The sequence below is a fragment of the Dechloromonas sp. CZR5 genome, from assembly GCF_008711155.1.
Classification (GTDB): domain Bacteria; phylum Pseudomonadota; class Gammaproteobacteria; order Burkholderiales; family Rhodocyclaceae; genus Azonexus.
On sequence record NZ_VUYQ01000001.1, the window covers coordinates 447,700 to 503,635 of the forward strand.

General features: G+C 61.2%; 55 protein-coding genes and 2 tRNA genes (2 of these 57 running past the window's edge). 38 read left to right on the top strand and 19 right to left on the bottom strand.

Annotated features, from left to right (window positions below):
* The 13 genes from dnaX to F1002_RS02270 all read left to right on the top strand — a co-directional run.
* On the top strand, positions 1–1,630 hold the 3' portion of the coding sequence (gene dnaX, locus F1002_RS02210; RefSeq protein ID WP_150427391.1) for a DNA polymerase III subunit gamma/tau. 2 nt of this gene lie to the left of the window's left edge; only the last 1,630 of its 1,632 coding nucleotides appear in the window; only part of the start codon is in view: it crosses the left edge, with 1 base visible at position 1; the stop codon is at positions 1,628–1,630.
* A 13-nt stretch (positions 1,631–1,643) separates the two neighbouring features.
* A complete protein-coding gene (locus F1002_RS02215; protein WP_150427392.1) occupies positions 1,644–1,967 on the top strand; it encodes a YbaB/EbfC family nucleoid-associated protein in 324 nt (107 codons plus the stop codon).
* A gap of 4 nt (positions 1,968–1,971) precedes the next feature.
* Positions 1,972–2,571 carry a recombination mediator RecR gene (gene recR / locus F1002_RS02220; RefSeq protein WP_150427393.1) on the top strand — a complete coding sequence of 200 codons (600 nt, stop codon included), beginning with the start codon at positions 1,972–1,974 and terminating at the stop codon, positions 2,569–2,571.
* 83 nt (positions 2,572–2,654) lie between these two features.
* Positions 2,655–3,251 carry a ubiquinol-cytochrome c reductase iron-sulfur subunit gene (gene petA, locus F1002_RS02225; protein ID WP_150427394.1) on the top strand — a complete coding sequence of 199 codons (597 nt, stop codon included), beginning with the start codon at positions 2,655–2,657 and terminating at the stop codon, positions 3,249–3,251.
* A gap of 3 nt (positions 3,252–3,254) precedes the next feature.
* Positions 3,255–4,556, top strand: a complete 1,302-nt coding sequence (locus F1002_RS02230; protein WP_150427395.1) for a cytochrome bc complex cytochrome b subunit — start codon at positions 3,255–3,257, stop codon at positions 4,554–4,556.
* Between the two features lie 13 nt (positions 4,557–4,569).
* Positions 4,570–5,289 (top strand): cytochrome c1, encoded by a 720-nt coding sequence (locus F1002_RS02235; protein ID WP_150427396.1) that lies wholly within the window; start codon positions 4,570–4,572, stop codon positions 5,287–5,289.
* A gap of 83 nt (positions 5,290–5,372) precedes the next feature.
* Positions 5,373–5,969, top strand: coding sequence for a glutathione S-transferase N-terminal domain-containing protein (locus tag F1002_RS02240; RefSeq protein WP_150427397.1), 597 nt, complete (start codon positions 5,373–5,375; stop codon positions 5,967–5,969).
* 2 nt (positions 5,970–5,971) lie between these two features.
* On the top strand, positions 5,972–6,406 hold the full coding sequence (locus tag F1002_RS02245; RefSeq protein ID WP_150427398.1) for a ClpXP protease specificity-enhancing factor: 435 nt from the start codon (positions 5,972–5,974) through the stop codon (positions 6,404–6,406).
* Between the two features lie 127 nt (positions 6,407–6,533).
* Positions 6,534–9,254: a nitrate reductase gene (locus tag F1002_RS02250; protein ID WP_150427399.1), complete on the top strand. Its 2,721-nt coding sequence runs from the start codon at positions 6,534–6,536 to the stop codon at positions 9,252–9,254.
* A 19-nt stretch (positions 9,255–9,273) separates the two neighbouring features.
* Positions 9,274–10,263, top strand: coding sequence for a DNA-binding protein YbiB (ybiB, locus tag F1002_RS02255; RefSeq protein WP_150427400.1), 990 nt, complete (start codon positions 9,274–9,276; stop codon positions 10,261–10,263).
* Positions 10,264–10,493: 230 nt separating this feature from the next.
* Positions 10,494–12,938, top strand: a complete 2,445-nt coding sequence (nirB, locus tag F1002_RS02260) for a nitrite reductase large subunit NirB (RefSeq protein WP_150427401.1) — start codon at positions 10,494–10,496, stop codon at positions 12,936–12,938.
* 22 nt (positions 12,939–12,960) lie between these two features.
* Positions 12,961–13,272 (top strand): nitrite reductase small subunit NirD, encoded by a 312-nt coding sequence (nirD, locus tag F1002_RS02265; RefSeq protein WP_150427402.1) that lies wholly within the window; start codon positions 12,961–12,963, stop codon positions 13,270–13,272.
* Positions 13,273–13,357: 85 nt separating this feature from the next.
* Positions 13,358–13,783, top strand: a complete 426-nt coding sequence (locus tag F1002_RS02270) for a hypothetical protein (RefSeq protein ID WP_150427403.1) — start codon at positions 13,358–13,360, stop codon at positions 13,781–13,783.
* 12 nt (positions 13,784–13,795) lie between these two features.
* Here the strand turns inward: F1002_RS02270 and F1002_RS02275 are convergent, their stop codons facing one another.
* From F1002_RS02275 to F1002_RS02295, 5 genes are all read right to left on the bottom strand, one after another.
* Positions 13,796–14,263, bottom strand: a complete 468-nt coding sequence (locus F1002_RS02275) for a PACE efflux transporter (protein ID WP_150427404.1) — start codon at positions 14,261–14,263, stop codon at positions 13,796–13,798.
* Between the two features lie 350 nt (positions 14,264–14,613).
* Positions 14,614–16,068 carry an ATP-dependent endonuclease gene (locus tag F1002_RS02280; RefSeq protein WP_150427405.1) on the bottom strand — a complete coding sequence of 485 codons (1,455 nt, stop codon included), beginning with the start codon at positions 16,066–16,068 and terminating at the stop codon, positions 14,614–14,616.
* Between the two features lie 828 nt (positions 16,069–16,896).
* Positions 16,897–17,328 carry a GFA family protein gene (locus F1002_RS02285; protein WP_150427406.1) on the bottom strand — a complete coding sequence of 144 codons (432 nt, stop codon included), beginning with the start codon at positions 17,326–17,328 and terminating at the stop codon, positions 16,897–16,899.
* Between the two features lie 80 nt (positions 17,329–17,408).
* Entirely contained in the window at positions 17,409–18,083 is a 675-nt protein-coding gene (locus F1002_RS02290) for a glutathione S-transferase (RefSeq protein WP_150427407.1), read from the bottom strand.
* A gap of 1 nt (position 18,084) precedes the next feature.
* Positions 18,085–18,393 carry a DUF2917 domain-containing protein gene (locus F1002_RS02295; protein ID WP_150427408.1) on the bottom strand — a complete coding sequence of 103 codons (309 nt, stop codon included), beginning with the start codon at positions 18,391–18,393 and terminating at the stop codon, positions 18,085–18,087.
* Between the two features lie 92 nt (positions 18,394–18,485).
* Between F1002_RS02295 and F1002_RS02300 the strand changes: the two genes are divergently transcribed.
* Positions 18,486–19,400 (top strand): LysR substrate-binding domain-containing protein, encoded by a 915-nt coding sequence (locus F1002_RS02300; protein WP_150427409.1) that lies wholly within the window; start codon positions 18,486–18,488, stop codon positions 19,398–19,400.
* Positions 19,401–19,480: 80 nt separating this feature from the next.
* On the opposite strand, the gene F1002_RS02305 is transcribed toward F1002_RS02300, so the two are convergent.
* Genes F1002_RS02305 through F1002_RS02315 form a run of 3 tightly spaced genes read right to left on the bottom strand, consistent with a single transcriptional unit; the run spans position 19,481 to position 23,306 of the window.
* Positions 19,481–19,966, bottom strand: coding sequence for a TlpA disulfide reductase family protein (locus tag F1002_RS02305; protein WP_150427410.1), 486 nt, complete (start codon positions 19,964–19,966; stop codon positions 19,481–19,483).
* Entirely contained in the window at positions 19,966–21,183 is a 1,218-nt protein-coding gene (locus tag F1002_RS02310) for a sialidase family protein (protein WP_150427411.1), read from the bottom strand. Before F1002_RS02310 ends, F1002_RS02305 begins: the two co-directional genes overlap by 1 nt.
* Positions 21,177–23,306: a TonB-dependent receptor gene (locus tag F1002_RS02315; RefSeq protein ID WP_223879427.1), complete on the bottom strand. Its 2,130-nt coding sequence runs from the start codon at positions 23,304–23,306 to the stop codon at positions 21,177–21,179. The genes F1002_RS02310 and F1002_RS02315 overlap by 7 nt, the downstream gene beginning before the upstream one ends.
* A gap of 413 nt (positions 23,307–23,719) precedes the next feature.
* Between F1002_RS02315 and F1002_RS02320 the strand changes: the two genes are divergently transcribed.
* From F1002_RS02320 to F1002_RS02360, 9 genes are all read left to right on the top strand, one after another.
* Complete coding sequence (locus F1002_RS02320) at positions 23,720–24,934, top strand: NarK/NasA family nitrate transporter (protein ID WP_150427412.1); 1,215 nt, start codon at positions 23,720–23,722, stop codon at positions 24,932–24,934.
* Positions 24,935–25,009: 75 nt separating this feature from the next.
* Positions 25,010–26,698 (top strand): bifunctional protein-serine/threonine kinase/phosphatase, encoded by a 1,689-nt coding sequence (locus F1002_RS02325; protein ID WP_150427413.1) that lies wholly within the window; start codon positions 25,010–25,012, stop codon positions 26,696–26,698.
* A 10-nt stretch (positions 26,699–26,708) separates the two neighbouring features.
* Positions 26,709–27,080: a sirohydrochlorin chelatase gene (locus F1002_RS02330; protein ID WP_150427414.1), complete on the top strand. Its 372-nt coding sequence runs from the start codon at positions 26,709–26,711 to the stop codon at positions 27,078–27,080.
* 17 nt (positions 27,081–27,097) lie between these two features.
* On the top strand, positions 27,098–27,673 hold the full coding sequence (locus tag F1002_RS02335; RefSeq protein ID WP_150427415.1) for an ANTAR domain-containing response regulator: 576 nt from the start codon (positions 27,098–27,100) through the stop codon (positions 27,671–27,673).
* 294 nt (positions 27,674–27,967) lie between these two features.
* On the top strand, positions 27,968–29,245 hold the full coding sequence (locus F1002_RS02340; protein WP_150427416.1) for a CmpA/NrtA family ABC transporter substrate-binding protein: 1,278 nt from the start codon (positions 27,968–27,970) through the stop codon (positions 29,243–29,245).
* Positions 29,246–29,312: 67 nt separating this feature from the next.
* Positions 29,313–30,242, top strand: a complete 930-nt coding sequence (gene ntrB / locus F1002_RS02345; protein ID WP_223879428.1) for a nitrate ABC transporter permease — start codon at positions 29,313–29,315, stop codon at positions 30,240–30,242.
* Between the two features lie 12 nt (positions 30,243–30,254).
* Positions 30,255–31,055 (top strand): ABC transporter ATP-binding protein, encoded by an 801-nt coding sequence (locus F1002_RS02350; protein WP_150427417.1) that lies wholly within the window; start codon positions 30,255–30,257, stop codon positions 31,053–31,055.
* A gap of 144 nt (positions 31,056–31,199) precedes the next feature.
* Entirely contained in the window at positions 31,200–33,140 is a 1,941-nt protein-coding gene (locus F1002_RS02355) for a type IV pili methyl-accepting chemotaxis transducer N-terminal domain-containing protein (protein WP_150427418.1), read from the top strand.
* A 1-nt stretch (position 33,141) separates the two neighbouring features.
* Entirely contained in the window at positions 33,142–33,801 is a 660-nt protein-coding gene (locus tag F1002_RS02360; protein ID WP_150427419.1) for a response regulator transcription factor, read from the top strand.
* Positions 33,802–33,840: 39 nt separating this feature from the next.
* Here F1002_RS02360 and F1002_RS02365 read toward each other — a convergent pair whose 3' ends face one another.
* The 3 genes from F1002_RS02365 to F1002_RS02375 all read right to left on the bottom strand — a co-directional run bounded on the left by F1002_RS02365 (position 33,841) and on the right by F1002_RS02375 (position 35,120).
* Positions 33,841–34,110: a hypothetical protein gene (locus tag F1002_RS02365; RefSeq protein ID WP_150427420.1), complete on the bottom strand. Its 270-nt coding sequence runs from the start codon at positions 34,108–34,110 to the stop codon at positions 33,841–33,843.
* Positions 34,111–34,250: 140 nt separating this feature from the next.
* Positions 34,251–35,027, bottom strand: coding sequence for a spermidine synthase (locus F1002_RS02370; RefSeq protein WP_150427421.1), 777 nt, complete (start codon positions 35,025–35,027; stop codon positions 34,251–34,253).
* A gap of 18 nt (positions 35,028–35,045) precedes the next feature.
* Positions 35,046–35,120, bottom strand: a tRNA-Arg gene (locus tag F1002_RS02375).
* A gap of 127 nt (positions 35,121–35,247) precedes the next feature.
* Here F1002_RS02375 and F1002_RS02380 point away from each other — a divergent pair.
* A complete protein-coding gene (locus F1002_RS02380) occupies positions 35,248–37,245 on the top strand; it encodes a methyl-accepting chemotaxis protein (protein WP_191090281.1) in 1,998 nt (665 codons plus the stop codon).
* Positions 37,246–37,317: 72 nt separating this feature from the next.
* Positions 37,318–39,234, top strand: coding sequence for an ATP-binding cassette domain-containing protein (locus F1002_RS02385; protein WP_150427423.1), 1,917 nt, complete (start codon positions 37,318–37,320; stop codon positions 39,232–39,234).
* Between the two features lie 6 nt (positions 39,235–39,240).
* Here the strand turns inward: F1002_RS02385 and F1002_RS02390 are convergent, their stop codons facing one another.
* Positions 39,241–40,101 (bottom strand): HDOD domain-containing protein, encoded by an 861-nt coding sequence (locus tag F1002_RS02390; protein WP_150427424.1) that lies wholly within the window; start codon positions 40,099–40,101, stop codon positions 39,241–39,243.
* Positions 40,102–40,220: 119 nt separating this feature from the next.
* On the opposite strand from F1002_RS02390, the gene F1002_RS02395 reads away from it, so the two are divergent.
* Positions 40,221–40,865 (top strand): MBL fold metallo-hydrolase, encoded by a 645-nt coding sequence (locus F1002_RS02395; RefSeq protein ID WP_150427927.1) that lies wholly within the window; start codon positions 40,221–40,223, stop codon positions 40,863–40,865.
* On the opposite strand, the gene F1002_RS02400 is transcribed toward F1002_RS02395, so the two are convergent.
* A complete protein-coding gene (locus tag F1002_RS02400) occupies positions 40,866–42,044 on the bottom strand; it encodes an EAL and HDOD domain-containing protein (protein WP_150427425.1) in 1,179 nt (392 codons plus the stop codon).
* A gap of 174 nt (positions 42,045–42,218) precedes the next feature.
* Between F1002_RS02400 and F1002_RS02405 the strand changes: the two genes are divergently transcribed.
* The 6 genes from F1002_RS02405 to F1002_RS02430 all read left to right on the top strand — a co-directional run bounded on the left by F1002_RS02405 (position 42,219) and on the right by F1002_RS02430 (position 47,615).
* Positions 42,219–42,779, top strand: a complete 561-nt coding sequence (locus tag F1002_RS02405) for a DNA-3-methyladenine glycosylase (RefSeq protein WP_223879429.1) — start codon at positions 42,219–42,221, stop codon at positions 42,777–42,779.
* A 60-nt stretch (positions 42,780–42,839) separates the two neighbouring features.
* Positions 42,840–43,808, top strand: a complete 969-nt coding sequence (locus tag F1002_RS02410) for an acetyl-CoA carboxylase carboxyltransferase subunit alpha (protein ID WP_150427427.1) — start codon at positions 42,840–42,842, stop codon at positions 43,806–43,808.
* 22 nt (positions 43,809–43,830) lie between these two features.
* Positions 43,831–44,748, top strand: a complete 918-nt coding sequence (gene tilS, locus F1002_RS02415) for a tRNA lysidine(34) synthetase TilS (RefSeq protein ID WP_191090283.1) — start codon at positions 43,831–43,833, stop codon at positions 44,746–44,748.
* 78 nt (positions 44,749–44,826) lie between these two features.
* Positions 44,827–45,705 carry a 4-hydroxy-tetrahydrodipicolinate synthase gene (gene dapA, locus F1002_RS02420; protein WP_150427429.1) on the top strand — a complete coding sequence of 293 codons (879 nt, stop codon included), beginning with the start codon at positions 44,827–44,829 and terminating at the stop codon, positions 45,703–45,705.
* 18 nt (positions 45,706–45,723) lie between these two features.
* On the top strand, positions 45,724–46,851 hold the full coding sequence (gene bamC / locus F1002_RS02425) for an outer membrane protein assembly factor BamC (RefSeq protein ID WP_150427430.1): 1,128 nt from the start codon (positions 45,724–45,726) through the stop codon (positions 46,849–46,851).
* Complete coding sequence (locus tag F1002_RS02430) at positions 46,848–47,615, top strand: MBL fold metallo-hydrolase (protein ID WP_150427431.1); 768 nt, start codon at positions 46,848–46,850, stop codon at positions 47,613–47,615. The genes bamC and F1002_RS02430 overlap by 4 nt, the downstream gene beginning before the upstream one ends.
* 65 nt (positions 47,616–47,680) lie before the next feature.
* Here the strand turns inward: F1002_RS02430 and F1002_RS02435 are convergent, their stop codons facing one another.
* Both F1002_RS02435 and F1002_RS02440 read right to left on the bottom strand, forming a co-directional pair.
* Positions 47,681–47,950, bottom strand: coding sequence for a hypothetical protein (locus tag F1002_RS02435; RefSeq protein WP_150427432.1), 270 nt, complete (start codon positions 47,948–47,950; stop codon positions 47,681–47,683).
* A 135-nt stretch (positions 47,951–48,085) separates the two neighbouring features.
* Positions 48,086–48,562: a hypothetical protein gene (locus F1002_RS02440; protein ID WP_150427433.1), complete on the bottom strand. Its 477-nt coding sequence runs from the start codon at positions 48,560–48,562 to the stop codon at positions 48,086–48,088.
* Between the two features lie 50 nt (positions 48,563–48,612).
* Here F1002_RS02440 and rlmD point away from each other — a divergent pair, with 50 nt between their 5' ends.
* Positions 48,613–49,911, top strand: a complete 1,299-nt coding sequence (gene rlmD, locus F1002_RS02445) for a 23S rRNA (uracil(1939)-C(5))-methyltransferase RlmD (protein WP_150427434.1) — start codon at positions 48,613–48,615, stop codon at positions 49,909–49,911.
* Between the two features lie 54 nt (positions 49,912–49,965).
* Here rlmD and F1002_RS02450 read toward each other — a convergent pair whose 3' ends face one another.
* The gene (locus F1002_RS02450; RefSeq protein ID WP_150427435.1) at positions 49,966–50,658 is read right to left on the bottom strand and encodes a Bax inhibitor-1/YccA family protein; all 693 of its coding nucleotides are present in this window, start codon (positions 50,656–50,658) and stop codon (positions 49,966–49,968) included.
* A 124-nt stretch (positions 50,659–50,782) separates the two neighbouring features.
* Here F1002_RS02450 and F1002_RS02455 point away from each other — a divergent pair.
* Positions 50,783–50,870, top strand: a tRNA-Ser gene (locus F1002_RS02455).
* Positions 50,871–50,883: 13 nt separating this feature from the next.
* Here F1002_RS02455 and F1002_RS02460 read toward each other — a convergent pair.
* Together F1002_RS02460 and queD are read right to left on the bottom strand one after the other, a co-directional pair.
* A complete protein-coding gene (locus tag F1002_RS02460) occupies positions 50,884–52,035 on the bottom strand; it encodes a patatin-like phospholipase family protein (RefSeq protein WP_150427436.1) in 1,152 nt (383 codons plus the stop codon).
* 134 nt (positions 52,036–52,169) lie between these two features.
* A complete protein-coding gene (gene queD / locus F1002_RS02465; protein WP_150427437.1) occupies positions 52,170–52,622 on the bottom strand; it encodes a 6-carboxytetrahydropterin synthase QueD in 453 nt (150 codons plus the stop codon).
* Between the two features lie 43 nt (positions 52,623–52,665).
* Between queD and F1002_RS02470 the strand changes: the two genes are divergently transcribed.
* Entirely contained in the window at positions 52,666–53,502 is an 837-nt protein-coding gene (locus tag F1002_RS02470) for a radical SAM protein (protein ID WP_150427928.1), read from the top strand.
* 39 nt (positions 53,503–53,541) lie between these two features.
* Here the strand turns inward: F1002_RS02470 and F1002_RS02475 are convergent, their stop codons facing one another.
* Entirely contained in the window at positions 53,542–53,847 is a 306-nt protein-coding gene (locus tag F1002_RS02475; protein WP_150427438.1) for a DNA-binding transcriptional regulator, read from the bottom strand.
* 255 nt (positions 53,848–54,102) lie between these two features.
* Here F1002_RS02475 and F1002_RS02480 point away from each other — a divergent pair, with 255 nt between their 5' ends.
* The 3 genes from F1002_RS02480 to F1002_RS02490 form a co-directional block, all read left to right on the top strand.
* Positions 54,103–54,552: a CBS domain-containing protein gene (locus F1002_RS02480; RefSeq protein ID WP_150427439.1), complete on the top strand. Its 450-nt coding sequence runs from the start codon at positions 54,103–54,105 to the stop codon at positions 54,550–54,552.
* A 119-nt stretch (positions 54,553–54,671) separates the two neighbouring features.
* On the top strand, positions 54,672–55,772 hold the full coding sequence (gene aroC, locus F1002_RS02485; protein ID WP_150427440.1) for a chorismate synthase: 1,101 nt from the start codon (positions 54,672–54,674) through the stop codon (positions 55,770–55,772).
* Positions 55,773–55,825: 53 nt separating this feature from the next.
* A protein-coding gene (locus F1002_RS02490) for a YdcH family protein (protein WP_150427441.1) crosses the window boundary here: on the top strand, positions 55,826–55,936 show its beginning. Its footprint extends 156 nt past the window's final position; only the first 111 of its 267 coding nucleotides appear in the window; the start codon lies at positions 55,826–55,828; its stop codon lies beyond the right edge, outside the window.

Consider the following 55,936-nt stretch of genomic DNA (forward strand, 5'->3'; position numbering starts at 1 on the left):
GAGTTATCAGGTCCTTGCGCGCAAGTGGCGGCCGCGCAATTTTTCGACGCTGGTTGGGCAAGAGCATGTGGTGCGCGCCTTGTCGCACGCCCTTGCCGAGCAACGCCTGCACCACGCCTATCTATTTACCGGTACACGCGGCGTCGGCAAGACCACGATCGCGCGGATTCTCGCCAAGTCGCTGAATTGCGAGACCGGCATCACGGCCACGCCCTGCGGCCAGTGTTCCGCCTGCCAGGAAATCGATAGCGGTCGTTTCGTCGACCTGCTCGAGGTCGACGCGGCAACCAATACCCGCGTCGACGAGATGCGCCAGCTGCTCGAGAACGCGGTGTATGCCCCGACGCGCGGCCGCTTCAAGGTCTATGTGATCGACGAAGTCCACATGCTGTCCAATTCGGCCTTCAACGCCATGTTGAAGACCCTGGAAGAGCCGCCGGAACACGTCAAGTTCATTCTGGCGACGACCGATCCGCAAAAAATCCCGGTCACCGTGCTGTCGCGCTGTTTGCAGTTCAATCTGAAGCAGATGCCGGCGGTCGCCATCACCGGGCATCTTGCCCATATCCTGCAGGCCGAAGGGGTTCCCTACGACATGCCGGCGCTGGCGCTGGTCGCCCGTTCGGCAGCAGGCAGCATGCGCGATGCTTTGTCCCTGCTCGACCAGGCCATCGCCCACGGTGCCGGCAAGGTCGAGGAGGCGCAGGTCCGCGGGATGCTAGGGACGGTCGATCAGGATTTCCTGCTCGCCATTCTCGAGGCGCTGCATGCCGGTGAGGCCGGGGTGCTGCTGCAGGTGGCGACCGACATGGGGGTGCGCAGCCTGTCGTTTGCAGCGGCTTTGCAGGAATTGGGTGCGCTGCTGACGCGGATGCAGATCGTGCAGTGTGTGCCGTCTGCAATCGACGACGATGAGCCGGAAAAGGAGCGTATCGTTGCGCTGGCCAAAGCCTTTTCGCCGGAATTCGTGCAATTGGCCTACCAGATCGTCAATGTCGGGCGAACCGAGTTGGCGTCGGCGCCGGATGAGTATTCGGGCTTCGTCATGACCTTGCTCCGCCTGCATGCGTTTCGCCCCAGCAGCGTAGCCGATGTGGTGGGTTCGGTGGCGGTGCGCAGCCGGGTCCAGCCGCCGGTCGCCAAGGCGCAGCCGGTCTTGTCGGCGCCGCAGCCGCAGGTGCAGCAATCGGCTCCGGCGCCTGTTCAGCCGCGCGCCGAGGCGCCGTTGACTTCGTCTGCGCCTGTCGCCGGAGACGGAGACTGGCATCGGATCGTCGCGGCGTTGTCGCTCTCCGGTCTGGCCAGGGAGTTGGCGCAGAACTGCGAGTTGCGAAAATTGGCCGACGGGCAATGTCTGCTTCGCCTGTCGCCCAAGCAAACGCACCTGCAGATGAAGCCGAATCCGGACCGTCTGCAGCAGGCGCTCGCCGATTACCTCGGGCATCCAGTGCAGTTGCGCATCGAGTTGGCTGAGAACGAGGTCGATACGCCGGCTGCCACTGCTGGGAAGCAGCGCCAGGAGCTGCAGGATAGGGCGGAGAATGCAATCGCCCAGGATGTTTTCGTTCGCGACGTGATTGACTCGTTTGGGGCGTCCGTCGTCGAATCGTCGATCAAACCAATCGTCTAACGGAGAAAAGCACATGATGAAGGGTGGCTTGGGTGGCCTGATGAAGCAGGCGCAGGCAATGCAGGAAAACATGAAGAAGGCCCAGGATCAGCTGGCCCAGCTCGAAGTCGAGGGGCAGTCCGGGGCCGGGATGGTCAAGGTGGTGATGACTTGCGCCCATGAAGTGCGTCGCGTCAGCATTGACCAGTCCGTCATGGACGACCGTGAAATGCTCGAGGATCTCGTGGCGGCTGCCCTGAACGACGCCGTTCGGCGCGGCGAAGCCTTGAGCAAGGAAAAGATGGCTGGCTTCACGGCCGGTCTCAATCTGCCGCCCGGATTCAAGCTGCCGTTCTGATTCCGTGAATCCGTCCGGGCTTGAGTCGCTGATCGAGGCCTTGCGCTGCCTGCCCGGAGTGGGGCCGAAATCGGCGCAGCGCATGGCGTACCATTTGTTGCAGCGCGACCGGGCGGGGGCGCAGCGCCTGGGTGACGCGGTACTGCACGCGCTGCAGGCGATACGCCATTGCCAGCGCTGCAATACCTTTTCCGAAGCTGAAATCTGCGAGCGCTGCCTGTCGCCGCGGCGCGACCCGAGCGTGCTGTGCGTGGTCGAAACGCCTGTCGACATGAACATGATGGAGCAGACGCTGAGCTACCAGGGGCTCTATTACGTCCTGATGGGGCGGATTTCGCCGCTCGACGGCGTCGGTCCCCGCGAGCTCGGCCTCGAGCGCCTGATGGCGCGGGTGCTCGACGGCGTGGTCAAGGAGGTCGTTCTGGCGACCAACTACACCAACGAGGGCGAGGCGACGGCACATTACATTGCCGCCATGCTCAAGCCGAAGGGCGTCGGGGTGACCCGGATCGCCAGGGGGGTGCCAGTCGGCGGCGAGCTTGAATATGTCGATAGCGGCACGCTGGCGCAAGCTTTGCGTGAGCGAAAGAGCTGCTCAGCGTGACAGCGTCTTTTAACGACGGTTCCGTTGTCGTATAATTTAGTGTTTATTTTTTATCCCATCCAATTCCTTTAGGGGTCAGCGTAATGAGCAATCAAGGAAAAGTGGACTGCGGACGGCGGCGTTTGGTCGTCGCGACCGCAGCCGTGGGCGGGGCAGGTGCGGTTGCCGCGCTTGTGCCGTTCGTCTCCAGCTTGCTTCCTTCCGAACGCGCCAAGGCAGCAGGCGCTCCGGTTGAAGTCGATATCAGCAAGCTCGAGCCGGGTCAGATGATGACCGTCGAGTGGCGCGGCAAGCCGGTGTGGATCATCAACCGCACCAAGGACATGCTGGATACCCTGCCCAAGCTGGCCGATGCCGTTGCCGACCCGAAATCCGAAAAGAACCAGCAACCGGCCTATGCGCAGAACGATACGCGCTCCATCAAGCCGGAAATCATGGTCGTTGTCGGTATCTGTACCCACCTCGGCTGCTCGCCGTCCCAGAAGTTCAAGAAGGGTGCCGAAGAAGGCATGCCGGGCGAATGGCTGGGTGGCTTCCTGTGCCCCTGCCATGGTTCGACCTTCGACTTTGCCGGCCGTGTTTACAAGTCGAAGCCTGCTCCGACCAACCTGGAAGTGCCGCCGCACTACTACATGGCCGATACCCGCATCCTGATCGGCGAAGACAAGAAGGGAGCATAAGAAATGGCTGCTGGCAATTTCGAAAAATACAAGTCCGACGGTTCGCTGGCCGGTAACGCCCTGGAGTGGCTCGATGCCCGCTTCCCGGCAACTTCCATGTGGAAGGGCCACCTGTCCGAGTACTACGCCCCGAAGAACTTCAACTTCTGGTACTTCTTCGGTTCCCTGGCCCTGCTGGTTCTGGTGATCCAGATCGTCACCGGCATCTTCCTGGTCATGCACTACAAGCCGGATGCGGCTGTGAACGCCAACGGCGTGCCGGTTGCCTTCGCTTCCGTCGAGTACATCATGCGCGACGTGCCGGGTGGCTGGCTGATTCGCTACATGCACTCGACCGGGGCCTCGGCCTTCTTCATCGTGGTGTACCTGCACATGTTCCGTGGCCTGCTCTACGGTTCCTACCGCAAGCCGCGTGAACTGACCTGGCTGTTCGGTGTCGGCATCTTCCTGTGCCTGATGGGCGAAGCCTTCTTCGGCTACCTGCTGCCGTGGGGTCAGATGTCCTTCTGGGGTGCCCAGGTTATCGTGAACCTGTTCTCCGCCATCCCGATCATCGGGCCGGACCTGTCGATCCTCATCCGTGGCGACTTCGTCGTCGGCGATGCGACCCTGAACCGCTTCTTCTCCTTCCACGTGATCGCCTTCCCGCTCGTTCTGATCGGCCTGGTTGCAGCGCACGTACTGGCCCTGCACGAAACCGGCTCCAACAACCCGGACGGCGTCGAGATCAAGGCCAACAAGGACGAAAACGGCATTCCGCGCGACGGCATCCCGTTCCACCCGTACTACACGGTCAAGGACATTGTCGGTGTGATCGTCTTCCTGATGGTCTTCTCCGCCGTGATGTTCTGGGCACCGGAAGGTGGCGGCTACTTCCTCGAAACGCCGAACTTCTACCCGGCCGACCCGCTGAAGACCCCGCCGCACATCGCTCCGGTCTGGTACTTCACGCCGTTCTACTCCATCCTGCGTGCCGTGACCTATCCGTTATTCGGTCTCGATGCCAAGTTCTGGGGCGTGGTCGCCATGGGCGCTTCGGTAGTCATCTTCGCCTTCCTGCCCTGGCTGGATCGCAGCCCGGTCAAGTCGATCCGCTATCGCGGCCCGATCTACAAGACCCTGCTGACCATCTTCGTCATCTGCTTCTTCATCCTCGGCTACCTGGGCACCCTGTCGCCGTCGCCGATGGGTGAGCTGGTTTCGCAGATCTGCTCGGTGTTCTACTTCGCCTTCTTCCTCGGCATGCCGTGGTGGTCCCGCATGGACAAGTTCAGCCCGGTCCCGGACCGCGTGACGATGAAGTGAGAGGATGCATAACATGAAAAAATATCTGATCGCATTGCTCTTCGCACCGCTGATGGCCTTCGCCTCCGGTGGCAACGTGCACCTCGACAAGTGGCCGGGTTCGGTGGGTGACAAGGCTGCGCTGCAAAATGGCGCCAAGCTGTTCGTCAATTACTGCCTGAACTGCCACGGTGCGTCCTACATGCGCTACAAAAACCTGATGGATCTCGGCCTGACCGAGACGCAGGTCAAGGACAACCTGATGTTCACCTCCGACAAGATCGGTGGACTGATGGCGGTCGCTGCGCGTTCCGATGAGCAGAAGCTGTGGTTCGGCGCCACCCCGCCGGATCTGACCATCGTCGCCCGTGCCCGTGGCGAGGCCGGCAATGCTGGCGCAGGCGCCGACTGGCTTTACACCTACCTGCGTTCCTTCTACCGCGACGCCAACCGCCCGACCGGCTGGAACAACGTGATCTTTGAAAACGTTGGCATGCCGCACGCCCTGTATGGCCTGCAGGGTCAGCAAGTGCTGAATCACGAAACGCACAAGCTGGAGCTGGCAGTTCCGGGCGCCATGGCGCCGGCCGAGTTCGACAAGGCCGTTTCCGATCTGGTCGGCTTCATGGTCTGGATGGGTGAGCCGCAGCAGGAATTCCGTCGCACGCTGGGCTTCTTCGTATTGGCCTTTTTGGCAATCCTCTTCGTTGTCGCTTACGCGCTGAAGAAGGAATACTGGAAAGACATTCACTAATCCGCCAAGGATTGGTTAACGGCATCGCGGGTTTGGCTTCGGCCAACCCCCGATGCCGAATCGCTTTTTGAGGGTAACCCTAAATGATGAACCTCTATTCGGGCACCACCTGCCCCTTCAGCCATCGTTGCCGCATCGTCCTGTTCGAAAAGGGCATGGATTTCCAGGTCATCGATGTCGACATGTTCAACAAGCCGGAAGAAATGGCGGCGATCAACCCGCACAACCGCGTGCCGGTTCTCGTCGAGCGCGATCTGGTCCTGTTCGAGCCGAACATCATCAACGAATACATCGACGAGCGTTTCCCGCATCCGCAGCTGATGCCGGCCGATCCGATCATGCGCGCCCGCGCCCGCCAGTTGCTGGTCGGCATGGAACGCGAGATCTTCTCGTTCATGGAAGTGATCGAAAAGAACGGCAAGACGGCCGACAAGGCCCGTCAGGAAATCCGTGCCCGCCTGACCGAGATCGTGCCGATCTTCAACAAGCAGAAATTCATGCTGGGTGACGAGTTCTCCATGCTCGACGTGGCCATCGCTCCGCTGCTGTGGCGCCTCGACCACTACGGCATCGACCTCGGCAAGGCCGCCGCGCCGTTGATGAAGTACGCCGAGCGCATCTTCAGCCGCCAGGGCTTCATCGACGCGCTGACGCCGTCCGAAAAGGCGATGCGCAAGTAAGCATGGAGCTGCCGTCCACCAAACCCTATTTGCTGCGCGCCATCTGGGAGTGGTGTTGCGACAACGGCTTCACGCCGCATATAGCCGTCGAAGTCGATGGTCGGACCCGTGTTCCGCGCGAGTTCGTGCGCGATGGCCAGATTGTTCTCAATCTCGGCCCGACGGCGACCAACAAATTGCAGATCGGGAACGAGTTCATCGAGTTCCAGGCACGGTTTGGCGGTGTTGCACGAGAGTTGTCCATTCCGGTCGATCGCGTTTCGGCCGTCTATGCACGGGAAAACGGCGCGGGAATGGCGTTCGAGGTGGATGGCGACAGCGAGATGGCGGATGAGGCGCCGGCTGCTGTCACCGTTGCCGAGGCACCGACCGACGAACCGCCACCGGAGCCGACGCGCCCCGATGAAGGGCGTCCCCGGTTGCAACGCATCAAATAGGGACAGGCGCAGTACCGGATGCACCAAAAAAGGGAGATTTCCGAAAGGAATCTCCCTTTTTCTATCCCAAGTCCATGATTTTTATAGGTGGCATGCCTGTTGCTGAAAGCATGCCGGAAGGAAAATCATGAAAACCGAAGTCAAATCCACCTGTTGTTACTGCGGCGTCGGCTGCGGGGTCCTGATCGAAACAGAAGCCGGCAAGATCACCGGTGTCCGGGGCGATCCGGCGCATCCCGCGAACCGCGGCCGTTTATGCACCAAGGGTGCAACCTTGGCGCTGACCGCCGATTCCGGCTACCGTCTGCTGTATCCGGAATGCCGCAAGGCGCGCGGTCAGCCGGGTGAACGTGTCGCCTGGGATCGGGCGCTCGATGATGCTGCCGAGCGCTTTGCCGCGACGATCCGCGAATACGGCCCGGATTCGGTGGCCTTCTATATCTCAGGCCAGTTGATGACGGAGGACTACTACGTCTTCAACAAGCTGGCCAAGGGCCTGATCGGCACCAACAACGTCGATACCAACTCGCGCCTTTGCATGTCGTCGGCGGTCGCCGGTTACAAGCAGACGCTGGGGGTCGATGCGCCGCCCTGCAGTTACGAGGATATTCTCGCGGCGAATGTGATATTCGTCGCCGGCGCGAATCCGGCCGTTGCCCATCCGATCGTGTTCCGCAGCATCGAAGACGCGAAGGCCGCCAATCCCGACCTGAAAATCATCGTTGCCGATCCGCGTCGTTCCGAAACCGCCGAGATCGCCGACTTGCATCTGGGGATCAAGCCAGGTACCGACATCGCGCTGTTCAACGGCATGCTGCACGTGCTGATCGCCGAGAATCTGCTCGATACCGAATTCATTGCCGGGCATACCCGTGGGTTTGATGAGCTGAAGGATATTGTCCGCGCCTACACGCCGCAGGCCGTCGCCGACGTGTGCGGCGTGCCGGCGCAGGATATCGTGCAGGCCGCCCGCTGGTTCGGGCAAAGCGGCGCCTCGCTGTCGCTCTACTGCCAGGGCCTGAACCAGTCGGCGCATGGGACGCACAACAATGCAGGCATCATCCATCTGCATCTGGCAACCGGCCTGATCGGGAAACCGGGCGCCGGCCCCTTTTCCCTGACGGGGCAGCCGAATGCGATGGGTGGACGCGAGGTCGGCGGTTTGTCGAACCTGCTGTCGGCGCACCGCGATCTGGCCAATCCGCAACACCGTGCCGAGGTCGCCGCCTTGTGGGGGGTGGTGGACGTGCCGGAGAAGCCGGGCAAATCTGCCGTCGATCTGTTTGCGGCGCTGAAAACCGGGGAAATCAAGGCCGTATGGATTGCGTGCACCAACCCCGCGCAGTCGCTGCCCAATCAGGCTGCCGTCCGCGAGGCGCTGCTGGCGGCCGACTACGTGGTTCTGCAGGAAGCCTATGGCAATACCGATACCGCGGCCTATGCCGACCTGCTGCTGCCGGCCAGCGGCTGGGGTGAGAAGCACGGTACGGTGACCAATTCCGAGCGCCGCATCACCCATGTGAATTCCGCCGTGCCGCCGCCCGGCGAGGCTCGCCACGACTGGGAGATCGTCGTCGATTTTGCGCGCCGCCTGGGTCAGAAGCTGGGAATCGACGGCGAACGCCTCTTTCCCTATGCCGATGCCGAGTCGATATTCGCCGAGCACCGCGAAAGCACGCGCGGGCGTGATCTGGACATCACCGGGCTGGACTATGCCCTGCTCGATGCGGCGGGGCCGCAGCAGTGGCCGTATCCGGCGGGGGCGAGCGGCGGCAAGGTTCGCCTCTATGCAGACGGTGTTTTCCCGACGCAAGACGGCAAGGCGCGATTCGTAGCGGTCAGGCATCTGGCGACGGCCGACACGCCGGATGCCGACTACCCGATCAGCCTGCTGTCGGGGCGCATGCGCGACCACTGGCACGGCATGAGCCGCACCGGCACCGTGCCGCGCCTGTTCAATCTCGAGGACGAGCCCCTGCTCGCCATGCACCCCTGCGACATGCGCCACTGCGGCCTGGAGAGCGGGAGTCTCGTGCGGATATCGAACCCGCGCGGCGAAGCCATCGTCAGGGTGGAGGAGCGGCCGGGGCTGAAGAAGGGGCGGGCGTGGATGCCGATGCACTGGGGCAGCCAGTTCATGAATTCCCCGGGCGTGAATGCGGTGGCCTGCGATGTCACCGATCCCTATTCCCGGCAACCCGAATTGAAGCATGCCGCAGTCCGGATCGAGAAAGTCGACCTGCCCTATCCGCTGGCCATCGTGCGCCGCTGCGCCAGCCAGCCGGAAGCGCTGGCGCTGTTGCAGGCGGTGCGGCCGGTGTTGCAACGCTATCCGTATGCCACCCTCGGCCTCTACGGCGGCACGGCGCCGCTCGTCGTGCTGCGTGCCGCCCTGGCCGAAGCGCCCGACGATGCGGAGATCGATGCGCTGGATGGCTTGTTCGGGATCGCCGGCAGCGCAGGCGCCATCGTTTACGCGGATGCCATGAAACGAGTGGCCAAGAAGGCCATCGCGACCGACGGGCGTTTGCAGGCTGTGCGTCTCTGCGGCGAAACGCAGGCGGTGGCCTGGTTGAAGCAGGCCATGGCCGAGGACGAACTGGATGCCGGCCTGATTCGCTTTGCCCTGGCGCCGCTTGGCAAACCGCCGGTCAACGTGGCGCCGCGCCATATCGTCTGCAAGTGCGCCGATGTCACGGATGGGCAGATACGCCAGGCGCTGGCGGCCGGCGCCGACCTGCCGCAACTGCAGGAGAAGCTGCACTGCGGCACGTTCTGTGGTTCCTGCGTACCGGAGATTCGGCGCATGGCGGCGGAATTCGCGCCCTCGGAAACGGCGGCTGCCTGAGATGGCCGGGGAGAACACGGTGAGCTACGGACAATACATCAAGGAGATCGGGCGTGGCGCAGAGGGCGCCCGTGATCTGTCGCATGACGATGCCCGGCAGCTCTATGCGGCGATGCTCGACGGGGGCGTCCCCGATCTCGAGCTGGGCGCGATCATTGTCGGGTTGCGTGTCAAGGGCGAATCGCTCGACGAGATGCTCGGCTTCATGGCGGCAACCGACGAGCGGACCCACCCGCTGGCCTTGCCGCATGGCCGCGGCCGCCCCGTCGTCCTGCCGACCTACAACGGGGCGCGCAAAGAGGCCAACCTGACGCCGCTGCTGGCCCTGCTGCTGCAGCGCTTCGGCGTGCCGGTCCTGATGCACGGACTGATCGAAGGCAATGGGCGGGTGAGCAGCGCGCATGTCCTGCGTGAGCTTGGCATCCTGCCGGTGTCATCCACCCACCAGGCGCAGAAGGCGCTTGACGAAAACGGGCTGGCCTTCGTCCCGCTCAGCGCGCTCTGTCCCGGTATCCACAACCTGCTGTCGCTGCGTGCCCGCATGGGCGTGCGCAGCAGCGCCCACAGCCTGGTCAAGCTGATCGACCCGTTTCACGGGGAGGCGGTGCTGGTCGCCGCCGCGACCCACCCGGATTTCATCGGCCTGATGCGCGACATCATGATGGCGCGCGGCCAGCGCGGTCTGCTGCTGCGCGGCACCGAAGGGGAGCCCTATGCCAATGCCAAGCGCCGGCCGCGTCTGGAGTATGTGCACGACGGGGTGGCCAACCTCCTGTTCGAAGCCGAGCACGAAAGCCTGCGCACCCTCCCCAATCTGCCGGAATCGGCCGATGCCGTCACGACCGCACGCTGGATTCGCCGCGTGCTCGACAAACAGGTTCCGCTGCCCAAGCCCATCGCCAACCAGCTGGCCTGCCTGCTCTATGCCAGCGGCTATGCCGACGACCTCAACCAGGCCAAGGCGATCGTCGCCGTCGAGGCGACGGGACTGCTGGTCGGCGGAAACTGAAGCGAATGCCCCGCACCGAGGTGGCATGGAATGCACCGAAGTGGTGCGGTCGTTTGAGATTGTTTTCTATATATTTCAATTAAATCAGTCGCTTGTTGTGTTGGCATGCTGATTGCAAAGAACTGTACAAAGCAGCGAATCAACCGCCAACGGGGGCGGTCCGATGGCAACGACGTCATGCGCTGAAAGCTATTTGCACCGCCTGGTGCGCGCAACGTTGGAGCCCAAACATGAGCAAACCCCGTCTTGTCCTGATCGGTAACGGCATGGCCGGTGTCCGCACCGTCGAAGAGCTGCTGAAGATCAAGCCCGATCACTACGACATCACCATTTTCGGTGCCGAGCCGCATCCGAACTACAACCGTATTCTCCTTTCCCCGGTCCTGGCCGGCGAAATGGGCGTCAAGGACATCATCCTCAACGAACTCGACTGGTACGCAGAAAACAAGATCACCCTGCATACCGGCAAGCAGATCAAGACCATCGACCGCGTCAATCGCAAGGTCGTCGCCGAAGACGGCACCGAGGAATACTACGACCGCCTGCTGATCGCCACCGGCTCGACCCCGTTCATGCTGCCGATCCCCGGCAACGATCTGCCCGGCGTCATCGGCTACCGCGACATCAAGGATACCGACGAGATGATCGATGCCGCAGCACGTCACAAGCACGCGGTCGTCATCGGTGGCGGCCTGCTCGGGCTGGAAGCCGCCAACGGCTTGAAGCTGCGCGGCATGGATGTCACCGTGGTGCATATCGGCCCGTGGTTGCTCGAGCGCCAGCTCGACGAAGTCGCCGGCAAGATGCTGCAGAAGTCGCTGGAAGACAAGGGGCTCAAGTTCCTGCTTGAAACGCAGACCGAAGCGCTGATCCAGGGCGAATCCGGCCGCGTCGCGGCGATCCGCTTCAAGGGCGGCATGCAGATTCCGGCCGACCTCGTCGTCATGGCCGCCGGTATCCGCCCGAACTACACGCTGGCCGAGAAGTCCGGTATCTACTGCAACCGCGGCATCGTGGTGAACGACACCATGCAGACCTACGACCCGAAGGTGTACGCCGTCGGCGAGTGCGTCAGCCATCGCGGCATCGCCTACGGCCTGGTCGCCCCGCTGTTCGAGCAGGCCAAGGTGGCGGCCAACCACCTGGCCGGCTACGGCATCGGCCGCTACACCGGCTCGGTGACATCGACCAAGCTCAAGGTCACTGGCATCGACCTGTTCTCGGCTGGCGACTACATGGGCGGCAAGGACACCGAGGAAATCGTCCTCAACGACCCGCACGGCGGCGTGTACAAGAAGCTGGTCATCAAGGACAACAAGCTGGTCGGCGGCGTCATGTACGGCGATACGGCCGACGGCCCGTGGTACTTCCAGCTGCTCAAGGATCAGCGCGACATCCACGACATCCGCGACTCGCTGATCTTTGGCCAGAACCTGGTCGGCGACGTCGGCCATGCCGGTAACAGCAAGGCGGCCGAAATGGCTGACAGCGCCGAGGTCTGCGGCTGTAACGGCGTGACCAAGGGCACCATCGTCCAGGCGATCAAGGCCAAGGGATTATTCACGCTGGACGAGGTCAAGAAGCACACCAAGGCGGCTTCCTCCTGCGGTTCCTGCGCCGGCCTGGTCGAGCAGATCCTCGCATCGACCATCGGCGGCGCCTATACCCCGGCGGCAGTCGATAGCAAGCCGGTCTGCGGCTGTACCGACCATTCGCACAAGAAAGTGCGCGAAGCCATCTTCGGCCAGCACCTGACCAGCAAGGAAGCAGTCTTCAAGGCGCTGGAGTGGAAGACGCCGAACGGTTGCGACAAGTGCCGTCCGGCGGTGAACTACTACCTGATCTCGAGCTGGCCGCATGAGGCCAAGGACGATCCGCAATCGCGCTTCATCAACGAGCGCGCCCACGCCAACATCCAGAAGGACGGCACCTACTCGGTCGTGCCGCGCATGTGGGGCGGCCTGACGACGCCGGCCGAACTGCGTGCCATCGCCGATGCGGCCGAGAAATACAAGGTGCCGACGGTCAAGGTCACCGGCGGTCAGCGTATCGACCTGCTCGGCGTCAAGAAAGAAGACCTGCCGGCGATGTGGGCCGACCTCAACGCTGCCGGCATGGTTTCCGGCCACGCCTACGGCAAGTCGATCCGTACCGTGAAGACCTGCGTCGGCGCCGAGCATTGCCGCTTCGGCACGCAATTGGCGATGTCGATGGGCGTCAAGCTGGAGAAGATGCTGTTCGACATGTACGCCCCGCACAAGGTCAAGCTGGCCGTCTCCGGCTGCCCGCGCAACTGTGCCGAGGCCGGCATCAAGGACGTCGGCGTGATCGGCGTCGATTCCGGCTACGAGCTGTACATCGGTGGCAACGGCGGCATCAAGACCGAAGTCGCCCAGTTCTTGTGCAAGGTGAAGAGCGACGAGGAGGTCATGGAGTATTCCGGTGCCTTCCTGCAGCTCTACCGCGAGGAGGGCTGGTACCTGGAGCGCACCTGCCACTACATGGATCGCGTTGGCCTCGACACCATCAAGAGCAAGATTCTCGAAGACGAGGAAGGGCGCAAGGCCTACTACGCCCGTCTGCTCGACTCCCTGAAGGACGCCAAGGATCCGTGGGCAACCAGCCGCGAGGAACAGCCGATCAAGCAATTCATCCCGATCAAGCTCGAAGCCTGATCAAGACAAGAGGAACAAGAACATGAGCAACTGGAAACTGATCTGCAAGCTGGACGACATCCCGCAACTGGGCTCGCGCGTCGTTCAGCGCCAAAGCGGCGGCGATATCGCCATCTTCCGCAACGCCGAAGACGAGGTCTTTGCGCTGCACGACAAGTGCCCGCACAAGGCCGGCCCGCTGTCGCAGGGCATCGTCCATGGCCGCAAGGTGACCTGTCCGCTGCACGGCTGGAACATCGGCCTGGAAGACGGGCATGCGGTGGCGCCGGATGTCGGCAGTTGCGGCAAATTCGAGGTCAAGGTCGAGGCCGGCGACGTCTATCTGCTGGCCTGAAGCCATCTTTTTTCGGCGGCTGAAATCCGCCGTGTTCACCTTGCGGGGCGGGCTGCCGAGCCAATCCGCCCCGGGTTTTTCCGATATGCGAAAACAAGCTGCCGGCGCCCAGCGCCATTTTCCCAAGCTGTGGGCCAAGCGACTGAGCGAAGCCGAGTACGTCGAGATGCTGCTGTCGCCACGCCTGCATCTCGATTACCTGTTGTCGGGTCAGAGCGAAGACATGTACCACCTGACCTCGATTGCCGGGGTATTCAATGTGGCGACAGCGCTGGCGCACATGCGCCGCGATCTGCGCAGCATCCCGTACTACGAGGCGTCTCTCGCGCTATTGCTCGACATAGCCCGAAGCGGTCTGCACGAGCAGGCGAGCGCGCATCGATTGCGCCGCTACTTCAACAGCGCCGACGACTACCTGCTGTGCCACAGCCGCCAGGAACTCGAGCATGCCGTGCATCTGGTCCGCCAGCAGATACTGAGCGGGCAGGCGACTCCCCTACTTGCGGCCTGAGGGCGTGGGCGACTAATCCGGTGCCAGGCACGGAAGCGACGGCCTGGCAATCGGAAATAGTCGGTCGTACACGAGATTGAAGCCGAAGGCGTAGGCCGTGTACGCAAGGGCCAGTCCCAGATCGGCGAGCAGGGCTTCGAGCCAGCTCATCTCAGTCCACGCCACGATGATCGGCAGGCTGACCAGCAGCAACCCGGCCTCGAATCCCACCGCATGCACGACACGCCAGCGCATGAGCCGAAGGTCGGCCGTGCGCCCGGTCAGGCGGCCTTCCACCCAGTCGAAAGCGGTGTTGTAACCGGTGTTCCACAGCGCAGCGATCAGCGCTATCGTCGCCAGGAGCGTAAAGGATTCCACCATCCCCACCCCGCTCAACCAGACGAACGGCGGCGTGATCAGCAACAGGCCACCCACTTCGAAGAGGGCAACCTGACGGATGCGGTCGGGCAGGGAACGGAGCAGCGGCTTTGCAGCGGACATCGGGGCAATATTTCAGGTAAAACAGGATGTTAGCTGAGTGCGCTTGTGAATACTGTGACGGTTTGTTTTGGTGCTGGGCGCTCTGGCGCTGAGCCGGGCGGGGTGCTTCTGTGAATTGCAGATCACTTGAGCGGCAGGGTTCGACCCAATCGGGCCGTTCGCAGCTCAGTAGTGTCAATGGCACGTTTCTAATTGATGCTGCCATCCAGGGCAAGCGCTAAATACGAACCATCCGGTATTAACGGTCATTTCCCCAGAGCGCCTAGGTAGGTTGTAATGTGCCGAATTTCGGTTGTTCAACATTTCATCGCCCCGTCTTCAAAATACCCTCTCCTCATGGAATATTTGCGTTATTTTTTTAGCATTGCCTCAATGCTTTCTGAGAACTTTTCAAACGAAATTTCTCGCATGATGTCATCTGAAACTTTTTGGACGAACATTAGCTCATCTATTCCGCGAGACTCAAGATTCTTCCGAATTCTGAAATAGAATTTTTTATCTGGCTGATCAACCTTTCCTTTGTACTTGCTATTATGCTCTGCAGCTAATGAGTCCAAGGAGTCTAACTGAAAATACTTGTCATTAATTATTTTCTTAAGAGAAGGGTTGGTGCCTTCGATTGCAATTGAATAAATAAATTTTTCTACGCTTTCAATCGGCAGAAATAGTTTTTTCAGGCCGGAAAATTCCTTCGGTATCTTGTTGATTACATCCCCATCAAGAACACTGATGATTTCTCGGCCAACACCCAATACATTTCCCCTCAGCAGGTCGCGTTGCAGAGTGAGAACGTTCGTGTAACCTCCAACAGGAACAACGTGCACCAACTTGCTTGAACCAAAATTCTTCGATTCTAAAACTTTTTCGACCAGCACCTTTGCCAATATGTCTTCAACTAGTAGTAGGAAATCAAAACCGTCGTGCCGATAAACATCTCGGATAACATAGCTAGGGTAGCCAGGATTAACAACATCAACAACGCCTAGGTTGTTTTCAATCTTGTAAATATTCTTGGGTTGGATTTTTCGAATAACTTCAGGCGAGTGCGAGGTCAGAATCACCATCAGGTTAGGCGTGCTTTGAACAAGCTCGTTAATTAAGTCTATAAATCGACTAACGGCGATCGGGTGCAATGCCAATTCGATTTCATCAATTAAAACCAAGATCAATTGATCTTTTGAAAGCGATCTTCTAACAATCGCATTGTAGACAAAATGGAGGAGAGAGATTAAAAGGCACTCCCCCGAGCTCATTCGATACTGACTAATCAAATTACCATTAATGGAGTTAAAATATGGCGTACTTGTCAGGTTGAGTTTTTGAGCGATTGACCTGTTTTTAATTCGCTTAAGATCTTTGTATTTATTTGATGTTCCGGTGAGAATGTGGCTTAGCTTTTCCTTGACATAATCGTCTGCATCAACAATATCGTTTCCCGCTATATTGCCTGCTTTGAGGTGGCCGTCAACGGTTCGTGAATCATTGAATCGGGTGCCGTAAAATAGACTTCCTTCGTACATTCCACGGAGTGAGACATTCTGGCTTGGTAAATTCCAGTTATTTGATCCCGACCAGACATCCGTCTTGCCATCAAGGGTAATTTCGACATTCGAAGATGCATTATAATCATCGGAGTTTAATGTTCTCAGGGAGTTTCGAATTGCCTGAGAGAGCGCTAGTAAAATAGTGCTTTTTCCAGATCCATTGCTTCCAACAATGAGGCTTAAACTTTGCTCCAATGGGAATTCAATTACTGCGGATTTTATATTCTTTACGTTATCAATTTTGATTTTAAGATCATTCATTTCTTAAGCCAACCCGGACTATATAAAGATGATTTTAGAATACTACCATTTCGAAGCTGCTTCATGCATGGGGGTCACCAAGGTGTTTTATGCTGCTAATCAGAGTCATCGTCACCCATGACACGGAACTCACATGACATTGCAAAGCGCTTGTGACAACCCTCAGGTTTCTTGAGAGCCGGATGGCGTCCTCTGACGCAAAGCAAGCCCGGCGTTCTGTGGTTCATTACTTCCGTCAAAGTCAGCAACGTGATGAATTGCAGGCCTCTACACTTCGTATCCTCGGTGTCCGCTCCGGCCGATGAGCGCGAATAGGCTACCCGGCAGCTTCCGAAGTGCAGCGGTCATTCAAGTGACGGCTTTTGGATATAGATCAACGGCAGCAGTTGGCCGAATGCAGCCTTTTCCCCCCATCCATAATCAACGGAGTGACATCAGCTGAGCATCGATTCACGCATCGCCATCCGCCTTTTGTGTCTTCCTTGCCTCAAGCGCAGCCTCGCGCAACAGGTGCTGGAAAGAGGGCATTCGAGATGGCTGGCGGCGTGGCGAATGTGGCTCTGCCGACGCTGGGCGCGGCTTTGGATGTATCGTTTGCCGAATCGTAATGGGTGTCTGGCTTACCTGCTCGGATGGATGTGTATCCTCCGCTGAGGCGGGCAATTTTCTCTGTGGCCTCGATTGCGGCGGCCTTGGCGCCGCTCCGCGATTGGGTGCCGGCGGCGCAAACCGGGTGGGCGATGGGATTGCTCGGGCAATGGCGGCTTTATGCCGCTTCGGGTTCTGCCTGGCGGTTGTGACGCTTTCGGCTAGCTGTCGTGCGACTTGTCAGGATTCGGCGCTTTCGAGAAGCGCTATGAATTCCGGAAGGTCGGGTAATGCGTCATGACAGCTACCTTGCAGCGGCGCGATATCCCACGATGCTCGGGATGCGACACAGAGGTGGGCGACAATTTCCAGCTTCTTGCTGTCTTCGAGCAGCCCGGCCGGAACCCAGTGGTACGGGAGGCCGCGCAACGGATTGGGTACGGGCGAGCCGCAAATCGAGCAAAAGTCGGAACGGAACCCCGATTCCTTCTTCCAGCTCGAAATCGATTCGAGACCACGAATCCAGCGGAATTTTCCACTCGGAACGATAGCGGCCGTGCTGGAGAGTGACCCGCCCTGCCTTCGGCAGAGTGAGCAGTGGCATTGGTAGAGCTTGAAGTGCGAGCCTTCGATGTCGAAAGCGATCTGTCCACACAGGCAGTGGCCACGCATGCGATCTCCTCTGGAAAAGCGGGGGCGATAGAGGTGCAAATCGGCGCGGCAAGCTGCCGGTGAACCCTTGCTCTGGTGCCTCAGCGTGGGCCGCCGTAGTTGTCGGCCAAGCCGTCGTAATGGGCGTGAGCCTCGCTTTCCAGCAGGCCGGCGGCGCGCCATTCGAGCAGGGCGGGGTGGGCGAGTACGGTGTCGCGGTAGGCGGCGGCCTGGGGCGGCAGCGGCACGTTATAGATGTCGAAGCGGCACACCACGGGTGCAAACATCGCATCCGCTGCCGTGAAGTCGCCGAACAGCCAGGGGCCGTCGCCTTGTGCGACGTGGCTGCGGGCATCTTCCCAGATTTCCACGATGCGCTCGATGTCGCGCTGGACGTCGGGTTCGGCCGGCTTGCCCCGCAGGCGCAGCTTGAGGTTCATCGGCATGGCAGTGCGCAGCGCGGTGAAGCCGGAATGCATTTCGGCACAGATGCTGCGGGCGCGTGCCCGGGCGCGGGCATCGGTCGGCCAGATCGCCTGCTGGCGTTCGGCCAGGGTTTCGATGATGGTGAGGCTATCCCAGACCTGGAAGCCATCCGCTTCATGCAAACAGGGGACGCGGGCGTTGCCGGCTATCGGCTTGAGCGCCGGGTTGAACGGGCGCCCGGCCACCGAGACCATGTGTTCGCGAAATGGGATGCCGAAATGTTTCATGACCAGCCACGGGCGAAGCGACCACGACGAATAGTTCTTGTTGCCAATATAGAGGTCGAGCATGTCAGATGCCTTTCTGCGTGCGGGAGGGAGCAGGGCGCAGCGACAGGCGGCTCAGCGAGCCGCGCCGAAGCCAGCGGGAATAGGAGTTTGCGTAACAGATCAGGGGGCGGACGAGCAGCGTGCCGTGGCCTTCGAGTACGATGCGGCCGCTGGTGCAGGATGTTGATTCGCCAGTGTGCAGATGGTGATCCTCGCCGCTGTTGGCAGTAATCCAGAACTCGCCGTTTTCACAGACCAGTTCGAGCGTTTCGTCACCATCGATGCGCAGGACTTCACCGGGGTGCAGCATGAGTCTGGCATAGGTTTGCATGTCGTTTGCTCCGTGTCGATGGGGCTAATGTACGGCATGCAGGAACGATTAAAAAGCGATTTGTTTTTCCGTTTTACGTTAGTATTCCTAACATGAAGAGCTTGCCACCCTTGCCTGCTTTGCGTGCGTTCGAGGCGGTGGCACGACTGGGTAGCGTCGTGCGTGCCGCCGACGAATTGCATGTTACCCACGGTGCGATCAGCCAGCAGTTGCGCGCGCTGGAGGCACATCTCGGCATCGCCCTGCTCAGCCGTCAGGGGCGCCGCCTGAAGGTGACGGAGGATGGGCGGGTCTATGCCCTCCGCTTGCGCATGGCCCTGGCCGATATCGCGGATGCGACCGACGCCATGCTTTCCTTGCCGCGTCCCGACGAACTGGTGGTTGCCGTGCTGCCGTCGTTCGGCGCGCACTGGCTGGTGCGTCGCCTGCCGAAGTTCCGTGCCGCCCACCCGGGGCTCAAGCTGACGCTGCGGGCCGGTCTGGAACTCGTGGATTTCGATGTCGACCGGGTCGATGTCGCCATCCGCATGGGGCCGGGCGGCTGGGAGGGGGCTTCGCAGAAAGAGCTGTTCCGCGACGAGTTGATCGCGGTCGCCTCGCCGCATTTCAACGGCGGCCGGTTGCCGAGGACACCGGCTGAAATCCTCACCGCGCCGCTCGTGCGAACGGTGGAGAGTTGGGCGCCTTGGCTGGCGGCGGTCGGTCTGCCCAACGCCGTGCTGTCCGGGCCGGTCTTCAACGACTCGTCGCTGATCATCGAGGCACTGCGCCAGTGCCAGGGCGTGACGCTGACCCGGCGCTCACTGGCCCACGACCTGATCCACAGCGGCGAATTGGTCCAGTTGTCCGATGTGGCAACTCGCTATGCCAATCCGTATTGGTTGGTCTGGCCGTTGCGCAGCAACGGAACGGCCAAATTGCAGGCTTTTGCCGATTGGCTGGCGGCGGAGGTTGCGGCCTATCTGCTGGCAGTCGAGGGCACGACCGGCTCGCCCCTAGCAAGCTGACGCTGCCCTTGCCTCAGGGGGCGACCGAGTCGGCCGGGAGGCACGATGCGCCTTCGGTCGGGCGGTTCTGGCTTCGGCGCTCAGCGCAGGTTGGCGGCTACCCATTGGCGCAGGCGCGCCTCGGGCACGACGCCGGAGACGGCTTCCAGGCGGTGCCCGGCATCGTAGAAATGCGTGCGCGGCAGTTCGCCATACCAGCGGCGGTCGATGTCCATGCGCAGCCGCTCCGGAATCGGGTCGGCAAATACCCACTGCGGCGCTTTGGCCAGGCCGTATTGCGTGGCGAGGCGGCGGGTTTCCGGCCCGTCATCGGGGGTGTCCGCCGCCACCAGCACGATATTCAGGTCGGGGTGGCGCCGCTTCAAGGCTCCCAGGGTTTTGAGTTCGGCCGGGCAGTGCGTGCAGCCGACGGACCAGAACGTGACGATCAGCGGCTTGCCGGCATACTGCGCCTGGATTTCCTTCAGGCTGCCGACGACGAACGGGCGTGGTCCTTCCACGGCCTGTGCGGACCAGGCGAGGCCGCCGAGGAGCAGGCAGGCCAGGCGGTGCGCGATACGTCCCATCACGGCACCTCGCGCAGGTCGATAATGCGCACACCGGCCGCCGTTCCCCAGGCGACCAGCGGTTGAGCCGCACCTTGTACGAAGAGCGGCAGGTCGGTCGCGCCCTCCGCTTCGGCCACGGTTGACGGCGCCGACCAGGTTTCGCCGCGGTCGGATGAGTGCATGCGGCGCAGGCGATAGTGCCGGCCGTCGAATTCGCGCCACACCACCGCGACCTGTTTGCCGTCGGCAAATACCGTCGGATGGCCGGCCTGGGCATCGAGATCGCCGAACGCCCGGGGGGGGCTGAATTGCGCGCCCTCGGCGTAGCGGTAGAAGAGGCCGGGTTTTCCGGCGCTGCCGGTGAACCAGACATAATGGCGGCGTCCGCCGGCATCGATGGACAGGTCGCCGCCGTGGTGCGGACAGGCGCTGATTTCCCAGCCGTCTTCGCTGGCCCGCAGAACAGGCGCGCCGGGCTTCAGGGGGGCTGTCGCAAAATCGCGTACGCCGCCGGCAAATAAATGGCGCCACTGTGCCACGGCGCCGCCGTCCGGCCCGATGGCGAGGCCGATACGGCAACATTCGCAGCTGTTGTCGGCCAGCTTGACGTTGGCCGTCCAGGTCTTGCCGAAATCGCTCGAAGTGGCGTAATACACGCTCGAACCGGCATATTTCACGCCCTTGCGGGCCGCGGCGTTGCGCTCGCGGCCATCGAGCCAGGCCAACGCCAGGTTGCCCTGGCGATCCATCTTCATGGCGTTGAAGCCATGGCCGATTTCCTCGCGGTTTTCGTTGACGATCACGGGCGGCGTGAAGCTGAGTCCGCCGTCTTCGGAGCGGGCCATGCGGACGTGACCGCTATACAGCTTCGGCAAGGCCTGCGACCAGGAAACGACGACGATCTGGCCATGCACGGCGATTTGCGGCCGGTTCTGGCCATCCGCCAGAATGGCTTCCGGCTGCGCATTCACCTTGCCGATGTCGGCGAAGGTCTTGCCGCCGTCCGCCGAGCGGGACAGCCAGAGGTGCCCCTGGCGCATGTCGACCGACCACAGGCGCCCCTGTTCATCCGCCGCAACGGAAACGGCGCTGCCCTTGGCGGCCGCCAGGCGTTCCTGCCAGTTGCGGGCCATGGGCGTGGCGGCCGGGTGTTCATGCGCGATGGCGGGCAGCGCGCCGAGCAGCAGCCCGCAGGCCAGCGCCAGGCTCGGCAGGCGAAAGTGCAGTCTTACCATTTACCTTGAATCCCCACGGTGAAGATGCGCGGCAGGCCGGCCGTGTAGCTGGCGATTGAGCTTTCCACCCCGGCCGTCTCGGCATAACGTTTGTCGAGCAGGTTGTTGATGCCGCCCCAGATTTCGAACTGGCGGGTCACCGGATAGTTGGCCCGCAGGTGGAACAAATCGTGACCGGCGTATTTGAGCGTATTTGCCGGATCCTGCCAATAGCTGCCCAGTTTCACCCATTCCAGCTGGACACGGCCGCCATTCAGGCTGGCCGGGTGGTAGGTGAGGCGCGTGTTGGCCATCACCTTCGGCGCTGCGTCCATCTCCTTACCGCTGTAATCGGTGGTGCCGTTGATGACCCATTTCTCAAAACGATGCTGGGCGCGTGAGAAGCTGACGTCGGCGCGCCAGGCTTCGGCGAGCTGGGCGCCCAGGCCCAGCTCGATGCCGCGGTGCTCGGTCTGGCCGGCGTTGACGACACGACGCTGGTTGGTCGCCGGATCGGTGTAGCTGACGATGTCGTCCTTCTTGATCATGTAGTAGGTGGCCAGTTCATAGTTGAACCGGCCCTGCTTGCCGCGCAAGCCGATTTCGTAGCTATCGACAACCACCGGTTTCAGTTGCAGCAAGGATTCGGCGGCGGCCTGGGCCTTGAGCGCCGTGCTTTCGCGGCTGCCGCGGAAGACCTGGCTTTCGGAGGGGGTGCGGAAGGAGTTGCTGTACGAAGCGTAGGCGTTCAGGTTTTTGTCGAAGGCGTAGTTGATCCCCAGCTTCGGACTGAGGTGCGAGTAGCCGATCTTCGTGCTCGCCGCATGCCCGTAATAGCCGGAGCCACCAACCCCTTGCGAGGCCGAGGCAGCGCCGCCGTTGAAGGTGTTGGTGTAGTCGTACTGCATGTCGTCGTAACGCAGGCCGGCGGTGACGCGGAGCTTCTCTATCGGGCTGATTTCGCCGTGCAGGTAGGGCGAAATGCTGCGATAGACCACATCGTACTTGTAGATCTTGACCGGCGCCGTGCTGCTGAGCGCGTAGGTCTTGCCGCCGAGGGCGTTGATGGTCTGGTCGAGGCGAATCGAGTCCTCGTCGCGCGAGCCCGGGCTGAGGTCGTAGTCCAGGCCGACGATGAGGCGGGCCTGGAGCGGCGCGAAGTCGCGGCGATACTTGCTCAGGAAGCCAAACGACTGGCTTTCCGAAAGATAGCGGCTGGGATCGTAACTGACCGACCAGTTGGGGATGATCTCCATCCGGTTATCCCGGATGTACGGGGTGATCGACAGCAGCGAGTTTTCGCCTTCCTTTTCGTAGGTTGTGGACAGCCGGAAGGCGTCGACCTTGCGATACGAGAACGGAACGTTGTTGCTGCGCGGTGCTTCGTTGTATTCCCGCGTCGTCAGGTTGCCGACGTGTTGCTGGTTGATCGATGAGACTGCAAGGATGGTCTTGAGAACGGCATCGTCGCCCAACGCCCGGTCCCAGCGGAAATTGCCGGATTGACGTTCGTAGCCGGCATTGTTCTGCCAGCCGTCGTTGCGGGTCAGGTTCAGGCTGGCGCGCCAGGCGTTGTCGCCGACCGCATCGCCGCCGCTGATCAGCGAGCGCTTCCAGCCATAGGAGCCGATTTCCGCGCTGGCTTCGAACTCGGCCTGGCGCGGCGGCGTGCGGGTGAGCACGTTGATCGAGCCGCCGATGGCGTCGGAACCGTACAAGGCCGTGCCGGGCCCCTTCGAAACCTCGATACCGCCGGACTGGGGAACGTTGATCTCATACAGCGCATTGTGATTGAAGAAGCCGGTGGGGCGGGTCGGTATGCCGTCTTCCAGGTAGAGGTAGAGCGCGCCGGTGGTCAGCGGCTGGCGGATGGCGGTCGAGTGCCCCTCGCCGGAAAGGTTGCTGACCCAGACGCCGGGCATCTGGTTCATGACCTGGCTGGGGTGGCTCGGACGCTGGTCGCGGATGGTCTCGGCCTTGACCGCATGGATGGTCTGCGGCGTTTCCGACAGGAGGCGCGCTTCACGCGTCCCGGTTACCGTGACTTCGCCCAGCGCCGTCGTTTCCTCGGCAGCCATGACGGCGGCGTTCAATGAGAAGAGGGCCGTGAGCAGGGCGGCAATCGGTGTCGGGCGAAGATGCATGGTGCGGTACTCGCGGGAGAAATGAAGTTGCCGGCGATCTTAATCAAAGCAAGCTTCCGCACTCTGCGACAAATCGTCGCACTTCTTCGGGAAATGGCCCGTTTTCTTGAGATGCCTCAATTTCAGCGAAAAAAGTTGCCTTTTGCACCGGCTCGGGGCCACCCGCCGGCCGGTTGGATTGGTGCGCACCGCGATGGCGATGTGTGCCTTGTTTTGGTGCGTTCCGCTTGGGGTGCATGCTGGGGAGTCGAAAGAAATCAATGGCTTGTGGTCGTGGCATGCGACTTGCACTGAATGTGGCATCGCAGCGATCCGACCGCCAACGGGGGCAGGTTCATGGCAACGATGCCATGCGCTGATACCAGCAATCCCTTTCAACAACCGCTCCCGCGGTCTATCCAGGAAACTGCCCCATGGACAAGAAATCGTTTCTGCAAGCCGGCCACACGCCTACGTTGTTGGCGGCCTTTCTCTACTTCGACCTCGCCTTCATGGTGTGGGTGCTGCTCGGCCCGCTCGGGGTCGGCATCGCCAAGGATCTCGGCCTGTCGCACGCCGAAAAGGGCCTGATGGTGGCGACGCCGGTACTGGCCGGCGCCTTGCTGCGTATCGTCATGGGCATTCTGGTCGATCGACTGTCGCCCAAGAAAGCGGCCATCATCGGCCAGGTCGTCGTGATTGCCGCCATGCTCTATGCGTGGCTGGTCGGCGTGCATAGCTACGCGGAAGTGCTGGTGCTCGGCATTTTCCTCGGCGTTGCCGGTTCGTCCTTCGCCGCCGCGCTGCCGCTCGCTTCGCGCTGGTATCCGGCCGAGCACCAGGGCACGGCGATGGGCATCGCCGGTGCCGGCAACTCGGGTACGGCACTGGCGGCGCTGTTCGCGCCGGGGCTGGCCGCCGCATTCGGGTGGACAAACGTTTTCGGTATCGTGCTGATCCCGCTGGTCATCGTGCTGGTCGCCTTCGTCTTCTTGGCCAAGGACGCGCCGGATGCGCCGCCGCCCAAAACCCTGGCCGAGTACCTGAAGGTGCTCAAGGACAAGGATGCCTGGTGGTTCATGTTCTTCTACTCGGTGACCTTCGGCGGTTTCGTCGGCCTGGCTTCCTCGCTGGTCATCTATTTCAACACCCAGTACGGCCTCGACCCGAAGACGGCCGGCTTCTTCACCGCCGGCTGTGTCTTTGCCGGTTCGCTGGTACGCCCCATCGGCGGTAACGTGGCCGACCGCATCGGCGGCGTCAAGTCGCTGACGGTGATGTACATCTTCGCCGCCATTTTCCTGGCCATTGTCAGCTTCGGCCTGCCGGAAGCCTGGATGGCATTGGTCGTCTTCGTCTGCGCCATGCTGGCGTTGGGCATGGGTAACGGCGCGGTGTTCCAGCTCGTGCCGCAGCGCTTCAAGAAGGAAATCGGCGTGATGACCGGCCTGGTCGGCATGGCCGGCGGCGTGGGGGGCTTCTATCTGGCTTCCAGCCTGGGTTACGCCCGCCAGATGACGGGCAGCTACCAGGCCGGTTTCCTCATCTTCGCCGCACTCGCCGTGCTGGCGCTGGTCGGCCTGACCGGGGTGAAGACCCGGTGGCGCACGACCTGGGGCGCCAGCCACCTGACGACGGCCAAGATATGAGGGGCTGCTGTTAGGATCGGAGCGGGCGGCGGTTCGCTCGTCCGGTCTTCCTATCCCGATCCAGGATACTGAACCATGCCGTTGAACATTGCCGTCGGATATTCGTCCCTGACCGGACCGCGCGAGCGGAACGAGGATTATTGCGGGGTGGCCACGCCGGAAGGGCTGGAACTTGAGAACAAAGGCGTCATCGCGGCGGTGGCCGACGGCATCGGCGGCCACAAGGGCGGGAGAGAGGCGGCGGAATACACCGTGCGCGGCCTGCTGGCGGACTATTTTGCGACGCCGGATACCTGGAGCATCCCGCGTGCCGTCGAAACGGTCACCACGGCGCTCAATCGCTGGGTGATCGCCGAAGGCAGCCGCAATGCCGAGCTGGCCGGCATGGCCACCACGCTGTCGGCGGTGGTGCTGCGCGGCCGGCGCTTCTACACGGCGCACATCGGCGATTCGCGCATCTATCGCCTGCAGGAAGGGCGGCTGCATCAATTGACGGTCGATCATACCTGGGAGCACCCGGAGCTGAACAACGTGCTGTCGCGGGCCATCGGCCTCGATCCGCGCGTGCTCATGGATTTCGCCGACGGCGAACTGGTGCTGCATGACCGCTTCCTGCTCGTTTCCGACGGCGTCTGGGGTGTGCTGCCCGACGCGCTGATGGCTGATGTCCTGCTCGACCACCCCGAGCCGCAGGCGGCGGCTGCCGCGCTGACCAGCCTGGCCCTCGCCAATGGCGGCCATGACAATGCCTCGGCCGTGGTGGTCGATGTGCTGGGGCTGCCGCCGGCCAGTTTGCGCGACAGCCTGGAAGGCGCGGCCAGCCTGCCCTTGCCCGGTCGCCTCAAGCCGGGGCACGAACTCGATGGCCTGGTCGTCGAGGAGGTGCTGCACGATTCGCGTGAAACGCTGCTCTACCGGGTGCGCAATCCCCGTAACGGCCAGCAGTGGGTGCTGAAGACCCTGCAGCCCGCCATGGTGGGCGACGCCGAGGCAACGGCCGCCCTGCTGATGGAGGAGTGGCGGGCCAGGCGCGTGGTGTCGCCGTTCTTCCCGCAGGTGCTGCCCGCCGATCAGCGTAGTTGCCTGTATTACCTGATGACCTGGCATCCCGGCGCCACGCTGCAGGCCCGGCTGGATGGCGACCAGCATTTCCCGGTCGGCGAAGTGGTCCGTCTGGGGATCGCCCTGCTCAAGGCGATTGCTGCCTTGCACCGGCTCGACATCGTGCATCGCGACGTCAAGACCGACAACGTCCATCTGGGGCAGGATGGCGTACTGCGCATCCTCGACCTGGGGGTCGCGGTCAGCCTGGCCGAACGCAAGGCCGGCGATCCGATCGGGCAGGCCGGCACGCCTTCCTACATGGCGCCGGAGTTGTTCGCGGACCCGGAGCCGGCGTTCGGCCATGACCTCTATGCGGCCGGCGTTACCCTTTATCACCTGCTGACCCGCAAATATCCCTACGGCGAAATCGAGCCGTTCCAGACGCCCAATTTCGGCGAGCCGGCCCGCCCGACGCGCTGGCGGCCGGAAATTCCCGGCTGGCTGGAGAACATCCTGCTCAAGGCCGTCGCGCGCGAAGCCAGGGATCGCTTTGAAACCGCCGAGGAATTTATCCTGGCGCTTGAGCGAGGGGCGGCGCGACCGATTGCGGCGCCGGGCTGCCAGCCGCTGGTTCAGCGCAACCCGCTCAGGCTGTGGAAAATGGTCGCCGCGGCGTCGCTGGCGATCAATTTTGTGTTGCTGCTGATCCTGTTGCGGTAAAGTCCGTGACATGAACACTGCCCTCATTCTCTTTGCCCATGGCGCCCGCGATCCCGAATGGGCGAATCCGATGCGCCGGGTCCAGGCGGCCGTTCGCAGCCTGAACCCGACGCTGTCCGTCGAACTGGCGTTCCTGGAATTCATGGCGCCGAACCTGGCGGACTGCATTGCCGGCCTGATCGGCGGCGGCGTGAAGAAAATCGTGATCATGCCAATGTTCATCGCGCGGGGCGGTCACCTCAAGCGCGATGTGCCGGAGCTGCTGGCGGCCTTGCGAATTGCCCATCCCGACGTCGAATTCGTGCTGGGCGACGCCATCGGCGAGAACGAAATCGTCGTCCAGGCGATGGCGACGGCAGCCCTGGAGTTCGCTGGCCTGTAACTTGCTGTAGGGTAAGCATGCTTACCGTACTCGTCATTGATGAATCCCGCACCCGCGCCGGCGAAATCTGCGCCGGGCTCGCGCTCGCCGGTTACCAGGTCGCTGCCATCCTGGCCGATGCCGCCAATCTCACCTCCGAGGTCGAGAAGCTCAAGCCGGACGTGATCCTGATCGATACCGACAGTCCCAGCCGCGACACGCTGGAAAACCTGGCGGCAATGAACCGCAATATGCCCCGTCCGGTGGTGATCTTCACCCAGGAGGATGGCCGGGAAACCATCCGCGATGCCGTCAAGGCCGGTGTTTCGGCCTATATCGTCGATGGCCTGGATCCCAAGCGGATCAAGCCGATTGTCGATGTGGCGCGTGTCCGTTTCGAGGATAACCTCGCCATGCGTCAGGAACTCGAGGAAATTTCCAAGAGGCTGAGCGACCGCAAACTGGTCGACAAGGCCAAGGGCGTGCTGATGAAGGCGCGCGGCCTGGACGAGGATGCGGCCTACCACGCCATGCGCAAGCTGGCGATGGAGCGCGGCCAGACTATGGCCAAAGTGGCCCGCGACGTCATCGACATGGCGAGGGTGCTGCTCTAAGGCAGTGCGGTATTTGGGTTTGCTGCACTGCAATAGTGCATGGTGCCGCGAAGCTTCCGGCCAAAAAACATCAAGCCAAGTGATTGAAAATAAACTAGTTATTTATGTCTAGTTCCAAATAACTAGTCCTGGCACAGCCATTGCAATAGTCCTGCTAAAGCGCACGGTCAAAGGCGATCGGGCGAGAGTCGGGCGAAAGCCGATTCAAGGACACGGGCGTCCATCCGATCTGCCGAGCGGCGGTACGGATGCGACGCCCATTTGTTTTTCGATTCGAGTATCAAGGAGCAAGCAATGGAAGACAAGAAACTAGCCCCGCTGGATGCAGTCGCCGGCAAATCCTCTCCGTCACGTCGTGATTTCGTTTCAACTGTCCTGGGAGCCTCTCTGATGGCCATGGTCCCTCCTGGCGTTCGCAGCGGCGCCTGGGCCGCTGGTTCCGACGCCCCCGAAAAGAAGGAAGTCAAGATTGGCTTCATCCCGCTCACCGATTGCGCCTCCGTCGTGATGGCATCGGTCATGAAGTTCGACGAGAAGTACGGCATCAAGATCGTTCCATCCAAGGAGGCTTCCTGGGCTTCCGTCCGCGACAAGCTGGTCAATGGCGAACTGGATGCCGCCCACGTGCTCTACGGCCTGATCTATGGCGTGCAATTGGGCGTCGGCGGCCCGAAGAAGGATATGAACGTGCTGATGGCTCTCAACAACAACGGCCAGGCCATCACGCTGTCGAACCAGCTAAAGGACAAGGGGGCCATCGACGGTGCCGGCCTGGCCAGGCTGGTGGCCAGGAAGGAGCGTGAATACACCTTCGCCCAGACTTTCCCGACCGGCACCCACGCCATGTGGCTCTACTACTGGCTGGCGGCGCAGGGCATCAACCCGCTGAAGGACGTCAAGACCATCACCGTGCCGCCGCCGCAGATGGTCGCCAACATGCGTGTCGGCAACATGGATGGCTTCTGCGTCGGCGAACCATGGAACAACCGCGCGATCATGGACAACATCGGCTTCACCGCCGTGACGACCCAGGACATCTGGACCGATCATCCGGAGAAGGTGCTCGGCACCACCGCCGAATGGGTGCAGAAGAATCCGAACACGGCACGCGCCGTGGTCGCCGCCATCCTCGATGCCAGCAAGTGGATCGATGCTTCGCTGGCCAACAAGCAGAAGACTGCAGAAACTATCGCCAGCAAGTCCTACGTCAATACCGATACCGACGTCATCGTCGCCCGCATGCTGGGGCGTTACCAGAACGGCCTGGGCAAGAGCTGGGATGACAAGAACCATATGAAGTTCTTCAACGACGGCGCGGTGAACTACCCGTACCTGAGCGACGGCATGTGGTTCATGACCCAGCACAAGCGCTGGGGGTTGCTGAAGAGCCACCCGGATTACCAAGCCATCGCCAAGCAGGTTAACCGCATCGACATCTACAAGCAGGGCGCGGCTGCGGCCGGCGTCGCTCTGCCCAAGAGCGACATGCGGTCGAGCAAGCTGATCGACGGTGTGGTCTGGGATGGCAAGGATCCGGCCAAGTACGCCGATGGCTTCAAGGTAAAGGCTTAAGGCGCCAGCGCGTCATTCCCGGTGGAGCCGGGAATGACGCTACTGCTAAATGCTTGAGGAGAAAACCATGAGCGCATTGACGATGACAGGCGAGTTCGGTGTGGATAAAACCGCCGATTCCGCAACCACCAGCAAGCCGGTCGCGACGGTTGTCGCAGAGCCGGCCAAGGAAAAGAAAATGGAAAAGACAGCAACCCTGCCGGCCGGGGTGCCGCTCGGCGACAAACTGACGGCCTTCTTACGTGCCGCGCTGCCGCCGGTACTCGGTTTGCTCGTGCTGATCGGTATCTGGCACGTCGCCACCCACAAGGGCGGCAGTATTCCGGGGCCGGCCCAGGTCTGGGATGCCGCCGTGGCGCTGTTCTCCGATCCGTTCTACCGCAACGGGCCGAACGACCAGGGCATCGGCTGGAACGTGCTGTCCTCGCTGCAGCGCGTCGCCATCGGCTTCGGCTTCGCCGCCGTGGTCGGCATTCCGCTCGGCTTCATCCTGGGGCGCTCGGCTTTCCTGTCGGCCATGGTCAATCCGATCATCAGCCTGCTGCGCCCGGTGTCGCCGCTCGCCTGGTTGCCCATCGGCCTGCTCGTCTTCAAGAAGGCCGACCCCGCCGCGACCTACACCATTTTCATCTGCTCGATCTGGCCGATGATCATGAATACCGCCCAGGGCGTCCAGCGTGTGCCGCAGGACTACCTGAACGTCGCCCGCGTGCTGGCGCTGTCCGAGTGGAAGGTCGTCACCAAGATCCTCTTCCCGGCCGTGCTGCCCTACATGCTGACCGGTATCCGCCTGTCCATCGGCACGGCCTGGCTGGTCATCGTGGCCGCCGAAATGCTCACCGGCGGCGTCGGCATCGGCTTCTGGGTGTGGGACGAGTGGAACAACCTGAAGGTCGAGCACATCATCATCGCCATCTTCGTCATCGGTATTGTCGGCCTGATCCTCGAACAGGCGCTGATCCTGCTGGCCAAGAAACTCACCAAAGAAGCGTCGTAAGGAGAATCGATCATGGAAAAGTTCGTCAGTATCGAGCGTGTCGGCCAGACTTTCGACACCAAGAAAGGCAAGTTCGTCGCCCTGCGCGACATCGATCTGAGCATTGCCCAGGGGGAGTTCATCGCCCTGATCGGCCACTCCGGCTGCGGCAAGTCCACACTGCTCAACCTGATCGCCGGCCTGACCAAACCGACCACCGGCGTGCTGCTCTGCGACGGTCGCGAAATCGCCGGTCCCGGCCCGGAGCGGGCGGTAGTCTTCCAGAACCACAGCCTGCTGCCCTGGCTGACCTGCTTCGAGAACATCTACCTCGCGGTTGAGCGCGTCTTCGGCGGCAAGGAAGGCAAGCCCAAGCTGAAGGCGCGGACCCAGGCGGCCATCGAACTGGTCGGCCTGGCGCATGCCACACACAAGTATCCGCACGAAATCTCCGGGGGCATGAAGCAGCGCGTCGGCATCGCCCGCGCCCTGTCCATGGAACCCAAGGTGCTGCTGATGGACGAGCCGTTCGGCGCGCTCGATGCGCTGACCCGCGCCAAGCTGCAGGACGAGCTGATGAAGATCTGCGAGAAAACCAGGGCCACGGTGGTCATGGTCACCCATGACGTCGACGAGGCGGTGCTGCTCTCCGACAAGATCGTCATGATGACCAACGGCCCGGCGGCGACCATCGGCGAGGTGCTCGAAGTCAGGCTGCCGCGCCCGCGCGAGCGCCTGACGCTGGCGCACGATCCGGACTACATCGGCTACCGCGCCGCCGTGCTGGAATTCCTCTACGAAAAACAGGCACGCGTCGAAAAAGAAGCGGCCTGATCGCGATCTCTTCCATCGTCGCGGTGCGCTCTCCACCGCGATTTTTGCCCACCGGTAAAATGGTGGGCTTTTTCTTGATCCATCTCTTTGCGTTTATCCCACTGCGACGCTATGGTTTGCAGATTTGAATACGGACATTGATTGATGCTGGCCAATTCGGGCAAGCTTTCGCGCAAGATCGTCGGCATGCTGGTGGTGCTCTTCGTCGTCGCCACCGTCGCCATCGGCTTTACCCTGCTCATTTCATGGCAACTGGAAGGCGTTGCCGCGGCCATCAACGATGCCGGCAGCCAGCGCATGCGCAGCTATCGCATCGGCCATTTGATGGCGCGGGGGCTGGAGCTCAAAGCGCAGGAGGTGCAAATCGGCAGCGCACTCGGCGATGAACTGGAACGTTTCGAGAAAGTGTTGCGCGACCTGCAGCAGGGCGATCCGGTTCGCCCCTTGTCGCAGCCGAGAAACCGCGAGGTTCAGGCGCGACTGTCCGAGGTCGGCCAGGTCTGGCAGGCCACCGTTCGCCCCCTGGTCGTCAGCTATCTGACGAGCGACCATGCAGAGCGGGAGCGGATTACCGACCGTTTCGACCTGGAGCTCGACGGTTTCGTCAGTGGCATCAACGAGTTGGTGCTCGCCATGGAGCGAAGCTACGCCTACGACACCAATCTGCTGCGCAGTGTCCAGGCTGCATTGGTGTTGTTTGCCATCCTCGGTACTGTCCTGCTGATCCGTTATTTCGACCGCCTGGTCATTCGGCCGGTAGGTATTCTGCATGCCGGCATGCAGCGCATGACCGGCAACGACCTGACTGTCCGTGTGCCGGTTGCCAGCGACGATGAGCTGGGCGCGCTCGCCGGCGGCTTCAACCAGATGGCGGAGCATCTGGAAACGGTCCATGGCACGCTGGAGCATCGTGTCGAAGCCGAAACCAGCAGGCTGGCGCAGCGCAATCGCGAACTGGGCATCCTCTACGGCATGACCACCTTCCTGACCGAGCCGGCACCGCTGGAAGCCTTGTGCGAAGGCTTTCTCGAACGCATCAAGACCACCCTGGGCGCCGATGCAGGCGCGGTGCGGCTGTACCTGCCGCAAACCGAAAAGCTCTACCTGATGACCCACGACGGGCTGTCGGAAGAATTCATCGCCAACGAAGGACAGATCAATTGTGGCGACTGTCTGTGCGGCGATGTTTTTCAAACCAGCAAGCCGGCAGCCTTTGCGACGGCCAATCCACCGGAGAGCATGCGCCTGCGTACCTGTATCCGCGAAGGGTTTGCAACGGCCACTGCGTTCAGCATCCTGTGCGACAAGCAACGCATCGGCGTCTACAATCTTTATTTCCGCCGGCCGCACGCCTTGTCGGAGCAGGAAATGCACCTGCTCGAAACGCTCGGCCACCATCTCGGCGTGGCGATCGAGAATCAGCGCCTGAAATCGCGCGAAAAGGAGCTGGCGGTATCCGAAGAGCGCAATTTGCTGGCGCAGGAGCTGCATGACTCCATCGCCCAAGGTCTCGCCTTCCTGAACATCCAGGTGCAGTTGCTGCAGGATTCCCTGCGCAAGGGGCGCAGCGACGAGGCGATGCAGACCGCCGGGCAGTTGCGCGAAGGGGTGCAGGAAAGTTACGACGATGTACGGGAGCTGCTGGTGCATTTCCGGACCCGGGTGCATCAATCCGACCTGGATTCGGCGATCAACGCCGCGCTGGAAAAATTCGAGGGGCAGACCGGGATCAGGACCGAATTCGAACGGCGCGGGGCCATGGTGCCGATGGCACCGACCGATGAAATCCAGATCATGCATATCGTGCAGGAATCCTTGTCCAACATTCGCAAGCACGCCAGGGCCAGCCAGGTTCGCGTCACGGTCGACCAGGACATGGCGTCCAGCCGGATCACGATTCAGGACGATGGCGTGGGCTTCGATCCGCAGACCGACCCGAATTGCCTGTCGGATCGCCATGTCGGGTTGAAAATCATGCGCGAGCGCGCTCACCGCATTGGCGCCGAATGTCAGGTAGCATCACAACCGGGGGCGGGGGCCTGCGTAACCCTCTGCCTGCCAAAAGAAAATAGGGAGACCGTGTGAAATGAGCGAGAAGATCCGGGTATTGCTGGTCGATGACCATACCTTGTTCCGTAGCGGCATCAAGTCGCTGTTGCAGCGCAACGACGCCTTCGAGGTCGTGGGCGAAGCGGGGGATGGGCTGGAAGGCATCAAGCGGGTTCGCTCCCTGAAGCCGGACGTGGCGCTGCTTGACCTGCACATGCCGGGCGTCTCCGGACTCGAGGCAGTCAAGGTCATCAGCGAGGAAATGCCCGATGTCCATGTGCTGATGCTGACTGTCTCCGAGGATGCGCAGGATTTGATGGATGCGCTGCGCGCCGGTGCCAGCGGTTACCTGCTGAAAAATATCGAGACCGATACTCTCGTCGACGCCATTCGCAAGGCAGCGCAAGGAGAGTCCGTCGTTTCGCAGCAGATGACGGCAAAACTGATTCAGGGGGTGCGCAATCCCCCAAAGGCCGACGCGTCGCAGGCCGAGCGCGACCGCTTTTCACCGCGCGAGCGCGATATCCTGGCCGCATTGGCACAAGGCGAGAGCAACAAGGAAATCGCCCGCAAGCTCGACCTGGCCGAAAGCACCGTCAAGATTCACGTCCAGAACATTTTCAAGAAACTGAACATGAGCAGCCGCGTCCAGGTAGCGCTCTACGCCGTCGAAAACGGCTACGGACAGGGCCGCTGACCGGCCGCATTCCGTACGCCCCGAAACGGGCGCGGATTCTTAGTGGCAGGCGGGCAGCGGATGTGAGCGCTGCAGATGCTGATAGGCTTCCGCCAACTCCTGGACATGGAGCATGTCGCCGCGGTCAAAGGCGTTGCGCATGTTTTCCAGAAACATCACATGCAACTGGCAGACGCCTTCCGGCGTACAGAGCAACACTTCACTGATCTCGGCGGCAATGGTCATGGGAACATGCTCGTGCTCGGCGATTGCCTCGATCTCGCCACGGTCGAGATCGCAATAATCCAGCACGTCCTGAATAGACAGCATGGGCATCTCCTTTAATGCGGAATCAGAAGTCAGGGGTTTGCCTGTTTATTGTTGTTGTCAGCCGCCTTGTCGTTGTTATCGGTGGAGTGCCTTCTCTCTTTATAGCCCAAAAAATCTTGAAACTGAAGAAGCAGGGGGAACTAAAAGCGCAAACGCCCTTCTGGCCATGGATTTGACAGTTGCAGGCGGGTCAGGGTCGGCAGGAGATCAAGGCGTGTGTCTTTTTTGAGTTGCAGCGCGCTGGCGCGCATCTCGTCCAGCGACACGTCAATCGGATCGCCGCCGGTGGCGAAGGCGATGGTGTTGCCACTGTCGCATGATGGAAAAACGGCGAGACGACCATCGAATGCCTGTTTCAGGCGTTCGACGCTGGTCGGGAAGTTCTTGTCGCGGCCGAGCAGGTTGACGGCCAGGATGCCTTGTTGTCCAAGGCGGGCACGGCAGGCCTGATAGAAGGGCAAGGTGTCCAGCGGGCCGCTACGCCCTGCCGGGTCGAAACCATCGACGAGAATGTAGTCGAAACTGCTCGTGCCGCCGAGCATGTAGTCGGCGCCGCAGCCAATCACCACGTCGAGGCGCTGCGGATCAAGCGGCAGCCGGAAATACTGGTTGGCGACGAATTCGACCTGCGGGTTGATCTCGACGGCGGTGATCCGGCAGTTCGGCAGGTTGCGATAGATGAACTTGGCCAGGGAGCCGGCACCCAGGCCAACCAGCAAGGCCGTTTTCGGCCAGGTCGCGGCGGGACGGAGAAGCAGGCCGGCCATCATCTCGCGGGTGTAGGCCAGTTCCAGCGACCACGGCCGGGCAATGCGCATGGCGCCCTGCACCCAGTCCGAGCCGAAGTGCAGGTAGCGCACGCCGTCTTCTTCGCTGATGTCTACGGGGTGGCGGGGTGGTTTTCCGGATTTCCGCATGGCGTCGCGCTTTTGAGGTGGCGTCCCCACCCGGAATCGAACCAGGAACTGCTCCTTAGGAGGGAGCCGTTATATCCATTTAACTATGGAGACGCGCTGAAGGTGCGCATTGTACCGGTGCCCGCGCCAATGTGATAGATTAAACAAAGATAACAACGAGAGAGGCTCGCGTAACATGACGACCGGTTTCGCAAGACGCCCGATTGCACAGCAGTTGATCATGGCGACGATCGCCGCGCTGGTCGTTGTTTTTTCGGCATTGACGCTGATTGTCCAGAATAGGGCGGACAGTACCGCCATTGCGGTGACCGAGCGCAATCTCGAAAACGAGGCCAGGCTGATGGCCGGTAGCCTCGATGCGCTTTACGACTCGGTCAAGGTCCGTGGCGATGCCGAAGCACAGTTCTTCCTCAAGTATGCCGGAGCACAGCCGGAGGCCGGTGTTGGATTGACCAGGACCGGCGATGTCGATTTGCCGACGATCAGGCTCGGCCATGAGGTGCTCAATGGAAACGATCGGGTACTCAAGGCCTTTCGCGACCTGACGGGAAGCGAAGCGGCTTTTCTGGCGATTCGCGACAACAAGGTCTATCGGCTGGCGACCCTGCTGAAGGATAAGGACGGCAAGCCCATGAACGGGGTGCCGATTGCCGATGGCGACCCCGTTGCCAAGGCATTGCTGGCCGGTGAGAACTATCAGGGCCTGGCCATTCGCGGCGGCAAATACAACTTCAGTACCGTCAGGCATATCAAGGGCGCCGATGGCAAGCCCTGGCTCGCCTATTCGGTGCGAATTTCCCTCGACCGGGAACTCAAGCGCATTCGCGATCAGTTCGGGGCGATTGTTGCCGGTAAGACAGGCTACGTCTATATCGTCCGTCCCACCGACGAAAAAGGGGTCGGTGAATTCGTGATGCACCCCAAGTTCCAGGAAAAACAGATCGGCGAACTCGATCTCCCGGAGATGACCAAGAACGTGTTGCGGCAGGTTCTGACGAACAAGAGCGGTGCATTCCGCTACCCGTTGGCCGATAGCGCCGGCGTGATACGTGAAAAGATCGTCGTTGCGGCGACCTCGACTGCTTGGGGGTGGACCGTGGCGACCGGCAGCTGGCTGGACGAATATCTCGAGGAAAGCCGTGCCTTGCGCAACGCGCTGATCGTGGCCAGCATCCTGGCTGCCCTGCTGCTGGCGGCCATGATCTTCGTGCTGGTCAGCACCCGTCTGCGCCTGTTGAAGCAGATGGTCCAGGAGGTCGAGCGCATGGCCGGGGGCGACCTGCGTACCGTCGTTCATGGGGGCGAAGCGGACAGCCGCAACGAAGTTCATGTCATCGGCCAGGCCTTCAACCACATGGCGAACAACATGCGCTCGCTGGTGCAGGGTGTTTCCGCGACTTCGTCGGAGGTCGGTGCAGCGGCCAACGAACTGCAACAGGCAGCGAGCGCAGGCCGTGAATCGTCGGCGCGGGCCTCGTCCTCGGCAACGGGCATTGCCGCATCGGTCGAGGAGTTGTCGGTCAGCGTGACGCAGGTCGCCGACAATGCCAATCATGCGGCCCGGATATCCGAAGACGCCAAGGCGGTCACGGCGTCGGGGCGCGATGTCGTTTATCGCACCATGGACGAACTGGAGCGTGTGGCATCGGACATCACCGACTCGGCGGCCTTGATCGAGTCGCTGGGCGAGCGCTCCAAGCAGATTTCAAGCGTGGTTGGTGTGATCCGCGAAATCGCGGATCAGACGAATCTTCTGGCGCTCAACGCGGCGATCGAGGCGGCGCGGGCCGGTGAGCAGGGCCGGGGGTTTGCCGTGGTGGCCGACGAAGTACGCAAGCTTGCCGAACGAACCTCGCTGTCCACGCAGGAAATCGCGACCACCGTATCCGCCATTCTCGACGAAACCGGACGTGCCGTCAGTCGCATGCAAGCGTTGAGCGCCAACATGAGCGGCAGCGTCGAGATGGCCCGTCAGGCCGGGGATTCCCTCGAAGCCATCGACCAGCGCGCCCAGGAGACGGTCGATGTCGTGCATGGCATCGCGGACAGTTCGCGGGAGCAAAGTGCGGCCAGCCAGGAAATTGCGCGCCTGGTTGAAACAATTGCCCAGGCGGCGGCAGGCAGCAGCAATCGGGCCGCACTCAACAGCGAGCGGGCGCAAAACCTCTTGCGCCTGGCGGCCGAACTGCAAGCGCAGTTGTCGCGCTTCAACACCTGATTGTCCGGCAGGCTGTAAAATTGCCTTCTTCCCAACGCGGCGCCCTGCGGGGCGCCGTTTTCATTGCGACTCATGCCCTACCTCAAACTCTCCGACGCCTGCCTTGCCTACGGCCACGTGCCGCTTCTCGACCATGCCGATTTCCAGCTCGATCCCGGCGAACGCGTGGCCCTGATCGGTCGCAACGGTACGGGCAAATCCTCCCTGCTGGCGGCAATGGCCGCCGGCTCAGGCAAGGGACGTCTGGATGACGGCGAAGTCTGGGTGCAGCCCGGCATCCGCGTCGGCTACGTGCCGCAGGAGCCGCCTTTCGACCCGGCGATGAACGTTTTCCAGGCCGTGGTTTCCGGCATGGGCGAAACCTCGGCGCTGCTTGCCGAGTACCATGCGGTATCGCATCAATTGGCCGAAGGGCAGGGCGATCACGATGCCTTGCTGGCGCGCATGGATACGCTGCAGCACGAGCTGGAAGCGCGCGGTGCATGGGCTTACGAGGCGCAGGCCGAGCGCGTCATCGACCGCTTCGGGCTCGATCCGGAAGCCAGCGTCGGTTCCCTGTCTGGCGGCCAGAAGAAGCGCCTGGCGCTGGCGCAGGCGCTGGCCGTGGCGCCCGAGGTGCTGCTCCTCGACGAGCCGACCAACCACCTCGACATTGCCGCCATCGAATGGCTGGAAAACCTGCTCATCGAAAGCGGCGTCAGCCTGTTCTTCATCACCCACGACCGTTCCTTCCTTGACAGCGTGTGTACGCGCATCGTCGAACTCGATCGCGGCAAGCTGGCCAGCTTTCCCGGCAGCTTCACGCAGTACCAGCAGCGCAAGGAAGCCATGCTGCACGAGGAGTCGCTGGCCAATGCCCGCGCCGACAAACTGCTCAAGGAAGAAGAGGTGTGGATCCGCAAGGGCGTCGAGGCGCGGCGGACGCGCGCCGTCTTCCGCGTCCAGCGTCTCGACAAGCTGCGTGCCGAACGCCAGGCGCGGCGCGAACGGATGGGCAAGGTCAATCTGCAGCTCGATGCCGGCGACAAGAGCGGCAAGCTGGTCGCCGAGCTGGAGCACGTCAACAAGGCTTTCGGTCAGCGCCAGATCGTCCGCGATTTCTCGTCGCGCATCCAGCGCGGCGACAAGATCGGACTGATCGGCCCCAACGGCGCCGGCAAGACCACCCTGCTGCGCCTGATCCTTGGTGAGCTGCAGCCCGATTCCGGCATCGTCCGCCAGGGCACGAAGATGGAGATCGCCTACTTCGACCAGTTCCGTACCCAGCTCAATCCCGATTCGACGCTGGCCGACGTCATTTCGCCGGGCTCGGATTACGTCGAAATCGGGGGTGCCCGCAAGCACGTCATCGGCTATCTCGAAGACTTCCTGTTCGCCCCGGAGCGGGCGCGCTCGCCGGTCAGTTCGCTGTCCGGCGGCGAGCGCAACCGCCTGCTGCTGGCCCGTCTGTTCGCCAAGCCGGCCAACGTGCTGGTCCTCGACGAGCCGACGAACGACCTCGATATCGAAACCCTCGAGTTGCTGGAGGAGCTGCTGCAAAACTACGACGGCACACTGTTCCTGGTCAGTCACGACCGAACCTTCCTCGACAACGTGGTGACGCAAACCATCGCCGCCGAAGGCGAGGGGCGATGGCACGAGTACGCCGGTGGTTACAGCGACTGGGCGTCGTACAAGGCGGGTGTGGCGAAAGAGCCTGCCAGGGTCAAGTCCGAAGCCAAACCCGTCGCCAAGGCCCCGGAGCCAGTCAAGCCGAAGGGTGACAAGCTGTCCTGGAAGGAGCAGCGGGAGCTCGAGGCCCTGCCGGGGAAAATTGCGGCACTGGAAGACGAGCAAGCCGCTCTGACGACGCGACTCGAGGATCCGTCGATTTACCAGACCGATCCGCAAGCCGCGCAGCGTGCCGCGGAACGGCTGGCCGCCATCGATGACGAATTGATGATCCTGCTGGAGCGCTGGGAGGCGCTGGAGTCGCGTGCCGGCGGTTGATGCCGGCTAGTGGTCCTCGTTCTGCCCGTCGGCTTCCCTTGCCGGCAAGGGTTCCAGGCCCAGGCGCTGACGCACGGCTTCCGGAGAGATGTTGAGCAGTTGCCCGATGTCCTTGTAGTCGTCAGGCAAGGCCGGATCGTCCCAGCCATGGGACGAATGGCGGGCCAGGCGCACAGCCAGGGTCGCATTGCGGACCCGTGCCAGCGTGGCGTTGTCGTCGTCAATCAGGGTCTGGAGCAGTGGAGGCAGATGCCAGACCCGGCAAAGTTCGCGCTGGATTTCCAGGAAGGTGAAACCGAGGATTTGCTTCTGCGCATCGGCGCTGCGCATGCCGGGGTGCGCTTTCAGCTGCTCCTGGATGCGCAGGCCGAGTTTCGGGGCGGTACACCACACCAGCATTTCGGCCAGGTCATGGAGCAGCGCTGCAACACGTACTTCCTCCATGTTGATGTCCTGTCGCCAGACGGCCCATTCCTGTGCGTAGTCGGCCGCCCGCTGGGCGCGGCGGATGATCTGGAGCACGCCGAGGAGTGCTTGCGGGCCGGCTTCCTTGACTTGCTCCTCGATCGTGAACAGTTCGTTGAATTGATTGAAGAAGGGTTCTATGCCGGCCATCATCACCGCGCTGGCAATGGTCGTGATATCCCTTTGCAGGGAACGCCCGCGCATCGGCTGAATGAAGGCCAGCACGCGCACGGTCATGATCGGGTCTTGCAGAATCAAATGCGCCAGTTCGCGAACGTCAACGCGATCAAGGTCGGCACGCATCTCGTCCAGCCGGCGTTTGGTAACGCGAAGGATGGGTAACCCGTTATTGCTGAACAGAAGGGTCCAGGCGTCAATGTCGGGTAGTGCGTGGTCAAGCATTGTCTGTCGGCTTTCGAAGGGCGGTTCTGTGCTGGCAGGGGGGAGTGTAAGGTGGCTGGCTATGCCGGGCAAGGGTGGCGGCGTGCGATAATGCAGCTCCGGTCAAATACTCCCGAACCATCATGCGCTACCAAGTCGTTCCGGTTACTCCCTTCGAACAGAATTGCACGCTCTTCTGGTGCGAAAAAACCCGTCAGGCTGTCGTAATCGATCCGGGCGGCGATATCGAGCGTATTCTGCGTGCCCTGGAGGATGAGAAGCTGACGCTGGTCAAGGTGCTGGTTACGCATGGTCATATCGACCATGCCGGCGGTGTGGCCGCGCTGGTCGAGCAGACTGGCGTGCCGGTCGAGGGGCCGCATGAAGAGGATCGCTTCTGGATCGAAGGCATGCCGCAGCAGAGCAAGATGTTCGGCTTCCCCAATGTGCGCAGCTTCGAACCGACGCGCTGGTTGAAGGGGGGCGACAAGATCAGTTTCGGTGAGGTTGAGCTGGATGTGTTGCACTGTCCGGGGCATACGCCGGGTCACGTGGTTTTCTTTCACGCACCGAGTCGGCTGGCCCAGGTTGGCGATGTGCTGTTTCAGGGCTCCATCGGCCGGACGGATTTTCCGCGGGGCGACTACGACACCCTGATCGACTCGATCAAGGGTCAGCTTTTCCCGCTGGGTGACGATGTGGCATTCATCCCCGGCCATGGCCCGATGTCCACTTTGGGCGAGGAACGCCAGTTCAACCCCTTCCTGTCCGGGCGTTTCGGCTGATCAGCTTGTCGGGTGAATCTTGGCTGCCCAGCCGATGGCGGTCAATTGGGCATCCAGATAGGTTTCCGGCGATATGCCCAAGGCGTCGAGCTTGGCCGCGGCCGTGCCCAACTCGCGTTTGTCCCCGGCGCAAACGGCGCTCAGGAGCTCGCCAAACGGACCTGTATGATCGCCCAGCGCCTGTCGCGCAGGCTCAGGCAACGGTAGTTGGTTCAGGATGTCGGACATCGGCATGTTGAGCAGCACATCCAGCAGGGAGAATGTGCCGATCATGAATGCCATGTCTTCCGGGTGCTCGAGTGCAGGGTCCAGCGCTAGTCGGGAGCACAGCAGTTCGATGAGGCGCCCGCGTGCCGCCGCTTTCGGGAGCAGCGGTGTCGGGTGCTGGCCATTGTTGGGGTCGGAATAGACCAGCAGTTGCAACCAGCGTTGCAACTGCCGACGTCCCAGCAGGTTGATCGCCTGGCCGAAGCTGGTGATTGGGCTGCGTGGCGACATGGCGGCCGAATTGACCAGCCGGAGCAGGCTGTAGGACAGCTTGGATTCCTCGCGGAAAATATCTTCCAGGTCGCTCGTGTTGGCATCGCCTTCGATCAGGCTCAGCAGCTTGAGCAGTTTGAGCTTGGTCATGTCGGCCTTGCCCTGCGTCATGGAGCGGGCAAGCAGATACTCCCCGGTCGAGAAGCTGCAGGCATTGGCCTGGGACCACTCGCGATCGTTCGGAGTGTGCAGCCCGGTAATACCGATCATGGTCCGGCTGGCCATGCCCAGCAGGTTGTACGGTGGCAGACTGCGGGCATGGCTGGCGTCAATGAGCAGGTAGTCCCAAGTGCCGCTTGCAGGTAACTTGATGGCTGGGCTGGCGGCCAGGGCAAGTTTGCGGCTTGCCTTGCGCAATTGGCTTTCCAGTGGCGCTAGTGTTTCCTGTCTGTCCTGCGAAGCATCTGCCGAAAATACGACGACCGCACGCTCTCCCTTGTCCTGCAAGGAACTGCAATTGCTCTCTGCCGGGAAAAACCACGGCAGGCGTTGGTCGAACTCGTCAAATTGCGAGGAGTGGGCCAGCTGCGAGAGCAACTCCGAACTGCGCGTGCCGCTGGGGAATTCGGCAAGGAAGGCGGCCCAGCCGTCGTCGGGACCCAGCATCGGGTGGATGAAGACGTAAGGCAATTTGTTCATGGTGGGTGCTCATCGTTATTTTTAACAATGCTAACAAACTGGCGTCTTCCCGTGTTCGGTGTCGGCATAAATATGCGAGCAGGAAAGTCGGGCGTTGCGTCAACGTATAATCGCCCAATGACTCCTTCCTATTGGGTGCAGGCCTCCGAGGAACTGGCTGCGAACGATCCGGCCATGGCCGAGCTGGTAAAACGTTATCGAGGCGCTTCGCTGGTGTCTCGCGGCGATCCATTTTCCACCCTGGCGCGGTCCATCGTCGGGCAGCAGATATCGGTCAAGGCAGCCGACTCCGTTTGGGCGCGTTTTGTCGATCGGGTGGGGGAAGTCACGCCGCAGCAACTCGCTCGGGTGGGTGCCGAGGGGCTGGTGGGTTGCGGTCTGTCGCAGCGCAAAATCGAGTATGTGAGCGATCTGGCCAGTCACTTTCTCAGTGGACGGATGAATCCCGTGCATTGGGCGGATCTGGACGACGAGGCGGTCATTGCGGAACTGGTGGGCGTGCGTGGCATTGGCAGGTGGACTGCCGAAATGTTCCTGATCTTCAACCTGATGCGTCCGGATGTTTTCCCGGTTGACGACATCGGTCTGCAACGTGCTGTCTTCGAGCGCTATTTCGGCGGTGCAAAGCAGTCAAAGCGAGCCTTGGTCGAATTTGGCGATCGCTGGCGGCCATGGCGTTCGGTGGCGACATGGTATCTGTGGCGTAGCCTTGATCCGGTGCCGGTCGAGTACTGAAACGTTAGCCATCCTGCCTTTGGGGTAAAATGCGCCCCAACTTAGCCTAACGAGCAGTCCATGAAAACAAGTTTCCTCGACTTCGAGCAATCCATTGCCGACCTTGAAGCCAAGATCGAAGAGCTGCGCTTTGTGCAGGATGACTCCGCGGTCGATATCTCCGAAGAAATCGACCGTTTGCAAAGCAAAAGCGCTCAACTGACCAAGGATATCTACGCCAAACTGACGCCGTGGCAGATTTCGCAGGTAGCTCGCCACCCGCAACGGCCCTATACGCTCGATTACTTGTCGCTGATCTTTACCGACTTCGAAGAGTTGCACGGTGACCGCGCGTTCGCCGACGATCACGCCATTGTTGGCGGCCTGGCTCGTTTCAACGGTCAGCCGGTCATGGTCATCGGCCACCAGAAGGGGCGCGATACCAAGGAAAAGATTTACCGCAATTTCGGTATGCCCCGTCCGGAAGGTTATCGCAAGGCCCTGCGCCTGATGAAACTGGCCGAAAAATTCGGCATTCCGGTCATGACTTTCGTCGACACGCCGGGTGCCTATCCCGGTATCGATGCCGAGGAGCGCGGACAATCCGAGGCCATTGGCCGCAACCTGTACGTGATGGCCGAACTCAAGGTGCCGGTCATCGTCACCATCATCGGTGAAGGCGGTTCAGGTGGTGCGCTGGCGATTGCCGTCGGCGATACCGTGCAGATGCTGCAATACTCGACCTATTCGGTCATTTCGCCGGAAGGTTGCGCTTCCATCCTCTGGAAAAGTGCCGAAAAGGCACCTGAAGCGGCCGAAACCATGGGTATTACGGCGCAACGCCTGAAAACCCTGGGGCTGGTCGACAAAGTGGTCAATGAGCCGCTGGGTGGTGCGCACCGCGATCATGCCGCCATGGCGCAGAACCTCAAGAAAGCACTGCAGGATGCGCTCAAGCAGCTTTCGGGGCTGTCCACCGGCGAATTGCTGGAGGCGCGCTACGAGCGGCTGATGAGTTATGGCCGCTTCAAGGAACAGCCGGTTAACTGATCTGCGGAAGCGGGTCGGCGATGTGCTTGCCACCCGCATCACGCCCGGTACCCCCCTTTCGGTGGGGCTGTCCGGTGGCTGCGACTCCGTCGTCCTGTTGCATATCCTCTCCGAATCGGAGTGGCGTCATGGGTTGCAAGCCGTACATGTGCATCATGGCTTGTCACCCAATGCCGATGGCTGGGCAGCCTTTTGCAGCAACTATTGCCGCAGCCTGGGGGTGCCGCTCATCGTTCGTCATGTATCGATCGATGGCGCTTCCGGCCTCGGTATCGAGGCAGCTGCCCGCAATGCCCGCTATGCGGCTTTTTCGGAGGTAGCCCGGGACTGGCTGTTGCTTGCCCACCATCGCGGCGACCAGGCGGAAACGGTATTGTTCAATTTGCTGCGCGGGGCAGGCGTAAATGGCGCGGCGGGTATTCCGGTCGAGCGGACGGCAGGCAATGTCACACTGCTCAGGCCGCTGTTGGATGTGTCCCGGGGCGACATCGAGGCTTATGCCTGCGACGCTGGCTTGTCCTGGGTGACCGACGAAAGCAATGCCGATATGGCACTGACCCGCAACTATCTGCGGCACGATGCGCTGGTCGGTCTGAGCCGGAGATTTCCGGCGGCCGAGTCCTCATTGGCCCGGGCCGCGGCCAATTTTACTGAAGCCGCAGGGTTGCTCGACGAATTGGCGGCGCTGGATTGGTTGCAGGTGGGGGAAGGTGCTGCGGCAAGGGTGGCAGGATTGCGCCAATTAAGCGTCCCGCGATTGAAGAATCTGTTGCGCCACCGCTTGCGTTGCCTGGGTTGGCAGGTTCCCGTGGCGAGTCGCCTCGATGAGTTCGCCCGGCAGCTCCTTGCGGCCGCACCCGATCGTCATCCGGAGCTCGTGCTTGAGGAGGGCGTGATGCGGGTGGAGAACAGGCGGCTTCACTGGTCGTTAAGAAAATAACAATCTGTTACCAAGCGCCTTTCCGCGGCGAATAGCCTTCAGTTACAATCAAAGAATTACTTTATTCATATACAGGCCATGATTACCGGATCCATTGTCGCCATCGTTACGCCCATGCATGAGGATGGCAGCCTCGATTTGAACGCCTTCCGCAATCTGCTCGACTTTCACGTGCAGGAAGGCACCGATGCCGTCGTCGTCGTCGGCACGACCGGCGAGTCGCCGACCGTCAACGTCGAGGAGCATTGCGAACTGATCAAGGTGGCGGTCGAGTACATTGCCGGCCGTATCCCGGTCATCGCCGGTACCGGCGGCAATTCGACGGCTGAAGCGATCGAACTCACCGAGTTTGCCAAGAAGGCCGGCGCCGATATGTCGCTGTCTGTGGTGCCTTACTACAACCGCCCGACCCAGGAAGGCATGTACCGTCATTTCAAGGCAATTGCCGAAGCGGTCGAACTGCCGATCCTGCTCTACAACGTGCCCGGCCGTACCGTGGCCGATATGTCCAATGACACCATCCTGCGCTTGGCGCAGGTGCCGGGTATCGTCGGCGTCAAGGACGCAACCGGCAACCTTGATCGTGCCTGTGATCTGATCGCCCGTGCTCCGAAGGAGTTCGGTCTGTACACCGGCGACGACATGACGGCCGTGGCAACCATAGCCCTTGGTTTCCATGGGGATATCTCGGTAACCGCCAACGTTGCGCCGCGCCTCATGCACGAAATGTGCGTTGCTGCCCGCAATGGTGACATGGCCAAGGCCCGCGAAATCCATTTCAAGTTGCTCGGCCTGCACCGCGACCTGTTCTGCGAAGCCAACCCGATTCCCGTCAAATGGGCGGTGCACAAGCTCGGCCTGATGCCCAACGGCATCCGCCTGCCCCTGACCACCCTGTCGGAGGCCGCGCAGCCTCGCGTTCTGGCCGCTCTGCGCCAGGCCGGCCTGATCGCCTGACCCCGGAGTACAAGAAACATGAATCGTCGGCTTTCCGGCCTCGCTCTTTCCCTGCTTGCTGTTGCGCTGGCAGGGTGCAGCCTTCTTCCTGATTCCCGCAAGATCGAATACAAGTCTGCCGGCAAGGCGCCGACACTTGAGGTGCCGCCCGATCTGACCCAGGTTACCCGCGACGACAAGTACCTGGTGCCCGATGCTGCCGGCAAGGGGAGTGCCACCTTCTCGGCCTACAGCGCCGACCGCACGCCGCAGGCACAGGCGCAAAACTCGGCTGTGCTGCCGCAGGTCGACAAGGTGCGTGTCGAGCGCTCCGGGAACCAGCGCTGGCTGGTTGTGACGGCGCCGGCCGACAAGCTGTGGGATACCGTCAAGGATTTCTGGCAGGAAACCGGTTTCATCATCAACGTTGAACGTCCGGAAGCAGGCGTGATGGAAACCGACTGGGCGGAAAACCGCGCCAAGATTGGCCAGGATTTCATTCGCAATACGCTGGGTCGCCTGCTCGACTCGCTGTATTCGACGGGGGAGCGCGACAAGTTCCGCACTCGCTTCGAGCCGGGTTCTACCCCGGGCACCACCGATATCTTCGTGAGCCACCGCGGCATGGAAGAGGTTTATACCTCCTCGGCCAAGGATGACACGCGTTGGCAGCCGCGTGCGGCTGATCCCGAACTCGAAGCCGAAATGTTGCGTCGCCTGATGGTTCGTCTCGGCTCGGAAGAGAAGCGCGCCGAGGCATCGCTGGCCTCAGTCAAGGCTGAGCCGCGAGCCAAGTTGGCCAAATCGGACGATGGCGCTGGTACGCTGGAGGTTCTCGACCGCTTCGACCGCGCCTGGCGTCGTGTGGGCCTGGCGCTCGATCGTGTCGGCTTCACCGTTGAGGATCGCGATCGTTCCCGTGGTCTTTATTTTGTCCGCTATGTCGATCCGGACGCCGATAATCGCAGCAAGAAGGATACCGGGCTGTTGTCCAAGCTGGCTTTCTGGAAGAGCGATACCCCGGTTAACACCAATGCGCAGTACCGCATCCATGTCAGCGAAGATGGGCAGCAAAGTGTCGTGAAGGTGCTTTCCGCCGAAGGCGGCACGGACAAGTCGGAAACCGCCAAGAAGATTCTCGGCCTGCTCCTCCAACAGTTGCAGTGATTCGTTTTGCCTCGCTCGGCAGCGGCAGCGCCGGTAATGCGCTGCTTGCCGAGTCCGGGGATACCTGTTTGATGCTTGATTGTGGTTTTGGGTTGCGGGAAACCGTCACCCGCATGCTGCGTTTCGGCAAGCATCCCTCCGATCTGGCCGGGATCTTGGTGACCCACGAACATGGCGATCACGTCGGCGGTGTTTTCCGTCTGGCGAGAAAACATGCCTTGCCTGTCTGGATGACCCATGGAACCTGGGTTGCTTGCCGTGAAAATGCGGAGGGCCTGGATCTCAGGGTCATCGACGGTTATCGTGCTTTTGACGTCGGAAGCTTCGAAGTTCAGCCCTTCCCCGTCCCTCACGATGCGCGTCAGCCGGTTCAATACGTGGTTTCTGCCGGGGGCAGGCGCTTGGCTGTCCTGACGGATATCGGGGAGGCGACCCCGCATGTGTGCGCCAATCTCTCTGGCTGCGATGGGCTGGTCCTTGAGTTCAATCATGATGCCGAAATGCTGGCGCATTCAGCTTATCCCGCTTCAGTGAAGCGCCGGATCGCCGGTCGCTACGGTCATCTTGAAAATCGTGCTGCGGTAGCCTTGCTGGAACAAATCGACTGTTCGCGTCTCCAGCATTTGGTGGCTGCCCATCTGAGTGAGCGAAACAACTGTGAGAGCCTGGTTCGGACGCTTGTTGACGATTATCTGGCCGACGGCGGTGGAGAGTTTACGGTGGCAACCCAGAACGACGGCTTCGATTGGCGAAGCCTGAGGTAGATTTTCAAATCGACAAGGCAATAAAAAACGGGGCCGCAGCCCCGTTTTTCTTGAGAGCAAGAAGATTACTTCTTGGCTTCCATACCAGCTTGTTCGGCCGGCTTGGCGGCTTCCATGCCAGCCATGCCAGCTTGTTCGGCCGGCTTGGCGGCTTCCATGCCAGCCATACCAGCTTGCTCGGCCGGCTTGGCGGCTTCCATGCCAGCTTGCGGAGCGGCAGCCGGAGCCGGGGCAGCGGCCGGGGCCGGAGCAGCGGCCGGAGCGGCTTCTTCCTTCTTACCGCAAGCGGTCAGGGCAACGGCCAGCAGGGCAGCGACGAGAATAGACTTATTCATGGGATTTCCTTATCGACAAGAACCAACAAAATCTGAATTTATCGGAGATCAGGAGCTACCTGATCAGCACATGATTATAACAATAATTTATTTGCGAAGGCTGTGTTTGTTGCATTGCGGAATGGCATCCGGATACTACAAGCCCACGATCGTGCTGCTGATTCGTTCGCCACCTTCCGCCCATATTTCGTTGAACTTCGCCAAATAGGGGCGCAGCTCGTCGCTTTCGTCGATCAGAAGCTTGCTGCGCGGCATGTCGCGTTCAAAGCGTATCAGGCCGTGCTTGCCGTCGACGATGATCATGCTGTCGCGCAGGTGGGCGAGGTGGGGTGGCGTTTCTTGTGCGGCAGCGACGTGCCCGTAGGTTGTCAGCAGGCTTTGCAATAAAGGGTGCTGGTTGCGGAGCGGTGATCCATTGCGTACGGCAATGAACAGCGCGTCGGCGCGGGTGCCCTGGACGAGCCGTTTGACATGAGCCAGGCGGGATGCCGAGTCAAGTTTCAGCGTTGTCAGGTCTTCGTCGTAAATGTGAATCTGCTTGGTGGCGATGGCCAGCAAACGGTCGATTGCCGTTTGGTAGTCTGCCCAGGAGGTGATCAGTTCGCGAGCCATGGCGCTTAGTGTAACCGATTGATAGAATTCGCGCTTTTTTGGAGTCGACCGTGCCGATCGGGATGATAGAGTCGCTGGATCACGAGGCGAGAGGGATCACGCGCCAGGAGGGCAAGACGGTCTTCGTCGACAGTGTTTTGCCCGGCGAGACGGTCGAATACGCCAGCTTCCGCCGCAAGCCGAACTATGAGCTGGCTCACTTGGTGAGCGTGTTGGCGCCGTCCCCAGTGCGGGTGGAACCGCGTTGTCCACATTTCGGTATCTGTGGTGGCTGTGCCATGCAGCACATGGAGCCGTCCGCTCAGGTCGCCGCCAAGCAGCGCGTGCTCGAGGACGGGCTGTGGCACATCGGCCGGGTTCGTCCGGAGCGCATCTTGCCGCCGATCTTTGGCGAGCCCTGGGGCTATCGTCATCGCGCGCGTCTGGCCGTACGCAAGGTCGAGCGCAAGGGGGGCGTGCTGATCGGCTTCCATGAAAAGCGCAGCAGCTATATCGCGGACATGACAACGTGCGCGATTCTGCCTCCACACGTCTCCGACATGCTCATGCCATTGCGGGAGCTGATCGGGGCATTGTCCGTCGTAGAGCGCATGCCTCAATTGGAGTTGGCAGTCGGCGAGCACTGCACGGCGCTGGTTCTGCGCATCCTGCAGCCGTTGACCGCTGCTGACGAAAAGATGCTGCGAGCCTTTGCCGACCGCCATCAGGTTGTTTTCTACCTGCAGCCCAAGGGGCCGGATACGGCCTATCGCTTTTATCCTGAAGACGCCCCCCGGCTTTCCTATGCCTTGCCGGAATTCGCGCTTGAGCTGGATTTCAGGCCGACGGATTTTACCCAGGTGAATCATGCGGTGAATCGCATACTGGTTCGTCGAGCCTTGAGTTTGCTCGATCCGCAACCGGGTGAGCGAATCGCCGACATGTTCTGCGGGCTGGGTAACTTCACTCTGCCGATAGCCCGTTCCGGCGCGAGCGTGGTAGGGATTGAGGGCAGTCCTGCGCTGGTCAAGCGGGGGCGGGAGAGTGCAGTCGCGAATGGGCTGAGCGAGCGGGTGGAGTTCGGCGTTGCCAATCTGTTCGAGAGTACCGAAGCGTCGTTGGAAAAATTGGGGCGTTTCGACAAGATGCTGATCGATCCGCCAAGAGAAGGGGCGCTCGAACTGGTCAAGGCGCTGGGCGCGAATGCCCCGGGGCGTATTGTTTACGTTTCCTGCAATCCCTCAACCTTGGCTCGTGATGCGGCGATCATGGTTTCGGTCAAGGGCTATCGTTTTGCCGCCGCCGGTGTTGTGAACATGTTCCCGCACACCGCTCACGTCGAGTCGATTGCGGTTTTTGAACGCGATTGATCGTAGAAAAAAAGGGCGGCCGAGGCCGCCCTTGTTGTTTTCGATAAGACTTGCTCAGTCGCGTTCGCCCGTGAAGGCCATGATCAACTGCAGCAGGCTGACGAAAACGTTGTAAATGTCCAGATAGACCGCCAGCGTTGCGCTGACGTAGTTGGTTTCGCCGCCTTGGACGATGCGGCTGATGTCGTAGAGAATGTAGGCCGAGAAAATACCCACGGCCGCTACGGCAATGGTCAGCGACAGCGCCGGAATCTGGAAGAAGATGTTGGCGACGGCTGCCAGCAGGATCAGGATCATGCCGGCAAACAGGAATTTGCCCATGCCCGTGAAGTCACGCTTGCTGACGGCAGCAATCGAAGAGAGGGTGAAGAAGATCGCGCCCGTGCCGCCGGCTGCCATCGCAATCATCGAGGCACCGTTGGAGAAACCCAGCGCGAACTGCAGGATGCGCGACAGCATCAATCCCATGAAGAAGGTGAAGCCCAGCAGCAAGGCGACACCGAGGCCGCTGTTCTTGTTGCGCTCGATTCCCCACATGAAGCCGAAGGCGACGCCGAGAAAAAGCATGAAGGAAATCAGCGGACTGCCGGCAAAGAAGCTGAACCCCATCTGGATGCCGACCATCGCGCCGAGGACTGTCGGGATCATCGAGAGCCCGAGCAACATGTAAGTGTTACGCAGGACACGGTTTTGTCCGAGCGCAATTTCGGGCGAACTCTGGCGGGCGATATCGAAATTGGTGTTCATGCAGGACATCTCCTTTATATGGTTTCGTCAAAGGTTAAGACTAACGGACTGGGCGATAAGTTTCAACGCCCTATGTTCGCCGGAAATGCACCCCCTCGCGACTGTGCTATCATGCGCGCCGCCAGGGTCTGTGGCAGAGCGGTTGAATGCACCGGTCTTGAAAACCGGCGTGCTGAAAAGCATCGTGAGTTCGAATCTCACCGGACCCGCCAGGCGCCCCTTTATTCAGAGTCTCAGAAAGTCTCCGACTTCAGTCGAGCGCGCCATGGTATCGGCGTAACCCAGATCAATGAGCGCCTGGGTGTATGGTTTCTCGAAGAGCAGGTAGCTGGTGAGCGTTCCATTGCGCCGGCTCATTCCCCCGATTCCGCCAAGCATCATCTTCATTGCCCAGGGCAAGGCCTTGGCGTGCTCGGATGCAAAGCGTTCCAGGCGTTCGGATGGCGAAATGATCAGTGAATCAATGGGACGGAGCGGAATATCGCTCTCCGCCCTGATCTCGGGGGGGATGGCATTCAAGGTGCGGTTGATGCGCTGCATGCGCTCGATGTCTACCGCCAGGCTGTCCAGGAAGATTGTGGACAGGGCGTGGCCGGCTATTTGTGCCAGCGAGGGGTGGCTATCGACGCGTCGTCTATCCTGGTGTTCGTTTTTGCGCCCGGCGCCGACGATCAGGATACGCTCGGCGCCTAGATGAATGGCTGGAGATATCGGGGCCAGCTGGCGCATCGATCCGTCGCCAAAATACTCGCGATGTATCTTGGTCGCCGGAAAGATGAAGGGGATGGCACTGGATGCCAGCAGGTGGTCCACCGTGATTTGCGCCCGGATTCCGATGCGTTGTACCCGGCGCCATGGTTCGGCGCTCGGGTGGCCCTGAAAGAAATTGATGTTGTCGCCGGATTCATAGCCGGAGGCCGAGACGCTGACGGCGTGCAGGGCGCCTTTGGCAATGGCATGCTCGATACCGCGGAAATCGAGATGCTGGCTCAGCAGTTGGCGCAGTGGTGCGTTATCGAGCAGCGAGCGCGGTGGGTTGTGGAACAACCAGCCCATGGTCAGGGTGGAGAGCCAGCGTACCGCGGAGCGCCCGATGCCGATCGGGTCGGCGCGGTAGATGTGATCGGCATGCATGCTCCGCCAGAAGGTGGCGAGGACCGAGGCGGCCTTGCTGAAATTGTCGGCGAGGCAGGCGATGCTGACCACGTTGATGGCGCCCGCCGACGTGCCGCAGAGAATGGGGAAGGGGTTGTGCCTTCGATTGCTCGATAGCTTGGCAATGGCGAGCAATACGCCGACCTGATAGGCCGCGCGGGCGCCGCCTCCGGTCAGGACGAGCGCGGTTTTGCCGCTCGTCGTTCCTGGTTGCGAAGTCATGCTGCTACCCCTGCCTTGGGCTGGGCGTCCGTAATCCTGCGGTTGTTGCCGATCTTTTGCCGCATGTCCCCTCCGGAGTCACCTGTCATGCAGATGCTGCTTTTCAGGCAGTATAGAGGGGGTGCCGCGTTGACTCAATCGGCTGCTGTGCGCAGCGCATCGGCCCAGCAGTTGGGGGTTTCGTAAAGTCTGACCTGCTCGAGGCGCAAGTGATTGCCGTAGGTGTCGCGATAGACGGTGTCGAGTCGATCGAACGCCAGTCGCGCCAGATTCTCGGCAGTCGGGACGCGATCGAGGATAACGGTCTTGTGTCCGGGTAGTGTGGCCAGGAAGTCGACAATGGCCTTGTCGCCGGCAAAGGCAAGGAATGCGTGATCCCATTCGTCAACCAGGTATTGCTTGGCCAGGTCCTTGACCTGAGAAAAATCCATCACCATTCCATTCGCGGCATCGCCCGCCTTGTTGATGATGTTGCCGGAAAGCGTGATTTCAATGACGTAGCGGTGTCCGTGCAGGTGGCGGCACTGGCTTTTGTGATCGGGGATGCGGTGCCCGGCATCGAATTCGAGGCGGCGGGTAATCAACATGGTGTATTGCTCGACAAGGCGGTCGCGGATTATACAATGCGCCATGCTTACAACCGATGATCACCGCCGCGACAGCGCCGGCCTGCTTTACGTCTACCCTGTCGTGTCGCGACGTGCCGGCGGGGTGTCGATCGGCATCAATCTAAATCCCAACAATGCCTGCAACTGGGCCTGCCTGTATTGCCAGGTCGAGAACCTGACGCGGGGCGGGCCGCCGCCAATCGATCTGGGGCGCCTGGAACGGGAGTTGGCCTCTCTGCTTCACGATGTATTGCACGGCGATTTCATGATCCGGAACGTGCCGCAGGAGTCGAGGCGATTGATGGATGTGGCTTTCTCGGGCAATGGCGAGCCGACAAGTGCCGCCGAATTTGCCGATACGATCGCTTGTGTGGGAGGGGTATTGGATCGTTTCGGGTTGAAGGGCCAGCTGCCGGTTCGGCTCATCACCAACGGCAGCCTGCTGCATCGTCCGGCGGTGCAGTCAGGAATTTCCCGGCTTGCCGGATATGGCGGCGAAGTTTGGTTCAAAATTGACCGGGGATTGGCGTTTGAGATCGAGGAGATCAACGGTATTCCGGGCAATACGGAGCGGGTTTTGAAAAATCTGCAGCTTTGTGCAGATCTGGCGCCAACCTGGGTGCAGACGTGTTGGTTCGCTCTGGATGGTTGCGCGCCCTCTGCCGAGTCGCGGCTAGCCTACTGCGACTTGCTGCGCAAGGTATCCGGTAAATTGCAGGGGGTGCATCTCTACGGTCTGGCCAGGCCGTCAATGCAGCCTGCTGCGTCGCGCCTCAAGGCGTTGCCGGCCGAGGAGCTGGCTGAATGGGGTTGTCAGATAGAAAAAGAAACGGGCATCCGGGTCAGTGTTTCTCCGTGATGCCCGTCGGTTCTGGTCAAGCCCTGTCACCGGGAAAAATCAGGCGGCTTTCTTGGCGTGGCTGCGCGCCGATTTCTTCAGCGACTTGAACAGTTCCGGTTCCTGAGACTTCAGGTATTCGACGACTTCCCAATCTTCGCGCTTGATGGTCTTGATGTCGACCTGCTCGACATGGACCAGGCGCAGCAGTTCGCGAACCGGCTTCGGCATGTTGCGGCCGCTTTCGTAGCGGGAGCCGCCGCTCTGCGTCACACCCAGGGTCGACCAGAATTGTTGCTGGTTCAGGCCGAGCTTGCGGCGGATTTCACGGGCATCGATCTTTTCGATTGTCTTGACGGTACTCATATTCATTCTCCATACGCTAGTGTAATCAAGTTACCCAAGCATCGTAGCGAGGTATGACTTAGGTAATATGGCGAAGTATATATATGCCTATGACGTTATGCAACCTCAAAATTGGTTAAATTTGTTAAATACGACGGTATTTTTTTGATGTTTGGCATGGTCACTGCGAGGCGGGCTGGTGTGGCGTTCTTCCGGATTTTCCGGGGATGCTCTAAGATCGGTCACGTCAATCATTCTTCATTCATGGAGAGCGCCATGCAGGTTCTGGAAATTCTTCGCGTCAAGGGCGGAACGCTGTACACGGTGACGCCGCAGCAGTCGCTGGCGTTTGCCATCGACTCCATGGCCGATCTCGATGTTGGCTCGCTGGTCGTCATGGATGGCGGTCGCATGGCGGGCATGCTGACCTTCCGCGAGGTATTGTCGGCCTTGCGCAAGAACGGCTCGGCACCGGAGGGGCTGACGGTCGGTGACGTCATGGTCAAGGACCCGGTTACGGCTTATCCGGCAATGGAAGTCAACGAGTTGCGCGGCCTGATGATCGAAAAGCGCTCGCGCTACCTGCCGGTGGTCGATGGCGGAACCCTGATGGGGGTCATCTCCTTTCTCGACGTGGCCAAGGCGGTGCTCGAGGAGCAGAGCCTGGAGAACAAGTTGCTGAAGAGCTACATCAAGAACTGGCCGGGTGAAACGCCCGCTGCCTGAGCGTTTGGCGCGTGCAGTGAAGGGCGGCCCGGGCCGCCCTTGTCGTTTGTGTGGTCCGGAAACGGTGAGAGTGGCCGACGTGATAGACTGTCGCGCTTCGAAAGCACCTATTTTTCCCCATGTCTGGCAATACATTTGGCACCCTGTTTACCGTTACCTCTTTTGGTGAATCGCACGGTCCGGCCATCGGCTGCGTTGTCGATGGTTGCCCCCCGGGGCTGGCGCTGTGCGAGGCCGATATCCAGGCCGAGCTGGACCGGCGCAAGCCCGGTACCTCGCGTCATGTCACGCAGCGCCGCGAGCCGGATACCGTGGAAATTCTTTCCGGCGTGTTCGAGGGCAAGACGACGGGGACGCCGATCGGGTTGTTGATCCGCAATCAGGATCAACGCAGCAAGGACTATGGCAACATTGCCGAGACTTTCCGTCCGGGGCATGCCGACTATACCTACACGCAGAAATACGGCTTCCGCGATTATCGCGGCGGCGGTCGCTCCTCGGCGCGTGAAACGGCCGTGCGCGTAGCGGCCGGGGCGATTGCCCGAAAGTGGCTGAACGAGCGTCATGGTGTGGCGATACGGGGTTGGATGTCGGCCCTGGGGCCGCTCGATATTCCGTTCGTTTCGGCCGACGACATCGATGGCAACGCCTTCTTTGCCCCGAATGCGGCCATCGTGCCTGAGCTTGAAAACTACATGGATAACCTGCGCAAGTCGCTCGATTCCGTCGGGGCAAGGATAACCGTGACCGCCACCGGTGTTCCGCCCGGCTGGGGCGAACCGGTGTTTGACCGGCTGGATGCCGACATTGCCTACGCGATGATGGGTATCAACGCTGTCAAGGGAGTCGAGATCGGTGCCGGGTTTGCATCGGTTGCGCAGAAGGGTAGCGAGCATGGCGACGAGATGACGCCGCAGGGGTTCGCCAGCAACCATGCGGGCGGCGTGCTCGGCGGAATTTCCACGGGGCAGCAGATTGTCGTCAACATGGCGATCAAGCCGACCTCCTCGATAGCGCAGCCGCGTCGTTCGGTGGACGCTCACGGGAATCTCGTCGAAGTGGCGACCCAGGGGCGTCACGATCCCTGTGTGGGCATTCGTGCGACGCCCATTGCCGAGGCGATGCTTGCTCTGGTGCTGATGGATCATGCCTTGCGGCATCGTGCCCAATGTGCTGATGTCGTCTGTGCAACGCCGCGCATTCCCGGGGAAATCGCGTAAAATCTTCAATCATTTGCCGCCCTTGAGGCGGGTTTGTCGTTACAGGGGGAAGCATGCAAGTCGATCACCACGATCTCCATCACGATTTTCCGGAATTTCACGATGCAATCCATGCGCTGAAGACCGGCAATGCCCACTTTGCCAAGCTGTTTGCCACCTATAAC

Coding starts and splice junctions, on each gene's coding strand:
- nirD (WP_150427402.1), top strand. CDS start 12,961: ATGAGCAACTGGAAACTGATCTGCAAGCTGGACGACATCCCGCAACTG.
- nirB (WP_150427401.1), top strand. CDS start 10,494: ATGAGCAAACCCCGTCTTGTCCTGATCGGTAACGGCATGGCCGGTGTC.
- F1002_RS02230 (WP_150427395.1), top strand. CDS start 3,255: ATGGCTGCTGGCAATTTCGAAAAATACAAGTCCGACGGTTCGCTGGCC.
- petA (WP_150427394.1), top strand. CDS start 2,655: ATGAGCAATCAAGGAAAAGTGGACTGCGGACGGCGGCGTTTGGTCGTC.
- F1002_RS02410 (WP_150427427.1), top strand. CDS start 42,840: ATGAAAACAAGTTTCCTCGACTTCGAGCAATCCATTGCCGACCTTGAA.
- F1002_RS02250 (WP_150427399.1), top strand. CDS start 6,534: ATGAAAACCGAAGTCAAATCCACCTGTTGTTACTGCGGCGTCGGCTGC.
- bamC (WP_150427430.1), top strand. CDS start 45,724: ATGAATCGTCGGCTTTCCGGCCTCGCTCTTTCCCTGCTTGCTGTTGCG.
- F1002_RS02380 (WP_191090281.1), top strand. CDS start 35,248: ATGGCGACGATCGCCGCGCTGGTCGTTGTTTTTTCGGCATTGACGCTG.
- F1002_RS02290 (WP_150427407.1), bottom strand. CDS start 18,083: ATGCTCGACCTCTATATTGGCAACAAGAACTATTCGTCGTGGTCGCTT.
- F1002_RS02325 (WP_150427413.1), top strand. CDS start 25,010: ATGCCGTTGAACATTGCCGTCGGATATTCGTCCCTGACCGGACCGCGC.
- F1002_RS02285 (WP_150427406.1), bottom strand. CDS start 17,328: ATGCGTGGCCACTGCCTGTGTGGACAGATCGCTTTCGACATCGAAGGC.
- F1002_RS02450 (WP_150427435.1), bottom strand. CDS start 50,658: ATGAACACCAATTTCGATATCGCCCGCCAGAGTTCGCCCGAAATTGCG.
- F1002_RS02470 (WP_150427928.1), top strand. CDS start 52,666: ATGCTTACAACCGATGATCACCGCCGCGACAGCGCCGGCCTGCTTTAC.
- F1002_RS02405 (WP_223879429.1), top strand. CDS start 42,219: ATGGCCGAGCTGGTAAAACGTTATCGAGGCGCTTCGCTGGTGTCTCGC.
- F1002_RS02370 (WP_150427421.1), bottom strand. CDS start 35,027: ATGCGGAAATCCGGAAAACCACCCCGCCACCCCGTAGACATCAGCGAA.
- F1002_RS02310 (WP_150427411.1), bottom strand. CDS start 21,183: ATGGTAAGACTGCACTTTCGCCTGCCGAGCCTGGCGCTGGCCTGCGGG.
- F1002_RS02340 (WP_150427416.1), top strand. CDS start 27,968: ATGGAAGACAAGAAACTAGCCCCGCTGGATGCAGTCGCCGGCAAATCC.
- F1002_RS02390 (WP_150427424.1), bottom strand. CDS start 40,101: ATGCTTGACCACGCACTACCCGACATTGACGCCTGGACCCTTCTGTTC.
- F1002_RS02300 (WP_150427409.1), top strand. CDS start 18,486: ATGAAGAGCTTGCCACCCTTGCCTGCTTTGCGTGCGTTCGAGGCGGTG.
- F1002_RS02280 (WP_150427405.1), bottom strand. CDS start 16,068: ATGAATGATCTTAAAATCAAAATTGATAACGTAAAGAATATAAAATCC.
- F1002_RS02240 (WP_150427397.1), top strand. CDS start 5,373: ATGATGAACCTCTATTCGGGCACCACCTGCCCCTTCAGCCATCGTTGC.
- F1002_RS02245 (WP_150427398.1), top strand. CDS start 5,972: ATGGAGCTGCCGTCCACCAAACCCTATTTGCTGCGCGCCATCTGGGAG.
- F1002_RS02315 (WP_223879427.1), bottom strand. CDS start 23,306: ATGCATCTTCGCCCGACACCGATTGCCGCCCTGCTCACGGCCCTCTTC.
- queD (WP_150427437.1), bottom strand. CDS start 52,622: ATGTTGATTACCCGCCGCCTCGAATTCGATGCCGGGCACCGCATCCCC.
- F1002_RS02385 (WP_150427423.1), top strand. CDS start 37,318: ATGCCCTACCTCAAACTCTCCGACGCCTGCCTTGCCTACGGCCACGTG.
- F1002_RS02365 (WP_150427420.1), bottom strand. CDS start 34,110: ATGCTGTCTATTCAGGACGTGCTGGATTATTGCGATCTCGACCGTGGC.
- F1002_RS02295 (WP_150427408.1), bottom strand. CDS start 18,393: ATGCAAACCTATGCCAGACTCATGCTGCACCCCGGTGAAGTCCTGCGC.
- F1002_RS02355 (WP_150427418.1), top strand. CDS start 31,200: ATGCTGGCCAATTCGGGCAAGCTTTCGCGCAAGATCGTCGGCATGCTG.
- aroC (WP_150427440.1), top strand. CDS start 54,672: ATGTCTGGCAATACATTTGGCACCCTGTTTACCGTTACCTCTTTTGGT.
- F1002_RS02235 (WP_150427396.1), top strand. CDS start 4,570: ATGAAAAAATATCTGATCGCATTGCTCTTCGCACCGCTGATGGCCTTC.
- F1002_RS02305 (WP_150427410.1), bottom strand. CDS start 19,966: ATGGGACGTATCGCGCACCGCCTGGCCTGCCTGCTCCTCGGCGGCCTC.
- ntrB (WP_223879428.1), top strand. CDS start 29,313: ATGAGCGCATTGACGATGACAGGCGAGTTCGGTGTGGATAAAACCGCC.
- F1002_RS02360 (WP_150427419.1), top strand. CDS start 33,142: ATGAGCGAGAAGATCCGGGTATTGCTGGTCGATGACCATACCTTGTTC.
- F1002_RS02475 (WP_150427438.1), bottom strand. CDS start 53,847: ATGAGTACCGTCAAGACAATCGAAAAGATCGATGCCCGTGAAATCCGC.
- F1002_RS02320 (WP_150427412.1), top strand. CDS start 23,720: ATGGACAAGAAATCGTTTCTGCAAGCCGGCCACACGCCTACGTTGTTG.
- F1002_RS02330 (WP_150427414.1), top strand. CDS start 26,709: ATGAACACTGCCCTCATTCTCTTTGCCCATGGCGCCCGCGATCCCGAA.
- F1002_RS02400 (WP_150427425.1), bottom strand. CDS start 42,044: ATGAACAAATTGCCTTACGTCTTCATCCACCCGATGCTGGGTCCCGAC.
- dapA (WP_150427429.1), top strand. CDS start 44,827: ATGATTACCGGATCCATTGTCGCCATCGTTACGCCCATGCATGAGGAT.
- F1002_RS02480 (WP_150427439.1), top strand. CDS start 54,103: ATGCAGGTTCTGGAAATTCTTCGCGTCAAGGGCGGAACGCTGTACACG.
- F1002_RS02215 (WP_150427392.1), top strand. CDS start 1,644: ATGATGAAGGGTGGCTTGGGTGGCCTGATGAAGCAGGCGCAGGCAATG.
- F1002_RS02350 (WP_150427417.1), top strand. CDS start 30,255: ATGGAAAAGTTCGTCAGTATCGAGCGTGTCGGCCAGACTTTCGACACC.
- F1002_RS02440 (WP_150427433.1), bottom strand. CDS start 48,562: ATGGCTCGCGAACTGATCACCTCCTGGGCAGACTACCAAACGGCAATC.
- F1002_RS02275 (WP_150427404.1), bottom strand. CDS start 14,263: ATGTCCGCTGCAAAGCCGCTGCTCCGTTCCCTGCCCGACCGCATCCGT.
- F1002_RS02270 (WP_150427403.1), top strand. CDS start 13,358: ATGCGAAAACAAGCTGCCGGCGCCCAGCGCCATTTTCCCAAGCTGTGG.
- F1002_RS02460 (WP_150427436.1), bottom strand. CDS start 52,035: ATGACTTCGCAACCAGGAACGACGAGCGGCAAAACCGCGCTCGTCCTG.
- F1002_RS02335 (WP_150427415.1), top strand. CDS start 27,098: ATGCTTACCGTACTCGTCATTGATGAATCCCGCACCCGCGCCGGCGAA.
- F1002_RS02435 (WP_150427432.1), bottom strand. CDS start 47,950: ATGAATAAGTCTATTCTCGTCGCTGCCCTGCTGGCCGTTGCCCTGACC.